The organism is Desulfosporosinus lacus DSM 15449 (genome assembly GCF_900129935.1).
GTDB lineage: Bacteria > Bacillota > Desulfitobacteriia > Desulfitobacteriales > Desulfitobacteriaceae > Desulfosporosinus > Desulfosporosinus lacus.
Genome location: NZ_FQXJ01000009.1, coordinates 173015 through 228585, shown reverse-complemented (window position 1 = coordinate 228585; position 55571 = coordinate 173015). Strand labels below are relative to the sequence as shown.

57 protein-coding genes and 1 pseudogene (1 of these 58 cut by a window edge) are annotated in these 55571 nt (G+C 43.7%); 52 read left to right on the top strand and 6 right to left on the bottom strand.

The window, feature by feature from the left end:
- The first annotated feature begins 921 nt into the window (after positions 1-921).
- Both BUB11_RS14305 and larA read left to right on the top strand, forming a co-directional pair.
- Positions 922-1785, top strand: a complete 864-nt coding sequence (locus BUB11_RS14305) for a methyl-accepting chemotaxis protein (RefSeq protein WP_073030437.1) — start codon at positions 922-924, stop codon at positions 1783-1785.
- A 74-nt stretch (positions 1786-1859) separates the two neighbouring features.
- Positions 1860-3119, top strand: a complete 1260-nt coding sequence (gene larA, locus BUB11_RS14300; RefSeq protein ID WP_073030436.1) for a nickel-dependent lactate racemase — start codon at positions 1860-1862, stop codon at positions 3117-3119.
- A 96-nt stretch (positions 3120-3215) separates the two neighbouring features.
- Here larA and BUB11_RS14295 read toward each other — a convergent pair whose 3' ends face one another.
- Positions 3216-3437, bottom strand: a complete 222-nt coding sequence (locus BUB11_RS14295) for an alpha/beta-type small acid-soluble spore protein (RefSeq protein ID WP_073030435.1) — start codon at positions 3435-3437, stop codon at positions 3216-3218.
- A gap of 571 nt (positions 3438-4008) precedes the next feature.
- On the opposite strand from BUB11_RS14295, the gene hypA reads away from it, so the two are divergent.
- On the top strand, positions 4009-4350 hold the full coding sequence (gene hypA, locus BUB11_RS14290) for a hydrogenase maturation nickel metallochaperone HypA (RefSeq protein WP_073030434.1): 342 nt from the start codon (positions 4009-4011) through the stop codon (positions 4348-4350).
- The gene (hypB, locus tag BUB11_RS14285; RefSeq protein WP_073030433.1) at positions 4350-5030 is read left to right on the top strand and encodes a hydrogenase nickel incorporation protein HypB; all 681 of its coding nucleotides are present in this window, start codon (positions 4350-4352) and stop codon (positions 5028-5030) included. The genes hypA and hypB overlap by 1 nt, the downstream gene beginning before the upstream one ends.
- A gap of 152 nt (positions 5031-5182) precedes the next feature.
- Here hypB and BUB11_RS14280 read toward each other — a convergent pair whose 3' ends face one another.
- The 4 genes from BUB11_RS14280 to BUB11_RS14265 are packed head-to-tail and all read right to left on the bottom strand — an operon-like array spanning position 5183 to position 8926.
- Positions 5183-5671, bottom strand: a complete 489-nt coding sequence (locus BUB11_RS14280) for a HyaD/HybD family hydrogenase maturation endopeptidase (RefSeq protein ID WP_073030432.1) — start codon at positions 5669-5671, stop codon at positions 5183-5185.
- 2 nt (positions 5672-5673) lie between these two features.
- Positions 5674-6264 (bottom strand): Ni/Fe-hydrogenase, b-type cytochrome subunit, encoded by a 591-nt coding sequence (gene cybH / locus BUB11_RS14275; RefSeq protein WP_073030431.1) that lies wholly within the window; start codon positions 6262-6264, stop codon positions 5674-5676.
- Between the two features lie 16 nt (positions 6265-6280).
- On the bottom strand, positions 6281-7843 hold the full coding sequence (locus tag BUB11_RS14270; RefSeq protein WP_073030430.1) for a nickel-dependent hydrogenase large subunit: 1563 nt from the start codon (positions 7841-7843) through the stop codon (positions 6281-6283).
- A complete protein-coding gene (locus BUB11_RS14265) occupies positions 7844-8926 on the bottom strand; it encodes a hydrogenase small subunit (RefSeq protein WP_073030429.1) in 1083 nt (360 codons plus the stop codon). It lies immediately after the preceding gene.
- A 402-nt stretch (positions 8927-9328) separates the two neighbouring features.
- On the opposite strand from BUB11_RS14265, the gene hypF reads away from it, so the two are divergent.
- From hypF to trxA, 35 genes and pseudogenes are all read left to right on the top strand, one after another.
- Positions 9329-11626: a carbamoyltransferase HypF gene (gene hypF, locus BUB11_RS14260; protein ID WP_073030453.1), complete on the top strand. Its 2298-nt coding sequence runs from the start codon at positions 9329-9331 to the stop codon at positions 11624-11626.
- Entirely contained in the window at positions 11626-11856 is a 231-nt protein-coding gene (locus BUB11_RS14255; protein ID WP_073030428.1) for a HypC/HybG/HupF family hydrogenase formation chaperone, read from the top strand. Before hypF ends, BUB11_RS14255 begins: the two co-directional genes overlap by 1 nt.
- Entirely contained in the window at positions 11840-12931 is a 1092-nt protein-coding gene (hypD, locus tag BUB11_RS14250) for a hydrogenase formation protein HypD (protein WP_073030427.1), read from the top strand. Before BUB11_RS14255 ends, hypD begins: the two co-directional genes overlap by 17 nt.
- Positions 12932-13924: a hydrogenase expression/formation protein HypE gene (gene hypE / locus BUB11_RS14245; protein ID WP_073030426.1), complete on the top strand. Its 993-nt coding sequence runs from the start codon at positions 12932-12934 to the stop codon at positions 13922-13924.
- Positions 13925-13943: 19 nt separating this feature from the next.
- Positions 13944-14357 (top strand): DUF3842 family protein, encoded by a 414-nt coding sequence (locus BUB11_RS14240; protein ID WP_073030425.1) that lies wholly within the window; start codon positions 13944-13946, stop codon positions 14355-14357.
- Positions 14358-14808: 451 nt separating this feature from the next.
- Positions 14809-15726, top strand: coding sequence for a cysteine synthase A (gene cysK / locus BUB11_RS14235; RefSeq protein WP_073030424.1), 918 nt, complete (start codon positions 14809-14811; stop codon positions 15724-15726).
- Positions 15727-15995: 269 nt separating this feature from the next.
- Positions 15996-16748: a YebC/PmpR family DNA-binding transcriptional regulator gene (locus BUB11_RS14230; RefSeq protein WP_073030423.1), complete on the top strand. Its 753-nt coding sequence runs from the start codon at positions 15996-15998 to the stop codon at positions 16746-16748.
- 111 nt (positions 16749-16859) lie between these two features.
- Positions 16860-17222, top strand: a complete 363-nt coding sequence (locus BUB11_RS14225; RefSeq protein ID WP_073030422.1) for a hypothetical protein — start codon at positions 16860-16862, stop codon at positions 17220-17222.
- A 74-nt stretch (positions 17223-17296) separates the two neighbouring features.
- The gene (gene ruvC / locus BUB11_RS14220; RefSeq protein ID WP_073030421.1) at positions 17297-17794 is read left to right on the top strand and encodes a crossover junction endodeoxyribonuclease RuvC; all 498 of its coding nucleotides are present in this window, start codon (positions 17297-17299) and stop codon (positions 17792-17794) included.
- Positions 17791-18390, top strand: coding sequence for a Holliday junction branch migration protein RuvA (gene ruvA, locus BUB11_RS14215; RefSeq protein WP_073030420.1), 600 nt, complete (start codon positions 17791-17793; stop codon positions 18388-18390). The genes ruvC and ruvA overlap by 4 nt, the downstream gene beginning before the upstream one ends.
- A 30-nt stretch (positions 18391-18420) precedes the next feature.
- A pseudogene (locus BUB11_RS14210) lies at positions 18421-18543 on the top strand (acetyl-CoA C-acyltransferase); the annotation flags it as partial.
- A 309-nt stretch (positions 18544-18852) separates the two neighbouring features.
- Positions 18853-19878: a Holliday junction branch migration DNA helicase RuvB gene (gene ruvB, locus BUB11_RS14205; protein WP_073030419.1), complete on the top strand. Its 1026-nt coding sequence runs from the start codon at positions 18853-18855 to the stop codon at positions 19876-19878.
- 177 nt (positions 19879-20055) lie between these two features.
- Positions 20056-21405, top strand: coding sequence for a SpoIID/LytB domain-containing protein (locus tag BUB11_RS14200; RefSeq protein WP_073030418.1), 1350 nt, complete (start codon positions 20056-20058; stop codon positions 21403-21405).
- 45 nt (positions 21406-21450) lie between these two features.
- Positions 21451-22473, top strand: coding sequence for a tRNA preQ1(34) S-adenosylmethionine ribosyltransferase-isomerase QueA (queA, locus tag BUB11_RS14195; protein WP_073030417.1), 1023 nt, complete (start codon positions 21451-21453; stop codon positions 22471-22473).
- Between the two features lie 103 nt (positions 22474-22576).
- Positions 22577-23695: a tRNA guanosine(34) transglycosylase Tgt gene (gene tgt / locus BUB11_RS14190; RefSeq protein ID WP_073030416.1), complete on the top strand. Its 1119-nt coding sequence runs from the start codon at positions 22577-22579 to the stop codon at positions 23693-23695.
- Positions 23696-23885: 190 nt separating this feature from the next.
- Positions 23886-24173 carry a preprotein translocase subunit YajC gene (yajC, locus tag BUB11_RS14185; protein ID WP_084110293.1) on the top strand — a complete coding sequence of 96 codons (288 nt, stop codon included), beginning with the start codon at positions 23886-23888 and terminating at the stop codon, positions 24171-24173.
- A gap of 149 nt (positions 24174-24322) precedes the next feature.
- Positions 24323-25096, top strand: coding sequence for an EcsC family protein (locus tag BUB11_RS14180; protein ID WP_073030415.1), 774 nt, complete (start codon positions 24323-24325; stop codon positions 25094-25096).
- Positions 25093-25755 carry an HD domain-containing protein gene (locus BUB11_RS14175; protein ID WP_073030414.1) on the top strand — a complete coding sequence of 221 codons (663 nt, stop codon included), beginning with the start codon at positions 25093-25095 and terminating at the stop codon, positions 25753-25755. The genes BUB11_RS14180 and BUB11_RS14175 overlap by 4 nt, the downstream gene beginning before the upstream one ends.
- Before the next feature lie 107 nt (positions 25756-25862).
- Positions 25863-27098 carry a protein translocase subunit SecD gene (secD, locus tag BUB11_RS14170; protein ID WP_073030413.1) on the top strand — a complete coding sequence of 412 codons (1236 nt, stop codon included), beginning with the start codon at positions 25863-25865 and terminating at the stop codon, positions 27096-27098.
- The gene (gene secF, locus BUB11_RS14165; protein WP_073030412.1) at positions 27098-28051 is read left to right on the top strand and encodes a protein translocase subunit SecF; all 954 of its coding nucleotides are present in this window, start codon (positions 27098-27100) and stop codon (positions 28049-28051) included. Before secD ends, secF begins: the two co-directional genes overlap by 1 nt.
- 184 nt (positions 28052-28235) lie before the next feature.
- Complete coding sequence (locus BUB11_RS14160; protein ID WP_073030411.1) at positions 28236-29090, top strand: polysaccharide deacetylase family protein; 855 nt, start codon at positions 28236-28238, stop codon at positions 29088-29090.
- A 161-nt stretch (positions 29091-29251) separates the two neighbouring features.
- Positions 29252-29377, top strand: a complete 126-nt coding sequence (locus BUB11_RS28800; RefSeq protein ID WP_034597215.1) for a hypothetical protein — start codon at positions 29252-29254, stop codon at positions 29375-29377.
- Positions 29378-29425: 48 nt separating this feature from the next.
- Positions 29426-29578, top strand: a complete 153-nt coding sequence (locus BUB11_RS27815; RefSeq protein ID WP_200797918.1) for a hypothetical protein — start codon at positions 29426-29428, stop codon at positions 29576-29578.
- Positions 29579-29753: 175 nt separating this feature from the next.
- Positions 29754-29891 (top strand): hypothetical protein, encoded by a 138-nt coding sequence (locus tag BUB11_RS27810; protein ID WP_200797917.1) that lies wholly within the window; start codon positions 29754-29756, stop codon positions 29889-29891.
- Between the two features lie 871 nt (positions 29892-30762).
- Positions 30763-31209, top strand: coding sequence for a hypothetical protein (locus tag BUB11_RS14155; protein WP_073030410.1), 447 nt, complete (start codon positions 30763-30765; stop codon positions 31207-31209).
- Positions 31210-31432: 223 nt separating this feature from the next.
- On the top strand, positions 31433-32428 hold the full coding sequence (locus BUB11_RS14150) for a cation diffusion facilitator family transporter (protein ID WP_073030409.1): 996 nt from the start codon (positions 31433-31435) through the stop codon (positions 32426-32428).
- Positions 32429-32655: 227 nt separating this feature from the next.
- On the top strand, positions 32656-35091 hold the full coding sequence (recJ, locus tag BUB11_RS14145) for a single-stranded-DNA-specific exonuclease RecJ (RefSeq protein WP_073030408.1): 2436 nt from the start codon (positions 32656-32658) through the stop codon (positions 35089-35091).
- A gap of 70 nt (positions 35092-35161) precedes the next feature.
- Positions 35162-35674 (top strand): adenine phosphoribosyltransferase, encoded by a 513-nt coding sequence (locus BUB11_RS14140; RefSeq protein WP_073030407.1) that lies wholly within the window; start codon positions 35162-35164, stop codon positions 35672-35674.
- Positions 35675-35730: 56 nt separating this feature from the next.
- On the top strand, positions 35731-37980 hold the full coding sequence (locus tag BUB11_RS14135; RefSeq protein WP_073030406.1) for a RelA/SpoT family protein: 2250 nt from the start codon (positions 35731-35733) through the stop codon (positions 37978-37980).
- Between the two features lies 1 nt (position 37981).
- Entirely contained in the window at positions 37982-38431 is a 450-nt protein-coding gene (gene dtd / locus BUB11_RS14130; RefSeq protein ID WP_073030405.1) for a D-aminoacyl-tRNA deacylase, read from the top strand.
- A 14-nt stretch (positions 38432-38445) separates the two neighbouring features.
- On the top strand, positions 38446-39066 hold the full coding sequence (locus tag BUB11_RS14125) for an MBL fold metallo-hydrolase (RefSeq protein WP_073030404.1): 621 nt from the start codon (positions 38446-38448) through the stop codon (positions 39064-39066).
- A gap of 460 nt (positions 39067-39526) precedes the next feature.
- Positions 39527-40798: a histidine--tRNA ligase gene (gene hisS, locus BUB11_RS14120; protein ID WP_073030403.1), complete on the top strand. Its 1272-nt coding sequence runs from the start codon at positions 39527-39529 to the stop codon at positions 40796-40798.
- Position 40799: 1 nt separating this feature from the next.
- Positions 40800-42584 (top strand): aspartate--tRNA ligase, encoded by a 1785-nt coding sequence (gene aspS / locus BUB11_RS14115; RefSeq protein ID WP_073030402.1) that lies wholly within the window; start codon positions 40800-40802, stop codon positions 42582-42584.
- Between the two features lie 230 nt (positions 42585-42814).
- The gene (locus BUB11_RS14110; RefSeq protein ID WP_073030451.1) at positions 42815-43096 is read left to right on the top strand and encodes a metal-sensitive transcriptional regulator; all 282 of its coding nucleotides are present in this window, start codon (positions 42815-42817) and stop codon (positions 43094-43096) included.
- Between the two features lie 26 nt (positions 43097-43122).
- A complete protein-coding gene (gene trxA, locus BUB11_RS14105) occupies positions 43123-43452 on the top strand; it encodes a thioredoxin (protein WP_073030401.1) in 330 nt (109 codons plus the stop codon).
- A 112-nt stretch (positions 43453-43564) separates the two neighbouring features.
- On the opposite strand, the gene BUB11_RS14100 is transcribed toward trxA, so the two are convergent.
- A complete protein-coding gene (locus BUB11_RS14100) occupies positions 43565-44872 on the bottom strand; it encodes a replication-associated recombination protein A (protein WP_073030400.1) in 1308 nt (435 codons plus the stop codon).
- Between BUB11_RS14100 and BUB11_RS28025 the strand changes: the two genes are divergently transcribed.
- The 13 genes from BUB11_RS28025 to ruvX form a co-directional block, all read left to right on the top strand.
- A complete protein-coding gene (locus BUB11_RS28025; RefSeq protein WP_207650040.1) occupies positions 44840-44983 on the top strand; it encodes a hypothetical protein in 144 nt (47 codons plus the stop codon). The genes BUB11_RS14100 and BUB11_RS28025 overlap by 33 nt on opposite strands.
- A gap of 167 nt (positions 44984-45150) precedes the next feature.
- A complete protein-coding gene (locus BUB11_RS14095) occupies positions 45151-45603 on the top strand; it encodes an RrF2 family transcriptional regulator (protein ID WP_073030399.1) in 453 nt (150 codons plus the stop codon).
- Between the two features lie 47 nt (positions 45604-45650).
- Entirely contained in the window at positions 45651-46835 is a 1185-nt protein-coding gene (gene nifS / locus BUB11_RS14090) for a cysteine desulfurase NifS (RefSeq protein WP_073030398.1), read from the top strand.
- A 17-nt stretch (positions 46836-46852) separates the two neighbouring features.
- Positions 46853-47230 carry a Fe-S cluster assembly scaffold protein NifU gene (nifU, locus tag BUB11_RS14085; protein ID WP_073030397.1) on the top strand — a complete coding sequence of 126 codons (378 nt, stop codon included), beginning with the start codon at positions 46853-46855 and terminating at the stop codon, positions 47228-47230.
- Between the two features lie 7 nt (positions 47231-47237).
- Positions 47238-48359, top strand: a complete 1122-nt coding sequence (gene mnmA / locus BUB11_RS14080; RefSeq protein ID WP_073030396.1) for a tRNA 2-thiouridine(34) synthase MnmA — start codon at positions 47238-47240, stop codon at positions 48357-48359.
- A gap of 185 nt (positions 48360-48544) precedes the next feature.
- On the top strand, positions 48545-49039 hold the full coding sequence (locus tag BUB11_RS14075) for a PRC-barrel domain-containing protein (protein WP_073030395.1): 495 nt from the start codon (positions 48545-48547) through the stop codon (positions 49037-49039).
- The gene (locus tag BUB11_RS14070; RefSeq protein WP_073030394.1) at positions 49036-49239 is read left to right on the top strand and encodes a hypothetical protein; all 204 of its coding nucleotides are present in this window, start codon (positions 49036-49038) and stop codon (positions 49237-49239) included. The genes BUB11_RS14075 and BUB11_RS14070 overlap by 4 nt, the downstream gene beginning before the upstream one ends.
- Positions 49240-49540: 301 nt before the next feature.
- The gene (locus BUB11_RS14065; protein WP_073030393.1) at positions 49541-50572 is read left to right on the top strand and encodes an AI-2E family transporter; all 1032 of its coding nucleotides are present in this window, start codon (positions 49541-49543) and stop codon (positions 50570-50572) included.
- A gap of 225 nt (positions 50573-50797) precedes the next feature.
- Entirely contained in the window at positions 50798-53425 is a 2628-nt protein-coding gene (gene alaS / locus BUB11_RS14060; RefSeq protein ID WP_073030392.1) for an alanine--tRNA ligase, read from the top strand.
- A gap of 80 nt (positions 53426-53505) precedes the next feature.
- On the top strand, positions 53506-53760 hold the full coding sequence (locus tag BUB11_RS14055) for an IreB family regulatory phosphoprotein (protein ID WP_073030391.1): 255 nt from the start codon (positions 53506-53508) through the stop codon (positions 53758-53760).
- A 93-nt stretch (positions 53761-53853) separates the two neighbouring features.
- Positions 53854-54798, top strand: coding sequence for an aldo/keto reductase (locus BUB11_RS14050; RefSeq protein ID WP_073030390.1), 945 nt, complete (start codon positions 53854-53856; stop codon positions 54796-54798).
- A 57-nt stretch (positions 54799-54855) separates the two neighbouring features.
- A complete protein-coding gene (locus BUB11_RS14045) occupies positions 54856-55179 on the top strand; it encodes a DMT family transporter (protein ID WP_073030389.1) in 324 nt (107 codons plus the stop codon).
- A gap of 61 nt (positions 55180-55240) precedes the next feature.
- A protein-coding gene (ruvX, locus tag BUB11_RS14040; protein WP_073030388.1) for a Holliday junction resolvase RuvX crosses the window boundary here: on the top strand, positions 55241-55571 show its 5' portion. 86 nt of this gene lie beyond the right edge of the window; only the first 331 of its 417 coding nucleotides appear in the window; its start codon is at positions 55241-55243; its stop codon lies off the right edge, out of view.

Sequence of the window (55571 nt, the reverse complement as noted above, 5' to 3'; positions counted from 1 at the left end):
TGTGGCGAAAGGCTCCCCTTCGCCACGAAGCGTTTCTTTGGGGCGGGTGGCTCGGCGATACTCATCCTACGCCGATTAGTATTCTTTGGGGATCGTGGCTTCGGCGAAACCCTCCACTGGAGGCTTTCGTCACAGGACACTATCGTGCCTTAAGTATCGCCAGGTAACAAGCGAGAGACCATCTCATTCAGAGATGGTCTTTCTTTATGTGTCATCCTTGCCACTTTATCTGGGGCGTCTTAAATTCGTCGGCGCCGACGAATTTGGAGAGTCGGGGTTCCACCCGTTCGGATCCACCTTGCTGGAGTTTGCGTCGCAAGTCGCAATGTGGCGAAAGGCTCATTCCTTCGCCACGAAGTGTTCCTTTGTGGTAGGTGGCTCGGCGATACTGTCCGCCGGACACTATCGTGCTTTTCGTATATCGAACACGGAAGTTAAGAATCCACACTGCAGGAGTGTGCGTTACAAGTCGCAGTGTGGCGAAAGGCTCCCCTTCGCCACGAAGCGTTTCTTTGGGGCGGGTGGCTCGGCGATACTCATCCTACGCCGATAAGTATTCTTTGGGTGTCGGCTTCGGTCAAAGCCTCCACAGGAGGCTTTCGTCACTGGGGACTATCGTGCCATTCGTATCGCCAGGTAACAAGCGAAAAGACTATCATGGTCTTTTCGCTTGTTTTGCGTTTGGCAAACACAGAAACGAAGTAGGCGAAACATAAGGGTGCTTTTAAGTATTTTATTCAAAAGGAGTTTAGTTTTGAAGAGAATACTTTGGTCAACTATTAGTGAACAACATAACAAACTTGTCAAGAAATATTGTGTTAAAATAGGAAAAGGGTTGGAGATTTATTTATATTCATGGTCCGACCATCAGACATTGTGGTATAATATGGAGGTAAATAGGTTTTAAGGGGAGATGGATTTGTGGTCTCTAAGCTTAGTAATTTTGTTGCCAATAAAATAGTAAGTTTTATACATGAACAAGGTGGGTTTGCTGTTATCGTATGTGATGAATCTGGGATAATCATGGCAGATTCTGCCCAAACTAGAGTAGGGGTACAGCATAAGGGAAGCCATCAAATAATGACTACTAATATAGATTATACAGTTGTAACTCAAGAAGAGGCTGACGTTTCAAATGGGAAGTTAAAAGAGGGTTACAACCAAGCAATTAAAGTCGACGGTGTTAAAATCGGCACCTTTGGAATTGCTGGTCCTTTAGATATCGTTAGTCCGGTTGCCAGGATTGCTGCGGGTATGGTTGTAACGATGCTGAGAGACGAAGAATTGAAAGACATCATGCGCAATCAAGTAAAAGCTTTAAGTAATGCTATAGAGCGAGCTGCTAGTGCTGTGCAACAAACAGCTGCTTCGGCACAAGAAGTAGCCGCGATTAGTCAAGCTATTGCGACAGAGGCGAAGGAGGGAGAAAATCAACTTAAATCCACTTCAGATATCTTAGGGCTTATTCGAAAAGTAGCCAAACAAACTAATCTTTTAGGTTTAAACGCAGCAATTGAAGCAGCCAGAGCAGGAGAACATGGGCGTGGCTTTTCCGTGGTTGCAGGTGAAGTTCGTAAATTGGCAGATGAAAGCAATCGTTCAGCCAATGAAATCAGTGAACTCTTACTGGAATTTCAGGCCATTATTCAAAAGATCACGGCAAGTTCGTTGCGTAACAGTGCAATCACGCAAGAACAAGCACAGGCTAATCAAGAAATTGCCAAATTAGTTGAAGGGTTACAGGAAGTAAGTGGACAGTTAGAATCGTTGGCTTTAAGTTTATAGGTCATGTCTAAAGTGCTTTATTACTAGACAGTATGATGCTTCATACATAACATATCAAAGAAAAGGAGATATATATGGAAGTTTTTTTAGCCTATGGAAAGAATGGTTTGAACATAAATGTACCAGAACATACGAGAGTCGTGGAACCGACTCATTTGAAGTTACCGGAGAATGACCATGAGCTTGTATTGGACGCTCTGCGCAATCCTAAAGGGACAAAACCGCTTAGAGAAATGGTTAAATCAACAGACAGGGTAGTCATTGTAATTAGCGATATCACTAGGCCGACCCCAAACTATAAATTAATTCCTTGGTTGCTTGAGGAACTTCCTCATGTGCCTGTAGAAAATATTACCATTATCAATGGACTTGGAACTCACCGTGACCAAACAAGGGAAGAATTCATCGAAATGTTAGGAGAAACAGTAGTAGATACTGTACGTCTTGTAAATCATCATTGTCACGAAAAATCAGAGCTTTCGCATTTGGGAACAAGCAGCTTTGGGTGTGAGGTATATTTAAATAAAGAATATGTTGAAGCAGATTTTAGAATAGTGACAGGGTTCATCGAGCCTCATTTCTTTGCGGGTTTCTCTGGCGGACCTAAGGGAATTATGCCTGGCATAGCGGGAATTGAAACTATATTAACCTTCCATAACGCTAAAATGATTGGGCACCCACTGGCTACCTGGGGAGAACTAGATAAGAATCCACTTCAAGAAATGACGAGGGAAGTTAATAATTTTTGTAAACCGGATTTCCTTCTTAATGTAGCTCTGAATGGAGAGAAAGAGATCACCAATGTATTTGCCGGTGAGTTGGTTGAAGCTCATGCTATTGGCTGTGCATATGTCAAAGAACAAGCCATGGTCAAATGTGAGAAGCGTTATGATGTTGTAATTACAACGAATGCAGGTTACCCTCTCGATCAAAATTTATACCAGGCTGTAAAAGGTATGGATGCTGCCCGGATGATTGTCAAACAAGGTGGGACAATTATTTGTGCTGCAGAATGTAGTGAGGGCATGCCGGAACATGGAAATTTTGTTAAAATACTTCAAATGCGCAACTCACCAAAGGAACTTTTAGAAATGATTAACGAACCGTCATTTCAAATGTTTGATCAGTGGGAAGCACAAAGATTGGCTATGATTCAGGAGTGGGCAGATGTATACTTGTATTCCTTGTTGCCTGAAGAATCGACAAGAATTGCAAATTTAACTCCTACGAGGGATATCGAACAGACTTTGAGGGAACTAACGGGTAAATATGGTGATAATATGAGTATTGCTGTTTTGCCACTTGGCCCTCTTACGATTCCGTATGTCGAATAAGGTGTAAAGTAATTTCGCTTGGGCGTAGTTTTAGTATAAATAACTCAATTAGAAAGGGACGTCGTTAACTGAACGACGTCCCTTTCTAAAATATTACTAATCTATAACATCAGAACCCTGCTCGGCCATTTCCTTCTCTGCAAAGGTAATCATTTTCTTGACCATATTGCCGCCGATTTGACCTACTTCTCTAGTTGTCATATTTGCAAACCCTTTTTCTTGAATATCATCGTCTAAATTTAGTTCTTCAGCTACTTCCCACTTAAGCTCATCCAACTGTCTTTCGGATTCTGGAACTTCAGGTGTATTACGACTCATACTTAACCATCCTCCTTTTTCAGTTGTTTGTTTAGACAGTGTTAGCATAACCATATAAAAGGTCTTTATACACTTAATAAAAACATAAATTTAGCCATGATTAACAATACTAATTTATGTACATAGAAGACAGAGTACTAGGCTTTTATTTAACTAGAGCAAATAATAAGTATTGATTCAGATGATTCTGTATTTTATAGACAGGCATAAAGGATATTTACACCTTTTGTCGAACTATTTATACTATGTAGACTAAGCCTTATAAAGAAAATTTGTCTAGCACCAAGCCACAGGCGCTGGCCAAGGATGGCCGAGTGTCCCTGTAGCCAAGGACGGCGAGAAGGGACCGCTGGCCAAGGATGGCCGAGTGTCCCTGTAGCCAAGGACGGCGAGAAGGGGCCTTCTAAAAATATATAACTATAAGTTGAACTTTGGCTAGTATTATAGTAAGTTCACTCATTATTATAATGAAGACATGCTTAGAAAATGGAGTTAATAAACTTGGATAAGGGATAAGAATATAACTGAAAGGAAGGTTAAGTTTTTCCGAGTTTTCTTAACTGGAGACGATGTGCATGAAATGTCTTTAATGGGAGGAGTATTTGAGGTCATTGAACAGACTATCTCCCAACATAAAGTAAAGAGAGTGCTCCAGGTTAAACTAAAAGTTGGAGCACTTACAAATGCGGAACCGGATGCTCTGCAAATGGCTTTTGAAGCTTATGGCAAGGATACAATATGTGAAGGAGCAGAACTGTTAGTAGAGCGTATAGACGTGCTTGGTCGCTGCCAGAACTGTCATTATGAGTTTAACGTGACGGGGATGTTTTTTCTCTGTCCAAAATGTCAAGATATCAACATTGAAGTTATTCAAGGTGAGGAACTATTACTTGAAAGCCTGGAGGTAGAATAATGGAAGCAACACGGCGTGAAATTGAAGTCATGGCAAATTTACTTAACTCAAATGATACGCAGGCAGAAATAAATCGTGCTCATTTTCGAAAGAGTCATTGTTTGGCTATTAATATGATTGGATCACCAGGAGCAGGAAAAACTTCGCTTTTGGAAAAGTCGTTGCCCCTCCTAACCGGAAGTCTTGGTGTGGGGGTTATAGAGGGAGATATTTTTACTAGTAAAGATGCGGATCGAATAGCTATACACCAGATACCTGTAATTCAGATTAATACTGGCGGAGGATGTCATCTTGACAGTAAAATGGTAAGTAAGGTTTTGCCGGACTTTGATTGGAATGCCATTGATCTGATGATTATCGAAAATGTTGGGAACTTGGTTTGCCCTGCGGATTTTGATCTGGGTGAAGCATTTAAAGTCATTGTGCTTAGCATTGTTGAAGGAGATGACAAACCTTCGAAATATCCTGTGATTTTCCGCAATGCGAAAGCGGTTGTTCTAAATAAGATGGATCTGGAAAAATTGACTGACGTAAATATGGAGACCATGAAACAAGATATTCTAGCAATTAATCCACACATACGAATTTTCGAAGTATCTTGTCGCAATGGAAATGGGCTAAAGGAATGGATTAGTTGGCTAAGTCAAGAGGTGATAGAGCACCGGGAACATGAAGGTTAACAATAAGGATTGGTTAGTTGAGGTGCTGGAAGTACTGCGAGGTATAACTAAACTGCCTTTCGAAGAATAACTTCAAGAATAATATGTATCAAAATAAATGTAAGAGCCTTTCACCACTGCAAAGATTCAGAGTGGTAAAAGGCTCTTGAGTTTTATGTCGAAGCAAATTTTCCTTCGTGCTGAACGGAGTTAATTTCCTTTATTACTAATTCACACAAACGAGGGAATAGAGCTTCGATTTCAGGGCTTATTTCTAAGCCCCATTCTAAACTTTTAGGTTGAATACCAAAAATTAAGGTTTGCGGAGCATGCCCTAGCACATTAGCCATGGTCAGTACTTCAACGATGCCGATTTGATGAAATGATACTTCATATTGTTCGGGGATTATTTGAAGATCCCCTGGTTGAAAGCGGAACAGTGCTCCAGGTTCAGCGTTAGCATTTAAGGCATCGACGATAATAAGAAAGTCTACATCTTGTATTAAATGAACGAGCTCTAGTCCAGCTGTCCCCCCTTCAAGCAGTTCTACATTGTCGGGGAACGTATTCTTAGCTAGTTCGTCCAAAAAACGAACTCCTAAACCTTCGTCAGATAAAAGGATGTTTCCTACTCCCATCACCATAATTTTTGGTGATTGCATGATTATACACTTTTCTCCTTTCTTATCTTGCCAAAAAACATGAAGAGAAACTGTTCATAAGCAGCTGTAAAGACAAGATAGAGATGAACTGCGATTACAGCGATAAATAACCACATTAAGAGATAATGGAATCCGCGAACTGCTGCTAACCCTCCAAAGGAATCAGCTAAACCTGCCAATTGAACTGGCTTATAGAGTATGAAACCTGTCACAGCCTGAACTACAGCCATAATAGGCAGGGCAATATAGGCCATTTTTTGAAGGGGGTTGTATTTCCCGGTTTTGGGATGTTTACCTAAAAACAAATAATATTTAATTTGAGGCCAAGTTGTTTTTAGATCCTGAGAGTTGAAAAAGAAGGTGTCATAATCTTTATGCTTCCCAAAAAAGGAGTAATAGAAACGGACGATGCCATTAATGATTAACAGATACATAAAAATAAAATGCAAATTCCGAACTAGGCTCATAGGCATTCCTTGATAAGGGGAATGAATGAACCAACCTGTGATGCCTAAAATCAAAAAGTTAATCAAATTGATCCAGTGGCTAATGCGCTGAAACAATGGGTGGTCTAAGTCTAATTGGCTAGACATGTCCTTCCCTCCTTTATTACCAGCCGATCTGGAATTTTTTTATCTGGTTAGTTTCAGGATGAATGAGGTGAATCGCACAGGCCAGACATGGATCATAGGAACGAACGACCCGTACAATGTTGACAGGATTTTCGAGATCAGGCACCGGAACCCCTATTAGGGCTTCTTCAACCGGACCACGGACGCCTTTGTCATCTCTTGGAGAGAAATTCCAAGTAGTCGGAACCACCATTTGATAGTTTTCGATTTTATGATCGGCAACTTTAATAAAGTGGCCAAGAGAGCCTCGGGGGACTTCAGTCATGCCTGCACCTTGACCAGTGGCAGGAGCTTCCCAATGATCAGTATCATGAATGCGGAAATCCTTAGATCCCATTTCTTTTTCCAAGGCATCTAACCAATTGAACATATCTTTCGCCATCATAACTGTTTCATAAGCGCGAGCAGCATGACGCGCTACAGCACCCGGCTTAATATTATACTTGGAGATGATGTCCATCAGACCTTTTGGTTGCATAACCAGCATTCGGGCGAGAGGTCCAACTTCGATCGGTTTACCATCGTAGCGGGGAGCTTTAACGAAGGTATAGGCATCTTTCTTATCCAGATCAGGAACAGTATCCTCAGTATAGGGTGTTTTACCATTTGCGCTGGCTTTATACCAGGAATATTGAACATCTTCAGTAATTTTCGCTTCATCGACTGGTTTGATATTGCTTAAATTACCATCCATGATGATACCTGCCTTGAAGAACATATCTTTGCCGGCATCATCACGGGCAAATCCACCGTATGAAAGATAATGAGGACTCCCCCCGCCCACACCGGCTTGGGCTAAGGGCAGAAGCGGGCCAGTACCGAAGGTTAATACATCTTGCAAATAAGTTTTCTCGATGAAATCAAGCTGTTCATAAAGCATGGAACGGAATTGCTCAACGACTCCAATGCTGGGAAGCATAGTTACGCCACCAACGACAATCGAAGATTGATGGGGCTGTTTCCCGGCAAACAGTGCGGACATTTTCTTGGCCTTCGCTTGCATCTCTAATGCTTTGAGGTAATGGGCAACAGCCATGGTCACTAATTCAGGATCGTTGACGCTGAAGGCATCTGGTTTATAACGAGGAGTCAGTGGAGCAGTATCCCCGGCAGTCACCAACTTGACGATTTTATCTTTTACAGCCAGAAGTCCTGGGTCTTTTCCTTGATATTGGGCGACAGCCATAACGTCTATATAGTCTAGGGCACTTAGATGATAAAAATGCAGAGGGTGGTCATGCAGATACATGGCCCCAAGGATTAGATTTCGAATAAGACGACCACCGGCAGGAACATTTGCGCCATAGGCTTTGTCCAGAGCTAGAGAGGACGCCCAACCATGTGAACCGGCACAAACTCCACACACTCGTTCTGTAACATACGTAGCATCTCGAGGGTCACGACCACGGAGCATAGCTTCTATCCCACGGTACATGGTTCCTATGACATGTGCGTCAACAACTTTTCCATTCTCGACTTCTACTTCAACCCTTAAGTGCCCTTCAATGCGTGTTAAAGGATCGATTACTACTTTCGCCATCTACACGTCCTCCTTATGGTCCTTTTTGCTCAGTCTGCCGCTAGCGGCAGTAGCTATTAAATGGGCTCCCAGACCCACTGCAGCAGCTCCTCCAATAACAGCCCCTACGGTATCTGCATTCACTTGACCAACACCTGGAAGCTTGAAGATCTCTTGCTTTGCATATAAGGGACTGAATCCATCATAGAAGTCTTTCTCTGAACATCCGGAACAGGGAGACCCTGCATTAATACAGAAGTTGGCGTTGTCATTCCACCATACTTGTGCACAGTCGGTATAGGTCTTTGGACCTTTGCACCCCTTTAGTATTAGGCAATACTCTTTTTGAAGAGGATCGTTCCAATCCGTAAGGAAGTTTCCACTTTCGAAGTGCCCACGACGAGGGCAGTTATCATGCAATAATGAACCGTAGAAGGCCACCGGGCGATTTTGAGCATCCAGCTCTGGAGCCTTTTGGTAGGTCAAGTAGTATAGAATTGTGCCAATTAATGTATTGGGTTTGACCGGACAACAGGGAAGATTAATTACGGGTTTGTTAATTCCCTCGTTTCTCAGGAGTTCTGCCACACCGACAGCACCAGATGCACAAGCTCCTGGAATCCCAGCCCCCTCTGATGCACAGCTTCCGATGGCGAGAATTACCTGAGCCTTCTGAGCTGATTCAAGGAGAATTTTGCGGAATGGTCTGCCTCCAATCATACAGAAACGGTCTTGCTCTTCTTTACCGGGACAGGATCCCTCTACAACGAGAACAAATTTTTCCTTGAGAGCCTCTTGGTATGCTTCTTCTGATGTATGACCGGATGCAGCCATAATGGTTTCATGATAACGAATTGAGAGCATGTCTAAAATGAGTTCAGCGGGTGAAGGATTTAGGGTGGAAATGGCTGATTCCGTGCATCCAGTGCAATCCATTCCTTCCAACCAGATAACAGGTGGTTTCTTTAGTGCTTGTTCTAATGCATTAGCCGCTTGAGGTACGATAAGTTCGGGAAGTCCAAGCGCTGCAGTTGTTGCTGCAATCAATTTCATGAAATCACGCCGAGAAACCCCTTTGACTTTGAGTAAATCAAAATTACCCATACTTTACAGAACACCTCCTGAATTTGAAATTGCTCCTTCAGCTACCTTAGGTCTTGGTGTGACAAAACGATATATGTAACTTATATTCGGGAAAAATTGTCAGTTTCCTCTTTAACTTATGAATATTTAGAAGATTAACAATATTAATTTATAATTTAGTAATCATAAATATTAATGACAAGAATTTTTATTTAAGAAAACTAGGCAATCAAAAGACTCTATGCACCGTTGTGACTTAATCATGGGCGATTGAGTCTTGGACAGCGCATAGATAATGATACTTTCTGACTATTACGAAAGGTTTAGAATTAATTTACTTGAAGAAAATAGAGTTTGGCGTGTACAATAAGAGTGTTAATATTAAGAATTATTACAGTAAGGCTGAAAGCTGGTCATTTAACAATGAAAATACAAGCAAAAGCAATCTATTTTAATGGTATTGTTCAAGGGGTAGGTTTTCGACCGTTTGTTTTTAAGCTTGCAGAAGAACTAGGTATTAACGGATGGGTAAATAACTCAAGCCATGGTGTAACAATCCATGCAGAGGGAAATAAATTAGACTTGTTCTATGATCGGTTGCTTAATGAAGCTCCTCCTTTGGCTCAAATCGTGACAGCACGATTTGTCGAGACTGAGCCTAAGAGTTATAAGACGTTCGAAATTGTTGAGAGTGAAGCTGAGCAAGATGCGGATGTTTTAATATCGCCGGATGTTGCAACATGCAGAGATTGTCTTAAGGACATGGCTGACCCTATGAGCAGGTACTGCGCATATCCGTTTACAAATTGCACGAATTGTGGTCCGCGCTATTCAATAATTCGTGACGTTCCTTATGACAGGGTGCAAACCACTATGTCAGAATTTCCGATGTGCAAATCTTGCGCAGCAGATTATAGCAATCCAAGGGATCGACGATTTCATGCACAACCGGTTGCCTGTGAAAATTGTGGGCCTAAGCTTCAACTTAGTGATGCTTTTGGTCACCCGCTCCCAGGGATAGGCATAGATCAGCTGGCCCAAGGCGGGATTATTGCGGTAAAAGGGCTTGGGGGCTTCCATCTTGTTTGTGATGCTCGAAACACCGAAGCCGTTCGTCGCTTGCGAGAACGAAAGGGAAGGGGATCAAAGCCTTTTGCGGTTATGGCGAGATCTGTGGCAAAGGCTTGTAACGAGGTTAATATTAGTGCTAAGGAAGAGGAATTATTACAGTGTCCAGCGGCCCCTATTGTGGTCTTGGAACGAAAGTTAGGACTTGCGGCGCCTTTACCAGAGAACATCGCACCGGGAATACAGACATTGGGAATTATAATGCCATATACCCCAGTACATCATCGCTTGTTTGAGGGACCCTGTGATTTTTTAGTCATGACGAGCGCCAACCTCAGTGGGCGTCCATTAATCTACACAAACGAAGAGGCCATTGAAGCTCTACAGGGAATTGCGGATTATTTTCTGATGCATAATCGAGATATTTATCATCCCTGTGATGATTCAGTCGTTAAGGTTATTGGACATGAAATCGTTTTTTTTCGCAGGGCCCGCGGTTATGTCCCTTTACCAATTTTAATGCCCCAGATTCAGATTAAGACCCCCCTTCTCGGTGTAGGGGGAGAACTTAAAAATACATTTTGTCTCGCAAGGGGGCAACGGGCTTTTGTAAGTCAATATATTGGAGATATGGAAGGGTATGAAAATCTTCAGCGCTTTCATCAGGAACTGGAATCCTTTCAACGAGTCGTCAATATTGCACCAAATGCGATTGCCTACGATAAACATCCAAACTATCAACTAACGAGATTTGCCTTGGAACAGCCTTGGCCAAAATATGCCGTGCAACATCATCATGCCCATTTAGTTAGTGTGTTGGGGGAATGGGACAGAACCGAACCAACCCTGGGAGTTATCTGTGATGGAACTGGTTACGGAGAAGATCATTGTAGCTGGGGGTTTGAATTTCTGTATGGAAACTCCTCAGGGTATGAACGCAGGGGGCATTTGGAGTACTTAGGGCTTCCAGGGGGAGATGCGGGTGCAAAACAACCTTTACGAATTGCTTATTCGTATCTTAAAACTCTTTTTGACAGTGCAGAATGGGAAAAGACTTCGTCCTTTTGGTCAGCCCTTTCAATCCGTGAACGTCAGATCTTAGATCGTCAACTCGAAACCGGAATTCAGGTTTTTAAAACATCGAGCGCAGGGAGATTGTTTGACGCGGTCAGTGCCTTACTAGGTGTATGTACCAAGGTAACCTATGAAGGACAAGCTGCAATTGAGCTGGAAAGCCTTGGGGCTGAGTTCTTACGGCAAGAAAGTCTTGAAGACTCAGAATATCGGAGGATAAATAAACTATTACTCTATTCATATGAAGTAAGAGCTGAGAACGGGGTGCTTATCCTTGGAGTTAGACAGCTTTTCGAAGAATTGGTTCGAGATGTTCTTCTTGGCGTGAGTCGGGAAGAAATTGCCTATCGGTTTCACCAAACGATTGCTCAAGCGATTGTGGATATAGCCCTGCAATTGGGGGCAGGTTGCGGTCCTTTGGTTTTAAGTGGAGGGGTATTTCAGAATAAACTCTTAACTGAAGCAGTCCTTGGAAATTGTCAAGCACAGGGAATAAAGGTCTTGCGTTCCCGAAGCCTCCCTCCAGGGGATGGAGGCCTAGCCTTTGGACAACTATTAATTGCGAATGAGGTGTTATAATGTGCTTAGCCATTCCTGCTAAAATCGTTACGATCGACGGCACTATTGCCAAGGTAGATATGATGGGAAATGAACGTATAGTCAGTATCGACTTGGTCCCGGAGGTTAGAATTGGCGAATACGTGTTAGTTCATGCCGGGTTTGCCATCAGTATTATTGATGACGAAAGTGCCAAAGAAACGGAAGAACTGCTGCTGGAGGTGGCTGAGGCCTATGAAAAAGACCAGTAAGGAGTTAATGGCTAGGGCGAGCATCCTTCTCACCGAAATTAAGTCCTTAGCTCAAAGTCCATTTACCATCATGGAGGTTTGTGGAACGCATACTGTAGCTATCGCCAAAAATGCGCTTCGAGAATTATTACCATCTACTGTGCGGTTAGTTTCTGGACCTGGTTGTCCGGTCTGTGTTACTGCCAGTGGAGATATAGACCGGTATCTTTATTTAGCCGCTCAAAAAAATGTCCTTACCGCTACCTTTGGGGATATGATTCGTGTGCCGGGTACGGAAAAGAATTTACAGGAGTTAAGAGCTGAAGGCGCAGATATTCGAGTGGTTTATTCAACTCAAGATGCGTTGGAGTTAGCTCGCCAAAATCCAGACAAAGAGGTTGTTTTTCTGGGGATCGGCTTTGAAACGACTGTTCCTACTGTAGCCGTGAGCTTAGAGATAGCTAAACGGGAAGGGATAAAAAATTACAGTGTGCTCTCTATGCACAAAGTGGTCCCTCCAGTATTAAAGCTGCTGGCGGAGGACAAAGAACTGGTTGTCGATGCTTTTCTTGATCCCGGACATGTTTGCTCAATTATAGGGATAGAGCCGATAAAGTTTATGGCTCAAGATTATGGTAAACCCGGCGTTGTTACAGGATTTGAAGCCTTGGATATTCTTGAGGGGATAGTGATGCTCCTTCGACAACGTGCAGAGGGACGCTCTGACATTGAAATTCAATATCATCGTGTAGCTAAGCCGGAGGGGAATCCTCAGGCCAAAATGTTCATTGAACGGGTCTTTGAGCCTGTTGATGCGTCTTGGCGAGGGATAGGACTAATCCGACAAAGCGGCTTGGGTATACGGGGAGAATATAGACTTTGGGATGCAGTGGAGAAATTTTCCTTGCCTGTTTTTGACTCCCGTGAAACACCCGGGTGCCGTTGCGGCGATGTCTTAAGAGGGATAATTTATCCGACTGAATGCCCTTTGTTTGGGAAACATTGTACACCGATGAAGCCTGTTGGACCTTGTATGGTCTCTACTGAAGGGTCTTGTGCGGCTTATCACCGATACGCTCAAAGGAGTGTGGATTAAATGGAACGCATCATGTTGGCTCATGGAAGCGGTGGTCGGCTAAGCCATGAATTAATACTCAACCTTTTTCAGAAACACTTAGGAAATCCTTACTTAAATCAGATGAACGATGCTGCTCAGGTGCCCGGCAGGGAGCAGATCGCTGTAACAACTGACTCGTTTGTAGTTTCCCCTTTGTTTTTCCGCGGGGGAGATATTGGCAAGCTTGCGATATGTGGTACGGTCAATGATTTAGCGGTGAGTGGTGCAATTCCTAAATTTATAACCCTGGCACTTATTTTAGAAGAGGGTTTACTTATGAAGGATTTAGAGAGGATTATTAAAAGTATTGCCGAGACTGCGGCTGAAGCCGGTATAGTCATTGTCAGCGGGGATACGAAAGTTGTGGAACGCGGAAGTGCTGATAAAGTTTTTATAAACACCACTGGAATAGGGTATATTACAAATCGTTTAGTTAGTCCGGGGCAGATTCGGCCCGGTGACGAGATTCTTATAACAGGGACGATTGGGGATCATGGAATAGCAATTTTATCGGAGCGAGAAGGGCTTGAATTTCAAACCCCTGTGCTTAGTGACTGTGCTCCTTTAAATAAACTGATCGATACTTTTTATCTGCCGGGAGTCAAATGCATGAGAGATCCTACCCGTGGCGGCGTGGCGACAACTTTAAACGAATTAGCGCAACAAGCGGGAGTGAGTATGCTTTTAAAGGAAGAGCTCTTACCACTGTCTGCAAGCGTAGGAAGTGCCTGCGAGATGTTAGGATTGGATCCCCTTTATTTAGCGAATGAAGGAAAGGCCTTGGTCATTGTGGGGCCGGAAGTTGCGGATGAAGTGCTCATGAAGATGCAGGCTCATCCATTGGGGCAAAATGCAACACGTATTGGACAGGTACAAGAAGGAAAGTCGGGGCTTGTGCTTTTGGAAACTTTCCTCGGGGGGAAACGTATAGTTGGCATGCTCGAAGGCGAACACCTTCCCCGGATATGTTGAGAAAGTATGAGGCGGTATTATGCGGATAGCAGTCATTGATGGACAGGGTGGCGGTATTGGCAAACACATTGTAGAACAGTTGCGCAAAAAGATCCCGGAGTTAAATATCCTCGCCCTCGGGACCAATGCGCTGGCGACTGGCGCCATGTTGCGCGCAGGGGCCACAGAGGGAGCTTCCGGCGAGTCTGCCATTTGCTACAATGTAGAGCGTGTAGACATTATTGTGGGCTCGGTCGCAATTATGATGGTCTACGGTCTTTTAGGTGAGATCACAGCGTCAATGGCAACAGCAATTTCGGCCAGTAAAGCGGAAAAATTGCTGTTGCCAATTCAACGTGGAAATATACAGCTCGTAGGGGTTCCGCGCATCCCTCTGCCCCATCAGATCGAAGCTTTAGTAGCAGTAGTAGAGGAACGATTAAAGGTTGAGTAGCAATTATAGAATTATACCGAAAGTCCTAGATTACTTTCGGTGGAAATAGAGTGTTAGTTTGATTTATAGGAGGGTTGAAAATATCTATTTTAAGAAGTTCGGCGCTTTTTGATTTTCTTTATAATTCTTGTACTATTATCAGTGTATTGGGTAGAAACTACATTTTATGAAGCTTCGATTGTTGCAGTTGGTTCTTGGAGCGCAATGAGAATTTTTGAATTAATTCAAAAGCGCCTTACTAACAAGAAATAATCAAAGAGAACCATGCATTTACAACGAAAAAACCTCAAAGCATATAGCCCATGGCACTTTATTGCAATGAAACTTCTTTGAATAGTAAGGCACTTGGGTTGGAATACTTAATTTGCCCGGAGAGTAGTTCACTTGACAAGTGGAATATACATTGCTATTATTAATTCATACTAAATTGATATGAAATGGGGTATTTGATATGAGGGTTGTTGATAACATTACAGATTTGATAGGGAAGACCCCTTTAATTCGTCTGCAACGTTTGGTTAAGCCTGGAATGGCTAATATCTATGTTAAAGTTGAGTCTTTTAATCCAGGTGGAAGTGTCAAAGATCGTATTGCCTGGGGAATGATTAAAGATGCTGAGGAACGAGGACTGCTCCATCCCGGGGGAACTATAATTGAGCCAACAAGTGGGAATACGGGGATTGGACTAGCTATGATTGCAGCTGCCCGAGGTTATCGATTAATTGTCGTTATGCCAGATTCCTTAAGTGTTGAACGACGGATGTTGATGTCTGCCTATGGTGCAGAATTTGTCTTAACTCCAGGAGCAGAAGGGATGAATGGGGCAATTAATGAGGCGAAGCGGTTACTCAAGGAGAACCCCGATTACTTCATGCCTCAACAATTTGAAAATCCTGCTAACCCTGAAGCTCATCGACGGAGTACAGCCTTAGAACTTCTTGACCAGTTGAAGGATATCGATGCGTTTGTCGCTGGAATCGGGACGGGGGGGACAATAACTGGGATCGGCGAGGTATTAAAAGCTCGTCTTCCGGAAATACAGATTATCGGAGCGGAACCAGCCTCGTCTCCAGTCATTTCCGGCGGGAAACCAGGACCGCATAAAATCCAAGGAATTGGCGCTGGGTTTATACCGGAAGTTTTAAATCAGACGATCTTGGATCAAGTTATACAGGTAAGCAATGAGGACGCCTTAGAGACAGCGCGCCGCATGGCACGAGAAGAGGGAATCTTGGTAGGCATTTCTTCTGGAGCAGCTGTCAGTGCAGCACTTCAAGCAGCTGTAACTTTGGGCGAGGGGAAAAACCTCGTTGTTCTAGCCCCAGATACAGGGGAACGTTACTTGAGCACTGAACTGTTCAGCAAGTGATAGGCAGAGTAATAGTCCCCTCGTTCAATTTTGGAACGAGGGGACTTCCGATAATGTTTATCTCATCCGACGCCTTTATAATAAACTCCCCATAAGACCATTTTGTCAAAAATATAAATTATAAAGATATAGATTCAAACGGTTATATTCTAATGTGGAAATCTGTGGAGAATCTATTCGCGGCAGATCCTGTTTATTCAATATACCTTTACAAGAGAAATTAGCTTGTGCTAAACTATTTAAGACTAGCATAAGGAGGATTTAACTACATGTCAGGACATTCAAAGTGGGCAAACATTAAACATAAAAAAGGTAAGGCAGATGCTCAAAAAGGTAAAATGTTCACTAAGCTGGGCCGGGAACTGGTGGTTGCCTCCCGTGCTTGCGGGGGAGACGTTAACGACTTTCGCCTGAAGATAGCCATCGAAAATGCTAAATCAGCAAATGTTCCTAATGAAAATATCCAACGGGCAATTCTTAAAGGGACTGGCGGAGCAGAAGGAACAGTATATGAAGAGTTGCGTTATGAAGGATATGGTCCGGGTGGGGTCGCCATTATGGTTGATATATTAACGGATAACAGAAACCGGACAGCGGGGGAAGTCCGTTATATTTTCTCTAAAAATGGGGGCAACATGGGTGAGACTGGATGCGTTGGTTGGATGTTTGAGGAAAAGGGTCAATTAAGAATCCAACGCGAGGGTATCAAATTAAGTGATGATGATTTCATGATGTTGGCTTTAGAAGCCGGAGCTGAGGATATTGAAATCGATGAGGATGGCTTTGTAGTATACACGACTCCAGAGACCATGGAGGAAGTTCATCAAGCTCTTTTAGATCAAAAGATTTCCGTTGAGGAATCTGTGCTTAGCCCAGTTCCCCAAAACACCCTTGAAATTTCGGATGTAGATCAGGCCCGCAAGATAGTGCGTTTAATGGATAAACTTGAAGATCATGACGATTCTCAAGGAGTTTATTCTAACTTTGAATTAGCCGAGGCTTTAGCAGGTGAAGATCTGTAAAGACATTGCCTGTCACAAGATCAAGTAAAAGGAATATGGTAAAAACGATTAAAGTAAGCCCTCCTGGCAAGACTATAGCTAAGAAGACAATAGTCAGGAGGGTTTTTCATTATGTCCAGGTGGAAAGTTGTTAGTTTAGTTCTTATTCTAGGATTGGGAATTGGTTGCATAGTTCCTGCTACAACCTTATGGTGGTCCAACAGAGATCGCGCTGAGTCCGCCACTTTGAATTCGGCAGATGTGTTAGCAGGAGAAGCTACTGAAAAGGAAAGCTATCATTTCGGTTTGGAACAAGGGGTGCTTTCTGTGATCGAAGGAAAACCCGGAGTGAATGGCAATGTTATAGTTACAGGGTTAAGTGTAGAGTCATGGCCAAAGGAAATCATAGATATGGCTCATAAGGTTGAGTTCTATTCTTTAGATGAAGTTCAGTCGTTCCTTGATTCTGCAAGTGAATCCCTTTGGCTTGAGTGAAACAGATTAGTAAAAAAAGAAAGGAAATCGTCCGTCTTCTGTCGAAATCTATTAGGATTGAAAGGAAGACGTGCATGATTATTTTAGGAATTGACCCAGGAACGGCAATTATGGGGTATGGTTTAATAGAACAAAAAGGGAACACCTTAAGTGCGCTCGATTATTCATGCTGGCGTACGCCGGCTCATACGCCATTGGCAGAGCGCTTGCTGATGTTATATGAAAATATAGAGCCTTATCTGCGTATACACACTCCAGATCATATTGCAGTTGAAGAGTTATTTTTTAATCGAAACACCACCACCGCCTTAGCTGTAGGGCACGCACGGGGGGTTGTTTTATTGGCTGGTGCCCAACATGGCCTTCCGATTTATGAATATACTCCATTGCAGGTTAAACAAGCCGTAGTAGGGTATGGAAGAGCCGAAAAAAATCAGGTCCAACAGATGGTCAGAGGATTGCTGGGGCTAAATGAAATTCCCAAGCCAGACGATACTGCTGATGCTCTGGCAATTGCGATCTGTCATGCGCATAGCTTTGCTTTGAACCAGAGAATGGGGGATTTAAGATGATTGGAATGTTGCGTGGCAAGGTGTGGGAAATCCAGTCCGATCGTCTAGTGCTCGATGTTCAGGGAACAGGGTACTTGCTCACTGTGCCTTATGGGTTGTTGGCAAAGGCTCAACCAGGGCAGGAACTTGTCGTATATACCCATGTCGTTATGCGCGAAGACGATTTATCTCTTTATGGGTTCTCCTCATTTGAAGAAAAGCAACTCTTTCTTCAAATGTTAAGTGTTTCAGGAATTGGGCCTAAGGCGGCTATATCTCTGCTTTCAACCTTTGGCGCGGTTCAGATTGAAAGTGCTATTGTCAGTGAAAATCTTAATTTATTGACTAAGGTCCCTGGCATCGGTAAAAAGACAGCACAACGGCTTATTCTCGAACTTAAAGAAAAGTTTAAAGGACACAGTACGTTTCCGATTGGAGAGAGCTCGTTCTCTGAATCCTCTTCCCATACTCACTCCGAGACAGTGCAAACCTTGCTGGCCTTAGGTTTTGGTTTGGACGAAGCACGGCAGGCTGTTGGTCAGATCCTAAAAGACAGTGGGGAATTAACCACAGAAGAGCAGGTTAAGAAGGCATTGCGGTTACTTGCTCCAAGCTAGAAAGTTAAGCTCCAAAGACACATCTTTGGGGGTGCAAGTGGGACTCGGGTTCTCGTAACACTCTTGTACGAAATGAAACGCAGGAAAATCAGCCGAGGTCTCGCCACATTATGTATTGGCGGAGGGCAAGGTACGGCTATGGTTGTCGAAAGATGGCCCTTGGTATTTAAGAGTAAGAGCCAAAAGTATTGTTTGGCTCTTACTCTTTGCGTATTAGAGTAGTGTGATGATTGTATGAATGCAGTTAACCTGAAGATGTTTGTATATATCCAGAGAGACCAGATGATTATATCTTCTTCTCATGCAGGAGTTTTATCTTATAAGGAGAATTAGTTTAGGTTGGAGATGAAGGGTTTTATACGTGAAGATTGCCAAGAGGAGCCTAGTAAAGATAAGGAAATTTGCAAACAAACCTGCTCTGTAATATATTTAATTTCGTTGGTGACGAGAGGGGGATAGAATATGACTGAGCGTCTGGTTGCGCCACAAGAACAACCTGCAGATCGTGAAGGAGAGGGGCTGCGTCCTCAACGCTTGAGTGACTACATAGGGCAGAGAAAAGTCAAAGAAAACCTGAGTGTTTTTATTCAAGCCGCCTCCACTCGCGGAGAAGCGCTGGATCATGTCTTATTATATGGACCGCCTGGCCTTGGAAAAACGACTCTCGCGAATATTATTGCTGCGGAAATGGGCGTGAGTGTTCGCACCACTTCCGGTCCAGCGATTGAACGTCCTGGGGACTTAGCGGCGATTCTGACCGCTTTAGAGCCTCGTGATGTTCTTTTTATAGATGAAATTCACCGCTTAAGCAGTGCAACAGAAGAGATCTTGTATTCCGCCATGGAGGATGGGTGTCTGGATATTGTGATTGGAAAAGGGCCCAGTGCTCGTTCAATCCGCTTGTCCCTTCCTCCGTTTACATTAGTAGGAGCAACGACCCGTGCAGGACAGTTAACGTCACCTTTGCGGGATCGCTTTGGGGTTATCAGTCGTTTGGAATTCTATGAGGTTGAGGATCTTAAAGAAATTGTCCTGAGAGCAGCAAGTATCTTGCGCTTGAATATTACCGACGACGGTGCGGAAGAGATTGCTCGCCGTTCCCGCGGCACGCCAAGAGTTGGCAATCGCTTGTTAAAGAGAGTCCGGGATTTTGCTCTGGTTTGGGAGGGCGGTGCTGTCACTCAAACCATAGCCAGAGAAGCGCTGAATCGCTTGGATGTTGACCCCGAGGGCTTAGACCAGATTGACCAGAAAGCACTAAAGACGATTATTTTGACCTTCGCCGGAGGCCCAGTTGGGCTGGATACTCTTGCTGCAACGATAGGAGAAGAATCGATCACCCTTGAAGATGTCGTTGAACCCTTTTTGCTTCAAATGGGATTTTTACAACGTACCCCGCGTGGACGAATGGCTACAGCAAGAGCTTATCAGCATTTAGGCTATTCGTTGCCCCAGAGTCGGATGGACAGCGTGCTTTTCACGGAGTAAAAGGGACAAGGGACGTTCCTACCCCAGCGACCAGAAATTAAGGGGACAATTGCAAGAAATTGAAGAGTATTATTTAAAGCATATATGCAAAGCAAAAAGGGCACTCTGAAAGCATAAGCAAACTTAACTTCCACCATGACGTGACTATCTTATTAATGTGGAAAAGGGTGTGAAGACATGCTTCAGATTATTTATCGGTTACCCTTTTTGTGGATAGCATCATTAATACTGGTGCTGGCTCAGCCAACACTGTGTCAAGCAAAAATGGTTTCAGTAGAGCTTGTATGGAATTTGGGCCAAGCAGGGTGGGTTCAAATAGATATTGAAAAAGGCGACTATCAACTTAGCATGGATACAGTAACTCGTAAGTTTCCGGCAGGCTCGACTCTTCAGGTCGGTTGGGGCGGGTGGACTCCCGTCTTGCGGATTAACCATGAAGAGTTTCAGATCTTTAGTGGATCAGTCTTGGAAATCAAGGGTATAAATTCGGGGAGTCTTCGTGTTAAGACTCCTGAAGGTAAAGAGGCTGCTTATCGTGGCGGATTACAACTTAATTGGCAAGACGGTCATTGGCGGTTAGTTAATCAAGTTGACAGTGAAGACTACCTAAAAGGAGTTGTGCCCATTGAGATGAGTAACGAATGGGCTAAAGGAGGCTCTGAGGCACTTAAGGCTCAGGCTGTAGCAGCTCGGACTTATCTTGTCAAACAAACAGACAATGGCAGTAAAATGATTACAGATTCTCCGGATATACATCAGGCCTATGCGGGGATGAGTGTGGAGGGAGAAGCCTCAAAAGCAATCGAGGCTACGCGAGGGGAAATAATTGTAGATGCCCAAACTGAGCAACCTATAGATGCACTCTATTCTTCTCATAGCGGTGGATATGCAGAGGACGCTAAAAATGTATGGGGAAATACAGATATCCATAATGTTTCGCATCCTGATCCTTATTCGCAAGGAGTTGGGGGTGCGGTAAATTATTGGCGCTTTATTGTCTCCGCTCCGCTCCTGGGCTCAAAGTTTGGATTAGGACCCGTACGTGATGTTAAACTAGACAAGTTCCCCTCCGGCAGGGTAAAAAGTGTAAAGCTGGAGGATGAATTTGGACAGACTGCGACGGTTAAAGGCAGAGCATTTGTTCAAGCGTTCTATCCTTTTGGGCAACCAATTCGAAAGGAAGCTTTTTTGGGAAGCTTTTTTGAGGCCCAGGCAGTTGTCAAAAGCGATTCGCACGGGATATCAGATTCAGCCGGGCTTTTCGGTTCTTTTGGATATTCCGGATTTTTAGAATTAGCAAGACCAAATCAGCAGGAACAAGGGCCTTTGTTGTCTAAAGTTCTAAGTTCATCGTTAGGGACAAGTGCTGCCCCCCAGCCCTTCGGAGTCTTTATTTTTGAGGGACGGGGCTGGGGTCACGGAGTAGGGATGTCTCAATGGGGTGCTTATCATATGGCCCAATTAGGATATAAATATCAAGAAATAATAGCGTATTACTATAACCATGTTTCAATTTCCAAGGGATAATAATTTTAAGATAATAAGCATGTCTTACTGAAGGAGAAGAATAGATTGAATGTCTCGGATTTTGATTTTGAATTGCCGGAGGACTTAATTGCACAACATCCTGTAGAGCCTCGGGATACCTCCCGTTTAATGGTTGTTAATCGTCAAAGCGGAAAGATAGCACACCACACGTTTAGAGACCTGAGTTCACTTTTAAAAAAAGGTGATGTCCTTGTGTTAAATAACACTCGCGTCATTCCCGCGCGTTTGATCGGAGAAAAAGAGGGAACTGAGGTTAAGATTGAAATTCTTTTGCTTAAGAGACTTAAACTTGATGTATGGGAAGCGTTAGTTAAACCAGGCAAACGACTTAAAGTTGGGCAAAAGGTTAGCTTCGGGCAAGGGATACTAGTTGGAGAACTGCAGGAAATATTAGCAAATGGGAACAGAAAGATCCATTTTAGTTATTCAGGGATGTTTGAAACCATCTTAGATCAGCTCGGGGAAATGCCTCTTCCGCCCTACATAACGGCTCAATTGGAAGACCAAGAACGTTATCAAACAGTGTACGCTAAAGAACGGGGATCTGTCGCTGCGCCTACGGCAGGTTTGCACTTTACGCCGGATCTTTTAGATGAACTCCAGAAGACGGGTATAGAAATCGTGGAGATTCTTCTTCATGTAGGTTTAGGAACCTTTCGCCCAGTTAAAGTAGAAGATATTCGTGATCATGCTATGCACTCGGAATATTATCGTGTCGACGCAGAAGCAGCAGAGCGAATTAATCGGGCAAAACTAGAAGGACGCCGCGTTATTGCTGTAGGGACAACTGCAGCGCGAACTTTAGAATCTGTGGGTCATGAAGGGAAGGTTGTACCAGGCGAAGGATGGACGGATATCTTTATCTATCCAGGCTATTTATTTCAGGTGGTAGATGTCCTCTTAACCAATTTTCACTTTCCCAAGTCTACCTTGGTTATGCTTGTCAGTGCGTTGGCAGGACGGGAACTTATTTTAAAAGCCTATGAGACCGCCGTTCAGGAGAGGTACAGATTCTATAGTTTTGGAGATTCCATGCTTATTCTATGAATTTGAAAGTTGCCTTTTAAATTCAGCGACATTCTGTTTTGGTTCGTGTATGGATTAGTGGGACAGCGATTTTGATCATTGTAAAAAGAAGGAAGTGAAGGGTTTGACCGCCGTATATTTGGAAATACTTAAGGAAGATTCCCGGACGAGAGCACGTTTAGGGAAGTTGCATACGCCGCATGGGATCATGGATACGCCAGTATTCATGCCAGTTGGAACACAAGGAACAGTAAAAACTATCACCCCGGAGGAGATCAAAGAAATTGGGGCAGGGATGATCTTAAGTAATACATATCATCTATTCTTGCGTCCGGGCCATGAACTGATTCGGGAAGCGGGCGGGCTTCATCGTTTTATGAACTGGGACGGGGCCATTCTTACTGACAGCGGCGGGTTTCAAGTCTTTAGCTTGGGAGATCTGCGTACTATCAGGGAAGAAGGTGTAGAATTCAGATCACATATCGACGGATCACGCCAATTCCTAAGTCCGGAAATCTCGATGCAGGTTCAGATGGCTCTTGGTTCTGATGTGGTAATGGCTTTCGATGAGTGTGCCCCCTATCCCTGTACTCACGAATATGCCAAGGATTCCTTAGAGAGGACCACGCGTTGGCTTAAACGGTGTAAGGAGACGTTGACAACGACGGAAACCCAATCATTATTTGGAATTGTTCAAGGAGGTATGTTTGAAGATCTGCGGCGTCAAAGTGCTGCTGAGATCACGGAATTAGATTTACCGGGGTATGCGGTTGGGGGCTTAAGTGTCGGAGAACCAAAAGAGATGATGTATGAAGTCTTAGATTATACGGTTCCCTTACTTCCCAGAGAAAAACCGCGTTATCTTATGGGGGTGGGTTCTCCTGATGCTCTAATAGAAGGGGTCATGCGGGGGATTGACATGTTTGATTGTGTGCTTCCTACCCGGATTGCCCGAAATGGAACAGCTTTGACCCGTTACGGTAAAGTGATTGTTCGCAATGCCGGATCGGCACGGGATCTTGGCCCGATTGATCCTTCCTGCGATTGCTATACTTGTCGCAATTATTCTCGAGCTTATATAAGGCATCTGCTCAAGGCTGAAGAAATTTTAGGTCTCAGACTAATGACTATTCATAATTTGCGATACCTTCAGATTTTAATGCGAGAAATTCGAGAAGCGATTAAGGAAGATCGGTTACCAGAGTACCGTGAGAAGTGTTTTTCTGATTATGGGTACGAATGACAGAGGTCGGAGGGACGGAAACCAAATGTCGGATTACTAAAAGAAGCAAGTCATTAGACACTGGACAAGTTCGGTTAAACTTCAGATAGAGTAATCCTAACGGAGGAAGTTAAAATTTTATGCAATCAGGAAGGATTTTCACTAGGATATGGTGAATAGTTCAGGAGACTAATAAAGGGGGAATTACAAAGTGACTCAATCAACAATGACATTAGTCCTATATTTTGTAGTCTTTTTTGGGATTATGTATTTTCTCATGATCAGGCCTCAACAGAAACAGGCTAAGAAACGGCAGGCTTTAATGAGTAGCCTTCGTACAAGGGACCAAGTAATCACAACAGGCGGGATTTATGGTAAAATCACAAAGGTTAAAGAGGATTCCGTCATTTTGGAAATTGCGGATAAAGTTGAAATTGAAATGGCCAAAAGTGGAATTGTCAGTGTGGAAAACCGTGAAATTGAGCTCGATAAGAAATAATAGACAATACTGTGATGAATTATTGCGCTCAGCTCTCTTGAAGATTATTTAAGACTAGTGCCCGAAATGATAAATACGGAATAAAAGCAAGTGGCACAGACCACTTGCTTTTAAACTTATTTTATACAAAATGACAAATGAGGTGAATACTGCCCTTGTATAGAGATCCTATAAATAATGACCAAACGTATGACGAGTATGTGCGAGCAGATTTGAACCGTTGGGTAAGGAAATTGTTGCAAAGGCCGGGATTAGTGGAACGAACCTCAAAAGTTATTCAAACGAAAATTAATGATAAGATTATCCCCGAAAAAGTACATACTGTAATTACTGCCACAGTTAAAGGTTTAGTTAAATCGGTGGTCTTTGGACTGGAGTATATCCCTAACAGCCCCATAATTTATGGAGTGAAGCTGCAAGAGCGTGATCAAGCGGCTCAGAAGCTTTTAACGAAATACAGAAAGATTGCCGCCGCCGAAGGGGCAGGGACCGGTGCAGGTGGTTTTACCCTTGCCGTTGCTGATTTTCCCGCCCTAATCGTCATCAAGATGAAATTTCTTTTTGAATTGGCGCATATTTATGGGTTTTCTACCGAAGATTATCGAGAGCGACTTTTTTTGTTATATGTTTTTCAATTAGCCTTTTCTAGTCAAGAGAAACGACCTGAACTGTACAAGGTCATTCTGAATTGGGACAAGACCAGAGAAAGCTGGCCAGTCGAGAAAGAAAGTTTACAGCAAGTCAATTGGGAACAGTTTCAGCGGGAGTATCGAGATGCCATTGATTTCCGTAAAACACTTCAACTCATACCGGGGTTGGGTGCAATAATCGGGGCATGGGCAAATTACGGGTTAGTGGATGATCTGGGAATAGTTGGCATGAATTGTTATCGATTGCGAATTTTAGGGGGAATTAAAAGTTGACAAAGGTCACTCTGCAAGAGGTTAAAGCAGATTCCTACGTACAAGCTCTGATTGATGCCGGAAACCGTCATCTTGCGGCGATTGGTTTTACAGAACATGGGCTTAGGCATGCAGGCTTGGTCTCTCATATTGCTTCAAATATTCTGGAAAAGATGGAGCATTCTGAAAGGGAGTGCGAACTGGCAGCCATCGCCGGTTACTTGCATGATATAGGGAATGCTGTAAACCGTGTGGCCCATGCACATTCAGGGGCAATTCTCGCGGCAGGGATATTAGAACGACATGATATGGAACCAGAGGAAATTGCGATCATCATTGGTGCAATCGGGAATCATGATGAACAGGACGGGAACCCTGTCAACGTTATTTCGGCAGCTTTGATTCTAGCCGATAAATCGGATGTACACCGTTCCCGAGTGCGAAACCCTGATCTGGCGAAGTTCGATATACACGACCGAGTTAATTATGCGGTTAAAAAATCTTTTCTTCGCGTCTATCCTAAGGAACGCATCGCTTTAGAACTGACGATTGATACTGAGATCTGCCCGGTAATGGAGTACTTTGAAATCTTTCTGGCACGGATGCTTTTGTCCCGCAAAGCAGCCGAATTTTTGCTTACCAAATTTGAATTAAAGATTAATGATGTGAAATTACTCTAATTATAAGCTATTTCCCATTTTCCCCAGATTGACATTGCAAACTTGATAGTTTTATAATGGAGTTTGGCATGGGCAAGTCCCATTCAAATTAAAAGGGAGGAAAGCAGATGAGACGGGGAAACATCATCAAGCTGGTGGTATTAGTGCTACTTGTGGCGGCAGCCGTTGGACTATCGATTAAGCCCCTTGTGGATCCCGTAGGAGGAATCCCGTTGGGACTTGATCTACGCGGTGGGGTGCATTTAGTGCTCCAAGCAGAGCAGGATAAAGACGGTACTGCGATAACGAAAGATGATATAGACAAAGCAAAGGCAATCATTGAGAACAGGGTCAATGATCTGGGGGTATCCGAGCCTATAGTTCAAGCAGACTATAATAAGGAAAGAATTATAGTTGACTTAGCTGGAGTCACTGATCCGGATAAGGCCGTGGATATTCTTAAAACAACGGCTAAATTAACGTTTAAGGATCCCCAAGGAAATGTTGTTTTACAAGGGGAAGATCTGAAAGATGCTAAGGCAGGGCAAAGTCAGTCGCAACAGGGGTATGTTGTGAATCTAACTTTCTCATCTGAAGGGGCCAAAAAGTTTGGAGATATAACAACCCAGTTAATCGGACAGAGAATAGGAGTTTATCTTGATGAAGACCTATTAACAAATCCAACAGTTAATACGCCAATTCTCAACGGTCAAGCAGAGATTACTGGTTATAGCACCTTGGAAGAGGCAGCGGGTGATGCTGTCCTTATGCGTTCGGGTTCATTGCCTGTAAGTTTGAGTATTGCAGAGAAACGCCAAGTGGGAGCATCTTTAGGCGTTGACTCCTTAAACAAAAGTATTCATGCTGGAATATACAGTTTGATTTTTATTTTCCTCTTTATGTTGATTTACTATCGGTTACCTGGAGTTGTTGCCGATTTCTCCTTAATAGTATACGCTCTCATTGTTCTTTGGGCTTTTTGGGGGTTCAGAGTTGTACTGACGCTTCCGGGCATCGCCGGTTTCGTTCTTTCAATTGGAATGGCAGTAGACTTTAATATCATCATCTACGAACGGGTAAAAGAGGAAATTCGTGCTGGAAAATCGATTCGTGCTGGCGTGGAGTCAGGATTTAGCAGAGCCTTTATTACGGTAATTGACGCCCATGTGACGACACTTATCGCTGCGATAACTCTTTACCTTCTAGGAAGCGGTTCCGTTAAAGGGTTTGCATTGACCCTTGGCATCGGGATTATTGTCAGTTTGTTTACCGCGATTACCTTTACGAGACAAGTGTTACGCTGGACAGTGGGAATTAATCCAAAAATGAAGACATTCTGGTTTGGCGTCAGGGGGGATGTATAATGACTAAAACTGGACATTCAGCGACCTACGAAGAGGTTCAGAAACTGCATCCGCTTTATTTCAATATTGTCAAGAAACGGTTATGGTGGTTTGCAATATCTCTTCTTATTATTATCCCAGGGATTATTTCCTTGTTCATGCAGGGGCTTAATTTAGGCATTGATTATACAGGCGGAACAATGCTTGACTTGACCTTTAATAAGGCAGTTACACAAAGTGCGGTATCGGATACGTTGAAATCAGTTGGACTCGAAGGGTCAACAGTACAATTGTCTAACAATGACACAACCGCTTTGATTCGGACAGAAGCGCTTGAAGAAAGCAAGCGAAGCGAATTACTGAACGCGTTAGGAACCCAGGTTGGAGAATATGACAAAGCGTCGCTCAAAGAGGATAAAGTAGGCCCGGCCATGGGACAAGAACTTACCAGAAATGCTATTTATGCATTGATCATCGCTATGGGAATGATGATCATATACATTACGTTCAGGTTTCAGTTTGTCTTTGCTGTCTCTGCGATTCTGGCTTTATTGCACGATGTTTTTGTGGTTGTAGGAATTTTCTCGTTGTTCCAATGGGAAATCGATGCAACCTTTGTGGCGGCAGTCTTGACCATCGTCGGGTACTCTATTAACGATACCGTGATTATCTTTGACCGGATTCGTGAGAACGAACCTAAGATGAAGCGGAGTGACAGTTACGAGGATATGGTGGATAAATCGATTTGGCAAACCATGCGTCGTTCGATTAATACTGTTGTAACTGTATTAATCGCGCTGTTAGCGCTATTCATCTTAGGTGGGGAATCTACGAGAATGTTCACTTTGGCTATGTTAATTGGGGTATTCAGTGGAGCTTATTCCTCGATTTTTATTGCCAGTCAAATACTTGTTGAGATCAAGAAACGTATTAAGAAACCACGCAGAGGCGGAAAGGAAGCAGTTCGCGCTTAATTTTGAATGAATATGAAAGAGATCTCGAGTATTATATCTTGAGATCTCTTTTCTGCGTTATAAGATCAATCATCCCTTAACTAAAACAGGCTACTGACAGACAAATTATATGATAAAATAGGATCAGTATAACATTATTCTTCCTTGAAAAATGCCCAATGTTTAAAGCATAAAGGAGTCAGGGATGCTGAAAAAAATCATTCGAACACTATTTTGGATTGCCCTTATACAAGTAGTACTTGGAATAAGTGGTTGCAGCGAGGAGAAAGCTTCAAGTGTTGCTCCTCAAACTGCAATTGCTTTAACCGACTCCAGCGTAACATCGAGTAAATCACTAAACACGCCAAAATCACCGAGCTATCAGAAAGCACAAGCACAAGCAGTACCTGTCTTATATTATCATTCGGTCATGCTCGAGGAGGGAAATGAAGTGAGAATGCCTCCTGACCAGTTTGAGGCCCAAATGGCCTACTTGCAGGAGAAGGGGTACGAGAGTGTTACATTAGATCAGTTATACCAGGCATTTTATAAGGGCGGGGTTCTCCCCCAAAAACCAATTGTGATTACATTTGATGACGGTTACGAAGATAATCATGCGACTGCCTTTCCTATAGTAGAAAAGTATGGATTTACTGCTGCAGTCTTCATGGTGTCCAGCTATATTGGCGGAGAGGGATTTATGTCATGGCCCCAGCTTAGAGAATTATCAGCCAATGGATGGGAAATTGAAGGGCATACAGTTAATCACCCATATTTGTCTCAAGTGGATAAGACGATAGTGTTAAATGAGCTAATGAATTCTAAGGAAACACTCGAAAAGGGTCTCGGAAAGTCTGTGGGGTTTTTTGCCTATCCTTTCGGAGATTTGAACGCTGATGTGGCACAAGCGGTAAAACAAACAGGGTACTTAATGGCTTTTACTACTGATCGAGGTTGGGCTGACCTTAATCTCGATGAATGGCACTTACAACGTGTTTATTGTTTCGCTAATATGGGGCTGAACGAATTTGCCCGACGACTGAAAGAACCAAACTATTAAGTGAAAATTAAGGGCTCTCATATAAAGGCTCTCCAGAGATTGGAGAGTCTTTATATATTCACAACTATTTTTATGGAAAATATTAACACATTAGGCTCTTTTTTCATATCTTACTGTGAGCCCAAGAAAAACGAAAATATTGGAATAAGGAGGTCGCTGTTATGGCATATGGTATTGGTGCAGTTGAAGGTGTCGAAGGTGTTGGATGTGGACCTAATTTCCTACCTGGGATTGCTGTAGTTGTAGTAATCATTCTTTTGTTAATCGCTATGGGTATTGTCTTTTAAAAAAGTGTTCCTAAACTTCTAGAAATTAAGATATAAGGGGGAAATATTATGTACGGATATGGATACGGAGCAGGAGCAGGAGCAGGAGCAGGGTATGCAGGAGCTTGTTGCCCACCAGTTGCACCAGTAGGCAGTGCAATTGGAGCAGGCATCATCGCTATCGCAATTCTGATCTTAATTGCCTTAGGCGTTATATTCTAAAAGTTTAAGCTATGAAGATTTTAAGGGGAGGTCATTAGTATGTTCGGAGCAGGTGGAGCAGGAGTTGGCGCAGGAATTGCCATTGTCGTAGTAATTATCCTTTTGCTTATCGCAATGGGAATCGTATTTTAAACAAATTCGCAAATTTAATTTTTAGATATAAGGAGGAGATACTATGTATGGTTACGGAGCAGGGCGTGTCGGGTATGCAGGAGCTTGTTGCCCACCAGTCGCCCCAGTAGGCAGTGCAGTCGGAGCAGGCATTATCGCAATCGCAATTTTGATTTTAATTGCCTTAGGCGTAATATTCTAGACGATCAACTCTAACTAATTTAAAAGGGAGGTCATAAGTATGTTTGGAGCAGGTGGAGCTGGAGTAGGCGCAGGAATTGCCATCGTGGTTGTTATCATTCTTTTGCTCATCGCAATGGGTATCGTATTCTAATAAAAGAAATTTTGAAAATGGATGGTATTCAATAGTTCACATTTGGAGGTGAGTTCATGTACGGATATGGTGCAGCTGGTGTTGGTGTTGGTACTGGTGCCGGAATTATAGCTATTGCCGTTTTGATTCTGATCGCTTTGGGAGTTATTTTCTAAGCTTTCTCAAAAGGGTGATGTTGGGGGATCCCTATTATTAGGGGTCCTCTAGTTTTTGTTTTTATTGCCTAAACCACTGGCCGACTCCTTAAATACTCTATATTTTAAGCAGTTGGCTATGTTGGCTGAAATAGCTAAATGGCCCTGCGTATTGGAAGCAGCGCCATCTAGTGAATAAGAATGGTTAAGAATGGTCAATAAGAATGGACGAAAAGTAATATGATAAGAATACGATTACATAAATGAAAAAGGTTTACTCATTATGGCCTACCACCACCAACGGCGAAAACCCCACCAAGGACCGAAACCAAACCAAGGGCCGAAGCCAAACCAAGGAAAACCCCAACGTCCCCTCCACATAGTTAAAACCTCCTTCAAATTATCGTTCTCATTTACTGCAGGATAGCAGCTACATTTAGATCTACCATAATACAGAATATGAAAATGATGGAACTATTGTTCCAAATGATGGAAATGGATGTCGTGACTGCAGTTTGCTATACATAGCTTGATTGCCCTTAAGATTAGATTGGTTATTACTGGGATATACTACTACGAAGATAGTGTTGGGGGAGAGAGGTTTCTTGGAATTCATTCAACTGGTATTACTCGAGGGAATACTTCTTCTTTGCGCAGGAATGATTTTCTTTGGAGGGATTTGGGGAACTGTTGCGGCAACAGTCGCTTTAAGTGGGATAAACTATCTTTTCCATGACGCAACAATGTTTTGGCAATGGGAAACTCCCATGTTAGTAGGTGGAACCGTTGGAATCCTGCTCCTTCTTACTATTGGAAAAATAGCTAATAAAAGTCAGCTTGTAGGCGGACTTGTAGGCGGATTGAGCAGCTTGGTTTTATTCGGGGCCTTTGCGACGCCAGTAATTGCCATAATCCTATGGGCCTTAGTATTTGGCACAGGTATTATTCCTAAAGGGAGCAAAAATCAGATGTTATGGAGTTTTGCCCCGACATTTTTGCGAATAATCTTGGGATTGGGATGGATTATTTACGGAAACTTTTTAACAATTTAATCCTGAAATCATTCCCATTATCCGGAAAATACTAAAACAAAACCTTGCTATTACGTTTAATATTTGTTATCTTATACATAAACTTATTATTGTCAGGCATATAGCTGGGCTTCAGCTTTTGGAGCAGCGGAGGAATCTGCGGGACTACCTTTTTGTAAGGGGTCCTATTTTTATGTACTTTAGTTTGATTTGCCATATACTAGTTAGTTAGGAGAGTGCAGTCGTGGATGAGAAGACACAGGTGGCCTCGTTATCAGTAGCTTCGAATATTTTATTAACCTTAACTAAGGTGATAGTTGGGTTAGTCAGCGGGTCGGTTAGTATCTTGTCGGAAGGGATTCATTCCGGTATCGATCTAGTGGCGGCCTTTATTGCACTTTTTGCGGTGAAAGAGTCTGGGAAGCCTGCTGATTCATGCCATGCCTACGGACATGGGAAGATAGAAAATGTTTCCGGTACGATCGAAGCTGCTTTGATCTTTGTGGCAGCGCTAATGATAATCATTGAAGCGATTAAGAAAATCCAAGAAATTATTTACAGCAACGGTGGACATGTCACAGATTTTGGCTTGGGCTTAGGTGTGTTAATCATGGGAGCTTCAGCGATCATGAATTGGATTGTCTCCACACGGCTTATGAAAGTTGCCAAGCGAACTGATTCTGTAGCGCTTGAGGCGGATGCCTTGCATTTAAGGACAGATGTCTATACTTCATTAGGAGTATTGGTGGGGTTGCTCTTAATCAAGCTTACGGGTTGGACCATAATAGATCCTATCATTGCGCTTGGGGTTGCGTTTATGATTATAAAGGCATCTGTTGACTTAACAAAGAAGGCTTTTGCACCGCTGGTTGATGTTAGTTTGCCGGATGAGGAACGTGAGATAATTGCTGAAGTACTGCAACGCTATGAGGATGAATTTGTAGAATTTCATAAACTCCGGACTCGTAAGGCCGGAGCAGAAAGACATGTTGATTTACATTTGGTCGTTGCTAAATATACTCCAGTCGTTGACGTTCATGATTTGTGTGACAGGATCGAAAAAGAGATTAATGAGAGATTGTATATAACTTATGTCTTGATTCATGCAGAACCTTGCAGCAACAGGGATGTGGAATGTCCGGTTGAGGAAGGATTGGCTTCCTCTTGTCAGAGTTGCCAAGTGCGGAAGCCGGAGCAGGGGTCGGAGGTCAGAGGCCGGAAGTCAGAGAGTGAGATCTAAAAGCTACAAAATTTAATGATTTGTATGCTGGCTGGTCCTTAGATACTATAGTTGGATAATTTGAGAACTTTTCAGATTCCATTTGAGTATGTTTTCCCATTATTGGAAGGATAACTGTCTAAGGTGAGTTTCAAGTCCGAATTTCGAATAGCAAAGGTCGAGAATATCGATAATGGTTGCTGCAATTTTAGCTCTGTTTTATAATGAAAGTCTGGGGGAGTATATTTGTGAAACGATTATGGTCTGTAAAACATTCTTCCGGACGAATGACAGAAAAACTCCGCGATTTTTTAGGGATTTCTCCGGTTGTCTCAGAAATATTAATTCAAAGAGGCTATCAACAGCCTGAAGAGGCTATTGAATTTATGCGTCCAACCCTCTTAAATCTAATCTCACCCTTTTGTTTTTGCGACATGTTGCAAACGGTTGAGCGATTGTCTTTAGCCTTAGAGCGCAAGGAAAAGGTCCTTATCTATGGTGATTATGACGTGGATGGAGTTACGAGTACCACTTTACTATACAAGGTTCTAATTGATTTGGGGTTACAGGCTGTGGCCTATATTCCACACCGCCAAGACGAAGGCTATGGTCTCCATTCTGAGGCTGTTGAACGGGCAGCTAAGGCGGGTGTGAGTGTTATTATTACAGTTGACTGTGGGGTTACAGCAGTCGAGGAAGTGGAACTGGCTAAAACTCTTAATATTGACGTCATTATTACAGATCACCATGAACCGCTAAAAGTTTTACCAAAGGCTTTTGCTATTATAAATCCTAAGCTTGAGAATTCAGGCTATCCCTTTAGGGATTTGGCCGGGGTTGGTGTAGCGTTTAAATTGGCCCAAGCCTTATTGCAATCTTTAGGGAACGATGAAACAGGCATACATTCTGAAATCAAACTTTTAGATCTGGTGGCTTTAGGGACGATTGCAGATCTAGTCCCTTTAATTGGGGAAAACCGGGTCTTAGTTCATTATGGACTTCGCCAAATGGAGGAGACCAATCATCCCGGACTGGCAGCTCTTCTCGAGGAGTGTGGGTTAAGGGATAAAACCCTTAAAGCAGGACAAATTGGCTTTATGGTTGCGCCTAGAATTAATGCGGCTGGACGTATGGACAGTGCCCGAGCAGGTCTGGAACTTCTTCTGACAGAGGATGCTGAGCGAGCGGGTGAACTTGCACGTCAATTAACTCGGGAAAACCAATCGCGCCAGGAAACCGAGAAGGAGATTTTAGCAGAAGCGATTTCCTTATTGGAACGTGAACCGCTGCCGCGAGTGATCGTACTTTCGACAGACCATTGGCACCATGGGGTTGTAGGGATTGTAGCTTCCCGTTTGGTAGAACGTTATTATCGTCCAGTCTTTATAATTTCGGAAGATGGAGAAGAAGCTAAGGGTTCGGCACGTGGCATTGCGGGTTATCCAGTATTAGAACAGTTGAGCACACAAGCACATCTGCTGACAAAGTTTGGAGGACATAAACAAGCCGCCGGTTTTTCTCTCCCTGCAAAAAACATCAAAAAACTTAGAGAAGGACTGAATGAACAAGCTTTAGCTTTTGATGAAACTCTCTTTCAGGAAGTCTTAAGAATTGATTCTCAAGTTGCTCTCGAGGCTGTTTCAGGGGATTTACTCCGTCAACTCGACCTAATGGCACCCTTTGGGTTTGGAAATCCAGGCCCGATTTTGGCCAGTAAAGAAATTCCTGTGCATTCCCTAAGTACTGTAGGAAAAGACCAAAGTCATCTGAAATTTCGCTTTGGATCAAAGGGAGAGCTAGAAGGAATTGCCTTCAGGTTAGGAGAACGTTTGAATGAGCTGAAGGATAAACTGACATTAGATGCAGCATTTGTTCTGGATTGGAATACTTTTCGAGGTCAAGAAAATGTTCAATTAATGATCAAAGATATTCAGACTGAGGCGAATTGGCTAAATCCGCAAAGTGTACATGAGGCCGATCCAACCGCATATCAGGAAATTGCGGTCACAAATGAGGAAATTGAAATTGAATGGCTGGATTGGAGAGATTTGCCTCAAAAAGAGTGGCCTATACAGTATAATCAACGATTATGGATTTGGGACAACACAGGGTGTATGCCGACTCTTCGACTTGGGAATGATTTGGCTAGTAGCCAACATACTCAAGGAGAAGGTTCTGAGGAAGATCCTTTGAATCAGGATGAGGATGGAAAGGTCAATCAAAGTCTCGGGTTGGTGTTCGGTCTTCCCCTTACGGAGGAGGATTTTAGAGAAGGCGTCGATAAACTGCGGAGATTAGGTATATTTCGTATTGCACTTGCAGGATTTCAAGCCCCTCTTGAGGAAAGAGTTCGTCAGCGTTGTTGTTACATAGCTCGCGAAGAGCTGGTACAATTATATCGAGAGCTGCTTGCTAAATCGAGCAGGGCTAATCCTTTTCGGTGGGGCACTGTTCTGAAAATTTCGGCTAAAGAGAAAGCCGGATTAAAAGTATTTGAAGAGTTGGGGCTCATCCGATGCCTTGGCGGGACGGATGAGATTGTCTTGGAATGGATTCCAGCTCAAAGCAAATTGGATTTGGAATCATCTTTACGCTATCGTTTAGCAAAAGAACGGTTGGATAGAGCATTAAAATTTCATAATCAACTGCTCGTCTCGTCTATTCAATTAAAGAAACTTTACTGACGGATAAACTTTTAAGTTAAGGTACAATTATCTAAGTTGTTTGCATCAAAAGAAAGGTGGCGTAAAGATCATGGATTTCAGGGACCATATTCGCGTAATTTCCGATTTCCCCAAGGAGGGAATTTCGTATAAGGACATTACAACTCTTATGAAAAACGGCGAAGTTTATCATGCCGCTATTAACGCCCTGGTAGAAAAAATTAAGCCGTGGCAGCCTGACGTGATTGTCGGTCCTGAAGCACGTGGCTTCTTATTTGGTGCACCTGTGGCCTATGCCTTAGGAATCGGATTTGTTCCAGTTCGCAAACCGGGTAAATTGCCTGCCCAAACGATTGGGGAGACCTATGCTTTAGAATATGGGTTTGATACGTTAGAAGTCCATGCAGATGCTATCAAACCTGGCCAACGAGTAGTTGTTGTAGATGATTTGTTAGCAACTGGGGGAACAATGCTTGCGACCGCAAACTTACTGAAAAAGATTGGGGCAGATGTGGTTGGATTGGGCTTCCTAATTGAACTAACGTTCTTAAACGGTCGGGAGAAGTTGGAGGATTACCCTGTTTTCTCTTTGGCAGAGTATTAGATTTGGCGAAGTTGTTACTTAACCGAGCGTTATTGGCAGATGAGAGGAGTTCACCGATGTCCTTCGCAGAATTAATGGTAAAAATGAAAAAGAAATCTCCAGAGGCACGTCTGGCTATTGTGGATAAGGCATATCAGTTTGCTGAAGTGGCTCATAGGAACCAACTGCGCAACTCTGGGGAAGATTATATTCTGCATCCCTTGGAAGTTGCGCAAATTTTGGTTGAACTTGAAATGGATGAAGCAACCATTGCGGCCGCTCTGCTTCATGATGTCGTGGAGGATACAGAATTTACCATTCAGGATATTGAGAAGGCATTTGGCGCAGAAATCGCGTTGCTTGTTGACGGTGTGACTAAACTTGGCCGGATTGAGTACAAAAGCAAGGTGGAGCAACAAGTAGAAAATCTACGCAAGATGTTTTTGGCGATGGCCAAGGATATCCGTGTAATACTCATTAAACTTGCTGACCGCCTTCATAATATGCGAACCCTGAAATATCATTCGGAGAAAAAGCAAAAAGAAATTGCCCAAGAAACCCTGGAAATTTTTGCTCCTTTGGCTAACCGCTTGGGGATTTTTCGGATTAAATGGGAGCTGGAAGATCTTTCGTTTCGATATCTAAAACCACAGGAATATTATGATTTAGTCGAAGGAATTGCCCTTAAACGCCGGGAACGCGAAGCCTATATTAACGAAGTTATAGTTCAAATGCGAGACAGATTAGATGAAGTAGAAATATATGCGGACATTGCGGGTCGTCCTAAGCATTTTTACAGTATCTATCGTAAAATGACTACTCAGCACAAAGAACTAAGCGAAATCTACGACTTAATGGCGATTCGAGTCATTGTGGACTCCGTCAACGATTGTTACGGTGCATTAGGGATCATTCACACAATGTGGAAGCCGATCCCTGGTCGCTTTAAGGATTATATTGCCATGCCTAAGCCAAATATGTATCAGTCATTGCATACTACCTTGATTGGACTTCATGGAGAGCCCTTTGAAATTCAGATCAGGACCTGTGAGATGCACCGGACGTCAGAATACGGGATTGCTGCCCATTGGAAATACAAAGAAGGAAGCAATAATGAATGTACTAATAAGTCAACGAGTAATAAGTCAACAAGTAATAAAGACTGTGGTAATAAAACAGCGAGCGTAAATTTTGATCAAAAGCTCTCTTGGTTGCGTCAACTTCTGGAGTGGCAACATGATTCTCGGGATGCCGGAGAATTTATGGAGTCGCTGAAAATAGACTTGTTTGCAGATACAGTTTTTGTATTTACTCCTAAGGGGGATGTGGTGGAACTTCCCGCAGATTCCTGTCCGGTTGATTTTGCTTATCGCGTTCATACAGATGTAGGGCACCGTTGCATAGGTGCCAAGATTAACGGGCGGATTGTTCCGCTGGAGACCAAGCTGAATAACGGAGATATTTTAGAAATACTTACCTCAAAGCAAGGGGGGGCACCCAGTCGAGATTGGTTGTCTTTTGTTAAAACCTCCCAGGCCAAGAATCGGATTCGCCAATGGTTTAAGAAAGAGCAACGAGAGGATAATATCATTCGCGGACGTGAGAGCTTGGAACGTGAGGTCCGCAAGTTGGGGCTGGATCCGGTAGCTGTTCTTAAACCCGAAAGCCTCATGGCGATTGGCAAGACCCAAAACTTTGTAGGTCTGGATGATTTATACGCCTCAATTGGGGACGGTGTACTTACCCCAAATAAAGTCTTGATGCGCTTGCGCGAGGATCTCTCTAAAGAAGAACGAGAAAAGGTACAGCTGGCAGCACTCCAGCAAGGGGAAGGCAAAGTACCAACTCAGGTTTCGTATGGCAAAGCAACCCATGGGGTGAGGGTCAAAGGCGTGGATAACGTATTGATTCGTTTCGCACAGTGTTGTAACCCTCTGCCGGGGGATGCGATAATGGGTTACATTACCCGAGGGCGCGGGGTTTCTATTCATCGTGGGGATTGCAGCAATGTACTAAGCCACTCTGAAGAAGAGAGTGATCGGATCGTAGAAGTTATGTGGGCAGAACAAGTGGATTCCACTTATCCCGTAGATATTCAAATCTATGGGAGAGACAAGCCGCGTTTGGTCACAGAGGTCATGAATACAGTTTTAGATACTCGGACACATATTCTAGGGATTAATGCCCGTGTGGGAAAAGGTGACGTTGCCCATATCCAGTTGAGAATCGAGATTAGAAACGTGGAACAGCTTAAAATGGTGATGCATAAAATTCGTAAGGTTAAAGACATCACGGAAGTCAAGCGAATCCATACGGGAGAAAGTTGAGATGCGCAGTGTTGTTCAGCGCGTTAAACGCGCCTCGGTAACCGTGAACGGTGAAAAAGTAGGAATCATAGCTGCCGGACTTTTGGTCCTGCTGGCAGTTGGACAAGAAGATGGAGCAGACGACATAAGCTGGATGATTGAAAAAATTGTAGGGTTGCGAATTTTTGAAGATCAAGGAGGCAAAATGAATTGCTCCGTACAGGATACAGGCGGAGAAATTCTTGTGGTTTCTCAATTCACACTTTATGGTGATTGCCGTAAAGGGAAACGCCCTAGCTTTACGGCAGCTGCCCCCCCTGAACAAGCCAAGGATCTATTCGAACGCAGTGTTGCCGGAATGCGCAGTTATGGAATAAAAGTGGAGACCGGAATTTTCCAAGCAGAGATGGACGTTGAATTGGTCAACGATGGACCTGTGACGATACTTTTAGACAGTAAGAAAAAGTTTTAAGGAGGTAATGTTTGATGATTGAAGCGCATGCTATGGGTGCTATGGGAGCAAATTGTTATTTGTTCTATTGTGCGGAAACTAAGAAAGCTGTAGTCATCGACCCCGGCGCAGATGGAAAAAGGATTTATCGTTGGGTTATGGAGAAGGGTCTAAAGGTGGATTATATTCTGATTACCCATGGGCATGTGGATCACATTGGTGCCGTAGATGAACTTAGAGAACTCTTGGGGGATGTCTTGGTAGGGATTCATGCGGATGATGCAGGGATGCTCACAGATGACAGGAAGAACCTCTCTAGTTATGTGGGAAGCAGACTTGTACTTAAGAAAGCGGATATCCTGCTTCAGGACGGACAAGAACTTATGATTGGCAAAGAACGAATCAAAGTCATAGCAACTCCGGGACATTCTCCTGGAGGGGTATGTTTCTTATGTTCTGAAGGGCTGTTTAGCGGAGATACCCTTTTTGCCGGGTCGATCGGCCGAACTGATTTCCCGGGAGGATCAATGAATCAGCTTTTAGATGGAGTCAAGAAAAAGCTCTTGATTCTCCCAGAAGGTACCCGAGTTTTTCCTGGTCATGGTGAAGAGACCAGTATCGGAGAAGAAAAACGGGACAATCCCTTTTTGGTATAATTTTTTGATTCAGTGTTGCCATCCATGGCACCGCAGTACTAAGCTATCCTTAGCGATGGGATATACAATATTTTAATACATTTACAAAAATAACCAAATAATTATTGACAAATAACGATCGTATTTGGTAGAATATAAAGATATAGGCGTTATTCATTGAAACAACGTAATAAATGTAGAATACTCACGAAACCTTTTGGAAAATTCCGGGTTAATCTTTCTCCAGGGAGGGCTTGCAAGACTGGAACTAGCCTGAGAGACACACGGTAGGACACCCTAAAGAAGAGTATCTTTGCATCGGATAGTCTCGTTAACGACTGAAAAGTGGGCGGAAGAATACCGTCAATTAGGGTGGCACCGCGAGAAGTTCTCGTCCCTTGCGCAAAGCAAGGAACGAGGGCTTTTTTTCTATAAGTGCCAGCCAAGAATTTTTTGAACTATAATTTAAGGAGGAATTTGCATGGCGATTCAGCGTCCAAAAGGGACTCAAGATCTATTGCCAGGTACAATCGAACAATGGCAATATCTCGAAGAAACTATTCGCTCAGTTTGCCGCGAATATGGGTATGAAGAGATTCGGACGCCGATGTTTGAAGCAACAGAGCTTTTTCAAAGGGGCGTTGGGCAAACTACGGATATTGTTAAGAAAGAAATGTACACCTTCCAAGACAAAGGGGATCGATCGATGACCCTGCGTCCGGAGATGACTGCTTCGGTCTGCCGTGCGTATGTGGAGGACAAGCTTTATGGCCAACCACAGCCGATGAAATTGTACTATATTGGCCCTATGTTTCGGTATGAGCGGCCACAAAGCGGTCGTTTTCGCCAGTTCCATCAGTTTGGAATTGAAGTTTTGGGTGCAGACCAACCGATCGTGGACGCAGAAGTCATTAGCTTAGTCTGGAATTTATATAAACGACTTGGACTAATTGGGCTTGAGGTCCATGTCAATTCTGTTGGATGCCCAATTTGCCGGGCAAGGCACCGTGAACAATTGCAGGAATTTCTGGCTGCTCGAAAAAGTAAATTATGTAACGATTGCCAAGAACGTTTTGAACGAAATCCATTGCGCATACTAGATTGCAAGAACCCCTCTTGTCAAGAGGAGACCGTTGGGGCGCCGACAACAAAGGACACCCTTTGTGAGGACTGCAGTACTCACTTCGAGAAAGTTCTGGCTATCTTAGGCAGGGCCGGAGTGGTCTATCGAGTTAATCCACGCTTGGTAAGAGGACTTGATTATTACACGAAAACAGCTTTCGAAGTCATGGTCGAAGAAATCGGAGCCCAGAGTGCCATATGTGGGGGCGGCAGGTATGATAAGCTGGTTGAAGAAATCGGCGGACCGCCAACTCCGGGAATTGGATTCGCCATGGGGATTGAACGTGTTTTAGCAGCCCTGCAAGTACAACATAAGCTGCCGGAAGAAAAGCCTAAACTATTTGCTATGTTGATTGCCTTGGGTGAACAAGCCCAAATCGAGGGCTTTGCTCTTCTGAGTGACTTGCGCAGCCAAGGGATGCCTGTGGGTATGGATTTGCTCGGTCGAAGTTTAAAAAACCAACTTAAATCAGCCAATCGCCAAGGCGTACGCTATGCCTTAATTCTTGGTGAAGAAGAGCTTGCTCGAAAGGTGCTTGTCATTCGTGATTTAACACTCGGCGAGCAAATGGAAGTTTCACTGGTGGACGCAGTTGAAGAAATAAACAAGAAGTATCAGAGAGGTGTTTAACATGACAGTATTTTCAGAACGTGTTGAAAATGGACAGCTAGGATTAGCAAAAGTGGGAGAGACCGTTCGTTTGTTAGGATGGGTTCAGCGCCGTCGTGACCACGGAGGTTTAATTTTCGTTGATCTGCGAGATCGTACAGGTATTGTTCAAGTTGTTTTTGACCCAGAGAAGATGGGAGAAGGATTTTCCACGGCAGAAAGCTTGCGTTCAGAGTTCGTTGTCTCGATCCTTGGGCAAGTGATTGCTCGCCCAGAAGGAATGATTAATCCAAACCTGGCAACAGGCAAAATTGAGATCGTGGCCCAGACATTGGATGTCTTAAATGGAGCTAAAACTCCTCCTTACTATCTTGTAGATCAAGTGGATGTAGACGAGACAGTGCGTCTCAAATATCGCTATTTGGATTTGCGTCGACCCGAAATGCAAACCGTATTCAAGATTCGGCATCGAGTTACTCAGATCATGCGTAATTTCTTTGACCGTCAAGGTTTTTATGAAATCGAAACTCCCATGCTTAATAAATCTACGCCTGAGGGGGCACGAGATTATCTTGTTCCCAGCCGTGTTCACCCAGGTGAGTTTTATGCCTTACCGCAGTCCCCCCAAATATATAAGCAACTTCTCATGGTAGGCGGTATGGAGAAGTATTTTCAAATTGCCCGTTGTTTCAGGGATGAAGATTTAAGAGCAGATCGTCAACCGGAATTTACTCAACTTGATGTCGAGATGTCTTTTGTCGAAGTGGAAGACATACTTCCCATGATGGAAAAATTAATGACGGAGATTTTCTCTGAAACAGTTGGGAAACCTGTAACCGTTCCTTTCCCGCGTTTAACATATAAAGAAGCAATGGATCGATATGGATCAGACAAACCGGATACGCGCTTTGGCATGGAACTGATCGATGTGGGAGAGCTCGTGGGTAAAACCGGATTTAAGGTATTCGCTAATGCAGTGGCAAATGGCGGGAGCGTAAAATGTATCTGCGCTAAAGGGTGTGCCGGCTTGCCACGCCGCGAAATCGATGACCTGGCTAAGTTTGTCAGTACTTATCGAGCGAAAGGCTTAGCCTGGATCGTCTTAGCTGAGGAGGGCCTGAAATCCCCTATTGCTAAATTCTTTACTGAAGAGGAAATGGCTGCCCTAATTGAACGTACACGTGCCGAGACTGGAGATATCTTGTTCTTTGTGGCAGATACCTATGCTGTCGTCTCTGATGCACTGGGGCATCTGCGCTTGGAATTGGCAAAACGTTTAGGTCTGATTGAAGAGGGACTGCTCGAATTCCTATGGGTTACCGAATTCCCACTCTTGGAATATGATGAGGAACAACAACGTCATATCGCTATTCACCATCCATTTACTGCACCCATGGACGAAGATTTATATCTTCTCGAGACTGATCCCCTTAAAGTTAGGGCAAAGGCCTATGACATGGTCCTCAACGGAACGGAGCTCGGGGGCGGAAGTATTCGGATTCATCGTCGTGAGGTACAGGAGAGGTTATTTAAGTTACTTGGATTTTCTGAGGAAGAGGCTGTCGCCCAATTTGGATTTCTTATGGAGGCCTTTGAATATGGTACTCCTCCCCACGGCGGAATTGCCTTCGGCCTGGATCGAATGATTATGCTTCTAACTGGAAAAGATAACATTCGAGACGTGATTGCCTTCCCGAAAACTCAAAGTGCATCCGATTTAATGGCTCATGCTCCTTCGCCGGTGGCGGACAAACAATTAAAGGAATTGCATATCCAGACTAACATTGAATTACCCAGTGTGAAATAGAAGTGGGAGTCTTCTTGAAATTAATAAAAAAGCAGGGAAGCAATGAGGAGAGCTAATTAATAATTTTTAATTAAAGGAATTCTCCTTAATTGTAAGGAATAATGACTTTTCCGATGTTATTTGACCTGAGTAAGCCGAGAAAGTTGACCGAGGAAGAGTTGACAGGGAAGAGTGCATTAGCTATAATATTTATTGTAGCTACCCCCTTAGGGTATCGGAGGATGCATAGCATGACGAATTCAACCCCTTATTCAGAATCTAAAGAGGATCTTATACGCAGGCTTAAAAAAATCGAAGGCCAAGTAAAAGGGATTCAACGTATGGTTGACAGTGACAAGTATTGTGTTGATGTCTTGATTCAAGTGGCAGCAGTTCGTGCTGCTCTTAACAGAGTTGGCACTATTGTCTTTGAACACCATTCACGGGGATGTATGCGCAATGCCGTTGAGAACAATAACCAGGAAGCTGCGATTGAGGAGCTTATTGGGGTGCTCGCTAAATTTATTAAATAAATCATATTTGATTAGGAGGAATTATTATGGCAGGTGCAAATGTTAAAACCTTTACTACTGCAAATTTTGAGTCGGATGTTCTGAAGTCGGAGCAAGCGGTTTTGGTCGATTTTTGGGCTCCTTGGTGTAGCCCATGTCGTATGGTTGCTCCTGTTATTGATGAACTTGCTGATGAGTATGTTGGCCGAATCTCCATCGGGAAGGTTAATGTCGATGAGAATGGCCCTATCTCTAGTGAATATGGAGTTATGAGCATACCTACACTGGCTATTTTCAAGGGGGGCAAAATGGTTGACAAAATTACTGGCTTCCGTGGAAAACCTGACCTTGTCAAAATGCTCGAAGCCCATATCTAAATGTCAATAATATATGCCGATAACAAAAGGCGATGCCCAATTTCGGGCATCGCTTTTTTGGACTTACAAAGGAAGGGATTTTATTACTTTAATTTAGGGAGCCGGGGTTAGGCTAACGTTTATTATCCGTGGTCTTAGGGGGGGTGAAAAGCTCCTTCCCCATTTTCGAGGGGACGTAAAAGGTTTGTCCCTGAACAGTTGGGGGCAGGTAGGTTTGGTCAACCCAGTGGTCCGGGTAAGAGTGGGGATAGAGGTATCCTTTTCCGTTCCCTAATTTTTCTGCGCCGGGATAGTGTCCGTCTTTAAGTTCGGGGGGAACTTCTCCGGTAGGATGTTTTCTTACATAATTCAGAGCCTTATCGATGCTCGTGACAATACTGTTGCTTTTAGGTGCAGTTGTAATGGCTAGAACTGCTTGAGCTATGGGGATCCTTGCTTCAGGCAGGCCCAGCCATTCAAGTGCATTTGCCGCCGCATGAGCCTGAAGCATGACCATTGGATCCGCCAAGCCCACATCTTCTGACGCATGGACGATAATCCGTCGGACAATAAAACGTGGATCTTCACCCGCTTCAAGTAAGACCCCTAACCAATAGAGCGCCGCATCGGGATCTGAACCGCGCATACTTTTAATAAATGCGGAGATGATGTCATAATGATTATCCCCTGATTTATCGAACCGGATGGCCCGTTGTTGTATGGATTCTTCCGCTATATCAAGTGAGATATGACGAATTCCGTTTTCTGGCGCGGTAGTAAGAACTGCCAGCTCTAAAGCATTAAGGGCGCGGCGTAAATCTCCGTTAGCATAATTAATCCAATGCTCCCATGCCTCAGAGGTAATTTCTGCTTGATATTGCCCTAAACCGCGTTCTGAATCTTTCAGGGCTTGTTCAAGTCCGAGACGAATTTCTGGAGGTTCAAGAAGTTCTAATCTAAAAAGGGTTGAACGACTAAGGAGCGCAGAATTTAATTCAAAGAAGGGGTTTTCTGTTGTTGCACCGATGAAGGTGATAGTTCCATTTTCGACAGCAGGCAGAAGTGCATCTTGTTGTCCTTTATTAAAACGATGAACTTCATCACAAAAAACCAAAGTGCGTTTGCTGTAAAGATGAAGGTTATCTGTAGCCTGGGTAATAATTTCCCGGATCTCCTTAACACCAGAGGTGACAGCATTTATGCGGACAAAACGCGACGTGGTTTTGGCAGCAATGACTTGTGCTAAAGAGGTCTTCCCTGTTCCTGGCGGTCCATAGAGAATCAATGATGAAACACGGTCAGCCTCAATAGCCCGACGCAGGAGCTTTCCAGGGCCGAGAATTTGAGCTTGACCGATATACTCTTCAAGTGTTCTTGGGCGCATACGCTCCGCTAGGGGAGCAACTTGATGTTGATTGAATGTCGCGGAAAAAAGATCCATTGGGCAATGTTCCTTTCTTACAACCTGAGGCTATGGCTTGGCACTGGTCAAGTTTTCTTGAATTATTATATCATGCAGGACGGACATCTGCTTGCAGAGCTTTACCTTTAAAATTGTTAGTTTGATCACAGTAAAAAAGATAGGGTTAGGTTTAAACTATAAAAGAAGTTGAGTTTGGCACCAGTAGACTTGACAAATCCCGAGTGTTTTTATAAGATATAAACAGATAAGAAATATATGAAAAAAAGCGTTTATCTAGTGGAAAAGAGGTGAGGGTGTTGAAACTCTCGACCAAAGGTCGATATGGGGTAAAAGCCATGTTTGATTTAGCTCAACATATGGGTGAAGGACCGACTTCTTTGAAAAGCATTGCAGAGAGGCAGGGTATATCTGAACATTATCTGGAGCAACTAGTTTCCGGTTTGCGTAAAGCGGGTTTAGTGAAAAGTGTTCGTGGTGCGCAAGGTGGTTACTTGTTAGGGAGAGAACCGGATAAAATAAAAATTGGAGATATTATCCGTGTGTTAGAAGGGCCAATTGCTCCGACTGATTGCGTATCAGAGGAGGACCCGGAAATTTGCTCTAAAGCTGAGTTTTGTGTCACTAGGGCAATTTGGGAGAAAGTTAGGGATTCCATCGCGGATGTTCTTGATTCTATCACACTTGAAACAATGCTTGAAGATGCCAAAAAGATTGAATCGGAGCGGAACTTATATATGTATTACATTTAACCTTTATTTTTTTGCTTCAAAGTTTATGATATAAGGGAGTGAGCCCCATGAGGCGAGTTTATTTAGACCATAGTGCAACAACCCCGGTTGATCCAGAAGTAGCTGCTATCATGATGACATATTACACTGAAAAGTATGGTAACCCGTCAAGTGTTCACGGCTTTGGCAGAGAGACTAAACAAGCCCTTGAGCAAGCTCGAAATCAGGTGGCCGAGTTGATCGGTGCTGCTTCTAGGGAGATCACATTTACCAGCGGAGGAACAGAAGCGGACAACCTGGCGATTCTTGGGACAGCTGAAGCGCTTCGTAAAAAAGGTAAGCATATTATTACCTCTTGTATTGAACACCATGCTGTTCTTGAAACTTGTGAGTACCTGGAAAAGAATGGATTTGACCTGACAGTTATACCGGTAGACGAAGAGGGAATTATTTCAGTTGATGAAGTACGGAAGGCTATTCGACCGGATACAATTTTGATTACGGTAATGCATGCCAATAATGAAGTGGGATCGATTCAACCAATTGCAGAAATCGGTAAACTGGCTAAGGAACATGGTATTGTCTTTCATGTTGATGCAGTTCAGTCTCTGGGAAAAATCCCTATTAATGTTGAAGAAATGAATGTCGACTTGCTGACTGTTTCAGGTCATAAGATTTATGGCCCTAAAGGGGTAGGAGCACTCTATGTTCGCAAAGGGGTACGAATTGTGCCTTTAATTCATGGCGGAGGGCAAGAAAGAAAGCGCCGCTCTGGAACAGAGAATATGCCTGGAATCATTGGGTTTGGTAAGGCCTGCGAGTTGGCTGGGCAACGGATGGCGGACGATGCGGAGAAACAAATTAAACTGCGGGACAAACTGATGAATGGTATCGTAGAACGTATAGAATATGTGAAAGTAAATGGACCGGTAGGAGAAAAGCGTTTACCTAATAACGTTAACGTCAGTATCCGTTATGTTGAAGGGGAGTCTTTATTACTCTCTCTAGATATGTTGGGAATTGCTGCCTCAAGCGGATCGGCATGTACCTCGGGGTCTCTGGATCCTTCCCATGTTTTACTGGGTATGGGATTGATTCATGAAATTGCCCATGGTTCGTTGCGCTTCTCTCTGGGTCGTCAGAATACAGAAGAAGACATAGATTATGTCCTTGAACAATTACCGAAAATCGTGGAGCGTTTGCGAATGATGTCTCCACTGTACGATCAGGTTATTCATTCGAAAAAAGCATAATAAGGAGTGAGGAAGAAATGTATACAGAAAAAGTAATGGATCATTTTACAAATCCACGCAACGTTGGTGAAATGGAAAATCCAGATGGTGTCGGTGAAGTAGGAAACGCTAAGTGCGGCGACATTATGCGTATATATTTAGATATCGAAGGAGACATTATCAAAGACGTAAAATTTAAAACCTTTGGCTGCGGAGCTGCAGTCGCAACCAGCAGTATGGTTACGGAAATGGTCAAGGGAAAAACGATTGACGAAGCTATGGTAATCTCCAATGCGGCAGTAGCTGAGGCCTTAGGAGGCCTTCCTGAAACTAAAATGCATTGTTCTAATCTGGCCGCAGATGCACTTCATAAGGCCATTGGGGACTATCGCGATAAACAGCAAAAAAAGGAATAGATGAAGAATGACTCAAACTACAAAACCTAAAGTAGTTGTGGGTATGAGCGGCGGCGTGGATAGCTCCATGGCCGCCGCTTTGCTCAAAGAAGAAGGATATGACGTGATTGGGGTCACTATGCAGATATGGGAAGCAACGGGTCCGGAAGTCGAGGGAGGTTGTTGCTCGAACTCGGCTATTGATGATGCCAGGAGAGTTGCCTTTATCTTGGGAATTCCCCATTACGTCATGAACTTTCGTTCGTATTTTAAGGAGACTGTGGTAGATTATTTCACCCAGTCTTATCTGTATGGTGAAACTCCCAACCCATGTTTGGCATGTAACAAACATGTAAAATTCGGGGAGATGCTCCGCAAGGCCCGTGGATTAGGAGCGGAGTTTATAGCAACCGGCCATTATGCACAAGTGTTACGAGATCCGAACAGTGAACGATTTCTTTTAAGTAATAGTGCAGATGCGCGCAAAGATCAGACATATGCACTGTACATGCTAACTCAGGAACAGCTGGAACATACGCTTTTTCCTTTGGCAGAATATCAAAAAGAGCATGTGCGGGAAATGGCTAGAGAGCGGGGCCTAGGGGTTGGAGATAAGCCCGAAAGCCAAGAGATTTGTTTTGTGCCAGATGATGATTACGCGACCTTTGTAAGGCAGCGATTAGAGGTCCCGATTAAGCAGGGTGATTTTGTAGATCTTGCCGGAAAGAAATTGGGCCGGCATGAGGGGATTATTAACTTCACGATTGGGCAGCGGAAAGGCCTGGGAGTCACCTTCGGTAAACCAATGTTTGTGGTAGGGCTGAATCCTGAGCGCAATGAAGTTGTTTTGGGCGAAGATCGGGATGTGTATACGGATACGCTTTGGGCAATCGATCTCAACTGGATATCGATACCCGATTTAACTGAACCATTAAAAGTTAAGGCCAAAATTCGTTACAATTCCACTGGAGCTCCAGCGACAATTTTCCCTGGCGAAATAGGGTCTGGTTATGGTGTGATGGTACGCTTTGATGAACCACAGCGGGCAGTGACTCCAGGACAGGCAGTCGTCTTTTACCAAGGAAATTTAGTGGTTGGCGGGGGGAAGATTATTTCTGATCCTCGCGGCCGAGATCGCGGGTCGAAGTAAGTTTTCGGCGGTCCCTTCTCGCCGTCCATGGCTACAGGGACACTTGGCCATCCATGGCCGGCGGTCCCTTTCCGCCTTCCATGGCTACAGGGACACTCGACCATCCCTGGTCTTCGCATGCATAAAGTTTGGTTTGGGCGGGCAGAGTATAGATAGAAATTTTTTTAGCGGAGGTGGAAGAACAAATGAGACGCTCACGTGAGATTGTAGGATTGCCGGTCTTGGATTTAAAAAGTGGAAATTCAATTGGTTGGGTACATGATCTGGTGCTTGACAATGAAAAAGATGAGGTTGTCGGAGTTCTTCTTGAAGGCGGACATTTCTTCCACTCAGCTAAAGGTATTCCTCGGAAGGCCATTGCAACGGTTGGTAAAGATGCCCTGACTGTTAATGAAAAGACAGTAGAAGAACTTAAGGGGACAAGATGGTCTGACAAAGTAGGTAATGTAGTCTATACTCAAGGTGGAGACGCTAGAGGCACGATTGAAGATGTTTTCCTCGATGACACCATAGAAAAAATGGTAGGGTTTGAGGTATCTGACGGGCTCTTCGCTGACCTTCTTCACGGTCGGGGGACGATTCTAAAGCCGCATGTCATGATTGATGGGAAAGATATCTTAATCGTTGATAACCAAGTATCCCCCTTGGATCAAGGAAATGAAGGGGGAATGCGATCATGAATTGTCCGGTTTGCGGTGGAAGAGCCATTGGTAAAGTTGGAGTCGAGCAGTTTTACTGTTGGGATTGTTGTGTAGAATTTGCGACTCAAACTGATAAAGTAGTAATTTACGATTTGGCCGAAGACGGCTCTTTGGTGGCTTGGGATGATCCAAGCCTCAATCCCAGTGTTTCTTGTGCAGATGAAGTAATTCCGATTTAGTGAAAAAGGAACGATGAATATTAGGTTCAAAATAAATGTGGTATTCATTATAAATCTGTATTCATTATTCCACGAAGAATAGAAAAGTGTTGATGCGACGCAGTATGAATCCTTCAAAAAGGGTAGGCACCTGTTTATCAAGAATATGAAAGTATTTCACTAATGCTGGATTAAAAAAGCGCGCATCGCGCGCTTTTTAGTTTGTCTTTAGACCCTTTTTAAGAGCGTGCTTCGTTGTTCAGGGAAATACATAAGTTCATTCTGTCCGAGATCCTCGAAAGGAAGTGTACTCTCACGGTTTATGAAATTTAAAAATTGGAAATGGATTTTTACGGGAACGTGTTTGCTGTTGGGTATACTAATTCTTTTCAGGGTGAGGGCAATATTAGGTCCGTTTTTCCTTGCTTTTGTGCTGGCGTACTTGTTAAACCCTCTGGTTGTTGTGCTGGAACGGTATAAAATTAGCAGAAATAGAGCTATTGCGATTGTTTTCTTCTTAATTATTGCCTTTTGTGCTACTGCAATTTTTCTTATTATCCCAATAATCTATAATGAACTAAGTAAATTGTTGGTTATTTTGCCTCAGACGATTCAGTCGATTACGGATATGATCGAAGAGTTTCGGAATCAGTTTAAGGCAACAGGGTTACCTAATCGAGTTGCGATTGTCTTAGATGAACATTTAATTCAAGGGGAAACAATGATTGCTGATCGGCTTAACCAATTTCTAGATAACTTGCCAAAGGCACTGTCTTCAGTGACTCTTTACATGTTGTCGCCGGTTATTGCCATTTACATTCTGGCAGACTGGAAAGGCTTAGGGGAAGGATTTTTTCGGATTATCCCTCAACGCTGGAGGATGGAATGGCGACGGTTGTGGCAAGACATTAATCATGTCGTAAGGCAATTTGTGCGAGGAGATTTATTCGTAGCAGTGATCGTAGGGATAATGATCGGTATAGGGGTAAAACTTGTTGGCATGGATTATGCTCTGTTGATTGGCCTTATTTGCGGAATTTTTGACCTTATTCCCTATTTCGGGCCTGCAATTGGGGCAGTTCCAGCGATACTATTAGCTTTAACGCATTCTCCGGTGATGGCCTTAAAGGTTACCTTGGTTATTTTCTTTGTGCAACAGCTTGAAGGGAATATAATATCTCCTAAGCTTATGGGCGAGAGTGTCGGACTTCATCCTCTTTGGGTTGTTTTTGCCCTCTTAGCTTGTGGAGAAATTGCAGGGTTTTGGGGTATGTTCTTGGCCGTCCCTTTAGCTGCGGTCATTCGAGTACTGTTTAAACATATTTATTTCAGGCTGGTGTCTACGAAAGTCTAATCTAGTTGACAAATAAGACATTCCCTGTATATACTTTATAAACAATGGAAATTTTATATTACTATCATAATTAAGTCAGAAAGTACCGCTCAAGCCCGGTAAGATACAGGGTGATCCCGAAAAAATCTCGTCCCTGATTGACAAAGGGAGAGATTATTTTTTTATACCAGTCGGAAGGGATAATTTGACTGTTATTTCTTGATTGAATTTAAAGGGGTGTTCATATTGTATTCAGGCAATGAATTAAGGGACATGTTTCTTAAGTATTTTGAGGCTAAAGGGCACAAAATTCTGCCTAGTGCTTCGCTTATTCCCAAAGATGATCCGACATTGTTGTTAACAGTGGCGGGCATGGTTCCTTTTAAACCATATTTCCAACGTCAGGTTGAACCTCCCTTTCCACGGGCTACCACTGCTCAAAAGTGTGTTCGAACTCCGGATCTCGAGGAAGTAGGAAAAACTGCCCGTCATCATACATATTTTGAAATGTTGGGAAACTTTTCCTTTGGAGATTACTTTAAAACGGAAGCAATTCCCTGGGCTTGGGAGTATATCACCAATGTCTTGAAAATCCCGGTTGAAAAACTGTGGGTAACCATATATCCCGAAGATCAGGATGCCAAACAGATATGGGAAAAAGCAGGGGTTAAGTCCGAGCGAATCGTAGGTGATCCGGAGAACTTTTGGGCGGCTGGTCCGACAGGTCCTTGCGGGCCTTGTTCTGAGATTTATGTCGACCTGGGTGCAGCCAGAGGGTGTGGTAAACCAGGTTGTGCCATAGGGTGTGATTGTGATCGGTTCTTGGAAATATGGAATTTGGTCTTTATGCAATATAACCGTGATGAAGCAGGGGTATTGACCCCGCTTCCAAAGCAAAATATTGATACGGGGATGGGCCTGGAGCGGATCGCCTCTGTGATGCAGGGTGTGGAAACCAATTTTGACACGGATCTATTCCGTCCTATTATTGATCATGTTGCAACCTTAGCCGGAATCAAATATAAGGATAATGCTAAAAATGACTTAGCTTTAAAAGTGGTTTCAGACCACGTTCGAGCGGTTTCATTTATGTTGTCCGATGGAATTCGGCCCAATAATGAAGGCAGAGGATACGTTCTTCGTCGTATCTTGCGCCGTGCTGTTCGGTTTGCTAAACTCTTAGGGATTGACAAACCCTTCTTGGAATCCGCCTTTCAAATTATACAAAGGGACTATGCCCACGCCTATCCGGAGCTCAAAGAAAACGAGAATTTCATTCTCAGTCACTTAAATTTAGAAGAGAAGAACTTTCAAGCAACGTTAGAACAGGGCACTCAGTTATTGCAAGAAAAGGTCAAGGAGCTTATCAAACAAGGGGAGACCGTGTTAACCGGAGCGGATGCCTTTTATTTGTATGAAACCTACGGTTTCCCTGTAGAGTTAACCGAAGAAATGCTGGAAGAACAAGGGCTGTCCGTAGATATGCTGACCTTCCAGACCGCTTCTGAGGAACATCGTCTCCGAGCGAAAGAACAATCTCAGCAAATGCGTGCTGTGGTCGAAAGCCCGGAACTTATGGCAAGGGCTAAATCCTTAGGAACTACACCCTTTGTCGGCTATGACAAAGTTTCTATAACCACTCGAATTGAAGGCCTGTTTGTCAATGGCAAAGAGATGCAGGACGCCGGTGAGGGGGAAGAGGTTATGATCTTCCTGTCAGAGACTCCTTTCTATGCAGAAAGCGGAGGGCAGGTGTCTGATGTAGGGGTGATCCGAACATCCCGTGCCGAGGCCCGGGTGCTTGAAGTGAAAAAAGGTGTGACAGGAACCCTTTATCATCGGGCTGAGGTTAAAACAGGGGTATTACATGTCGGGGAATCCGTAGAAGTGGAAATTGATAATTTTGACCGTCTGGCTACGACTCGTCATCACAGCGCGACCCACCTTCTTCAGACTGCTTTGCGCTCGGTTTTGGGGGACCATGTTCAACAAGCAGGGTCATTAGTGACTCCAGAACGCCTGCGCTTTGATTTCACGCATTTTTCTCCAATGACACCGGATGGGTTAAGGGCAGTCGAGGGGCTGATTAATGAAGCTGTGTTAAAGAATATGCCGGTAAAGGCGACAGAAATGTCTTTAAAGGAAGCTAAACAAAGCGGAGCTACGGCACTTTTTGGAGAGAAATATGGAGAAACTGTCAGGGTTGTAAGGATGGGGATGTTCAGTCAGGAATTGTGCGGTGGGACCCATGTTAAGAGCACTGGAGAAATCGGACTTGTGAAAATCCTTAGCGAAGGCGGAATAGGGGCCGGCTTGCGTCGGATTGAGGCAGTTGCCGGTCTGGAAGCCCTGGCATACTTCCGTTCCCTTGATGAGCAGGTAATGGAAGTAGCCCAGAACCTTAAAGCACAACCTTTAGAAGTCGGGAAGCGTGTAAATGGTCTGGTGACCCAGGTAAAAGACCTTGAACGTGAAATCGGACAACTCCAAGCAAAGCTTGCCAAGAATGAAGTTGGAGGGTTATTGAGTAGGGTTGAGGAGGTCGATGGAATTCAGGTCATAGCTGCCCAAGTGCAGGCCCCGGATATGGAAAGTCTTCGTCAAATGGCAGATTTAATTCGAGACAAGATGAAATCCGGAGTTATCGTCTTAGGTGCTGTAAGCGAAGGAAAGGTTAACTTTGTTACAACTGTTAACCCAAAAGGTTTAAGTGGGCTTCATGCAGGACAGATTATTAAGGAAGTAGCCAAAATTACCGGCGGCAGCGGTGGCGGTAAGCCAGACATGGCACAGGCCGGCGGTAAAGATCCCAGTAAATTGGGTGAAGCTATAGATCGAGTTCCCAATCTTCTCAGAGGATTTCTTAAAAAATAGAGGAGAATCATACTGAGAGTAAGAATATCTAATTTAAGTTGAAAAAGCCGTATACGAAAAGGCGAAAGGTGGACAGGGAAATGGATCGAATGGAAGAAACCATGATGTTTAAGGCTGTGGGAGATGAAGCGATTTCAGCCCACGATATATTGCAGAAGGTGTATGCCGCGTTACAGGAGAAAGGGTATGACCCGATCAACCAAATGGTGGGTTATCTCATGTCTGGCGACCCTGTATATATTACCAGCCACAATCAGGCGAGATCAATGATTCGTAAACTTGAACGCTTTGAGCTGATCGAAGAACTGGTTAGAACCTATTTGCAAGAAAAATAGTGAAATGTACTTTGAACCCTCACTAAATGCGGTGAGGGTTTCAACTTTAGAGCGTACAGTGCGAATGAGTGCAGGCACTAAAGGAGTTTTAAAATGCGTCAAGTTAAGCTTGGCTTGTGGGGAGCAGACGTTTCAGAGGTTTGCTTTGGAAGTCTGGCAATATCTCCGTTGCAAGGCCGTGTAACAGAAGCGGAAGGAATCTCTGTTCTGCGCTATGCGCTTGAGCAAGGGGTTAATTGGATTGATACTGCAGAAATATATGACAACTATGGACAAATTGCTGAAGCCATAAAAGGACATCAGGACGCTCGAATCGTCAGTAAATCCTACTCTGTCACTGCTGAAGAAATGCGTCTAAGCATAGAGAAGGCGCGTACTGCTCTTAAGCGGGATACCCTTGATTTTTTCTTGCTTCATGAGCAAGAAAGTGCTTTAACCTTGAAAGGACATCTGGGTGCGTGGGAAGAACTCCTGCGGGCAAAGGAAAAGGGTATAGTTCGCTGGATCGGCATTTCAACCCATGCTGTTGCCGGAGTCAGGGCAGGTGCCCTGTTGCCCGGGCTTGATGTGATTCATCCCATCTTAAACTACCAAGGTCTGGGGATTATTGATGGCACTTTAGGCGAGATGCTGGATGCTATTTCTTTTGCAGCTGACCTGGGTATAGGGATTTATGCTATGAAGGTTTTTGGGGGTGGGCATTTAGCAAGCGATCCTGAAAAGGCCGTAGCCTTTGTCCGTGGTGTTTCAGGTGTGCAGAGCATGGCTCTGGGAATGTCCAGCCAAGAAGAAGTGGATTATAATCTTCTCTTGTTGGCAGATAAAGAAGTCCCGGAGGAGTTGCAGAAAAAGGTAAAGCATAGGCAACGGAAACTATATATTGCAGATTGGTGCCAGGGGTGTGGGCTTTGTTTGGAAGCTTGCCCTCAGGGCGCTTTAAGTATTGAAGAAAATATATCGGTAGTTGATGCCAAGGCTTGTGTACTTTGTGGGTATTGCGGAAGGGTTTGTCCCCATTTTTGTTTAAAAATCGTCTAAGTATTTCTTGATTAAAAGTATATTCAGGGCCAGATGTTGTTAGATTAAGGAGAAATTATGAGTTGGCTGTATTTGATTTTAGCAATTATTTTTGAACTTTGTGGCACTACTTTAATGAAACTTTCCAATGGGTTGACAAAAATTGTTCCTGCCATTGGCATGTTTGGCTCGTATTTTTTATGTTTTTGGTTATTGTCATTGGCCTTAAAAGAAATTGAAGTAAGCGTGGCATATGCAATATGGTCAGCGGTAGGGATAGTGGTTATTTCTGTAATAGGAATAGTGTTTTTTAACGAAACAGTTAATGCCCTCAAAATAGTTTCTATACTTCTGATTGTGGCTGGAGTCATAGGATTGAATTTAAGTGGTTTAAAGCATTAATCGATATTTATGAACAAAATAGTTTTGATTAAAACTAGGAGTCAGCTTGGAGGGAATACTGTTGAGAATTATGGGATTGGATTTTGGGTCGAAGACGATTGGTGTGGCGATGAGTGATGCATTATTTTGGACGGCCCAGGGAGTTAAGACGATTAGGCGCTCCAAGAAGGAGCTTGATGAGTTGCGTGAACTTATACGGGAGTATGAGGTTATGGAGATAGTCATTGGGTATCCTAAGAATATGAATGGAACCCTAGGGCCTCGATGTACTTTGACCGAGGAGTTCGCTGAGGTTTTACGTGCGGAATTTGGGCTCGAAGTTAAGTTGTGGGATGAACGTTTAAGTACTGTTGCAGCCCAGAGGACTCTGATAGAAGCGGATGTGTCGCGCT

Bases quoted from the DNA above. Each gene is read 5' to 3' on its own strand.
- nifS (WP_073030398.1), top strand. From the start codon at position 45,651: ATGAGGCGAGTTTATTTAGACCATAGTGCAACAACCCCGGTTGATCCA.
- BUB11_RS14160 (WP_073030411.1), top strand. From the start codon at position 28,236: ATGCTGAAAAAAATCATTCGAACACTATTTTGGATTGCCCTTATACAA.
- BUB11_RS14050 (WP_073030390.1), top strand. From the start codon at position 53,854: ATGCGTCAAGTTAAGCTTGGCTTGTGGGGAGCAGACGTTTCAGAGGTT.
- BUB11_RS14200 (WP_073030418.1), top strand. From the start codon at position 20,056: ATGCTTCAGATTATTTATCGGTTACCCTTTTTGTGGATAGCATCATTA.
- BUB11_RS27810 (WP_200797917.1), top strand. From the start codon at position 29,754: ATGTATGGTTACGGAGCAGGGCGTGTCGGGTATGCAGGAGCTTGTTGC.
- hypB (WP_073030433.1), top strand. From the start codon at position 4,350: ATGGAAGCAACACGGCGTGAAATTGAAGTCATGGCAAATTTACTTAAC.
- BUB11_RS14070 (WP_073030394.1), top strand. From the start codon at position 49,036: ATGAATTGTCCGGTTTGCGGTGGAAGAGCCATTGGTAAAGTTGGAGTC.
- hypD (WP_073030427.1), top strand. From the start codon at position 11,840: ATGAAAAAGACCAGTAAGGAGTTAATGGCTAGGGCGAGCATCCTTCTC.
- ruvA (WP_073030420.1), top strand. From the start codon at position 17,791: ATGATTGGAATGTTGCGTGGCAAGGTGTGGGAAATCCAGTCCGATCGT.
- mnmA (WP_073030396.1), top strand. From the start codon at position 47,238: ATGACTCAAACTACAAAACCTAAAGTAGTTGTGGGTATGAGCGGCGGC.
- hisS (WP_073030403.1), top strand. From the start codon at position 39,527: ATGGCGATTCAGCGTCCAAAAGGGACTCAAGATCTATTGCCAGGTACA.
- ruvC (WP_073030421.1), top strand. From the start codon at position 17,297: ATGATTATTTTAGGAATTGACCCAGGAACGGCAATTATGGGGTATGGT.
- BUB11_RS14265 (WP_073030429.1), bottom strand. From the start codon at position 8,926: ATGGGTAATTTTGATTTACTCAAAGTCAAAGGGGTTTCTCGGCGTGAT.
- cysK (WP_073030424.1), top strand. From the start codon at position 14,809: ATGAGGGTTGTTGATAACATTACAGATTTGATAGGGAAGACCCCTTTA.
- larA (WP_073030436.1), top strand. From the start codon at position 1,860: ATGGAAGTTTTTTTAGCCTATGGAAAGAATGGTTTGAACATAAATGTA.
- BUB11_RS14140 (WP_073030407.1), top strand. From the start codon at position 35,162: ATGGATTTCAGGGACCATATTCGCGTAATTTCCGATTTCCCCAAGGAG.
- BUB11_RS14240 (WP_073030425.1), top strand. From the start codon at position 13,944: ATGCGGATAGCAGTCATTGATGGACAGGGTGGCGGTATTGGCAAACAC.
- BUB11_RS14045 (WP_073030389.1), top strand. From the start codon at position 54,856: ATGAGTTGGCTGTATTTGATTTTAGCAATTATTTTTGAACTTTGTGGC.
- BUB11_RS14225 (WP_073030422.1), top strand. From the start codon at position 16,860: ATGTCCAGGTGGAAAGTTGTTAGTTTAGTTCTTATTCTAGGATTGGGA.
- BUB11_RS14295 (WP_073030435.1), bottom strand. From the start codon at position 3,437: ATGAGTCGTAATACACCTGAAGTTCCAGAATCCGAAAGACAGTTGGAT.
- BUB11_RS14280 (WP_073030432.1), bottom strand. From the start codon at position 5,671: ATGCAATCACCAAAAATTATGGTGATGGGAGTAGGAAACATCCTTTTA.
- aspS (WP_073030402.1), top strand. From the start codon at position 40,800: ATGACAGTATTTTCAGAACGTGTTGAAAATGGACAGCTAGGATTAGCA.
- BUB11_RS14100 (WP_073030400.1), bottom strand. From the start codon at position 44,872: ATGGATCTTTTTTCCGCGACATTCAATCAACATCAAGTTGCTCCCCTA.
- BUB11_RS14075 (WP_073030395.1), top strand. From the start codon at position 48,545: ATGAGACGCTCACGTGAGATTGTAGGATTGCCGGTCTTGGATTTAAAA.
- BUB11_RS28025 (WP_207650040.1), top strand. From the start codon at position 44,840: ATGTTGATTGAATGTCGCGGAAAAAAGATCCATTGGGCAATGTTCCTT.
- secD (WP_073030413.1), top strand. From the start codon at position 25,863: ATGAGACGGGGAAACATCATCAAGCTGGTGGTATTAGTGCTACTTGTG.
- ruvB (WP_073030419.1), top strand. From the start codon at position 18,853: ATGACTGAGCGTCTGGTTGCGCCACAAGAACAACCTGCAGATCGTGAA.
- BUB11_RS14255 (WP_073030428.1), top strand. From the start codon at position 11,626: ATGTGCTTAGCCATTCCTGCTAAAATCGTTACGATCGACGGCACTATT.
- BUB11_RS14110 (WP_073030451.1), top strand. From the start codon at position 42,815: ATGACGAATTCAACCCCTTATTCAGAATCTAAAGAGGATCTTATACGC.
- BUB11_RS14135 (WP_073030406.1), top strand. From the start codon at position 35,731: ATGTCCTTCGCAGAATTAATGGTAAAAATGAAAAAGAAATCTCCAGAG.
- BUB11_RS14270 (WP_073030430.1), bottom strand. From the start codon at position 7,843: ATGGCGAAAGTAGTAATCGATCCTTTAACACGCATTGAAGGGCACTTA.
- BUB11_RS14125 (WP_073030404.1), top strand. From the start codon at position 38,446: ATGATTGAAGCGCATGCTATGGGTGCTATGGGAGCAAATTGTTATTTG.
- BUB11_RS14055 (WP_073030391.1), top strand. From the start codon at position 53,506: ATGGATCGAATGGAAGAAACCATGATGTTTAAGGCTGTGGGAGATGAA.
- trxA (WP_073030401.1), top strand. From the start codon at position 43,123: ATGGCAGGTGCAAATGTTAAAACCTTTACTACTGCAAATTTTGAGTCG.
- secF (WP_073030412.1), top strand. From the start codon at position 27,098: ATGACTAAAACTGGACATTCAGCGACCTACGAAGAGGTTCAGAAACTG.
- nifU (WP_073030397.1), top strand. From the start codon at position 46,853: ATGTATACAGAAAAAGTAATGGATCATTTTACAAATCCACGCAACGTT.
- BUB11_RS27815 (WP_200797918.1), top strand. From the start codon at position 29,426: ATGTACGGATATGGATACGGAGCAGGAGCAGGAGCAGGAGCAGGGTAT.
- BUB11_RS14230 (WP_073030423.1), top strand. From the start codon at position 15,996: ATGTCAGGACATTCAAAGTGGGCAAACATTAAACATAAAAAAGGTAAG.
- BUB11_RS14065 (WP_073030393.1), top strand. From the start codon at position 49,541: ATGAAATTTAAAAATTGGAAATGGATTTTTACGGGAACGTGTTTGCTG.
- BUB11_RS28800 (WP_034597215.1), top strand. From the start codon at position 29,252: ATGGCATATGGTATTGGTGCAGTTGAAGGTGTCGAAGGTGTTGGATGT.
- dtd (WP_073030405.1), top strand. From the start codon at position 37,982: ATGCGCAGTGTTGTTCAGCGCGTTAAACGCGCCTCGGTAACCGTGAAC.
- cybH (WP_073030431.1), bottom strand. From the start codon at position 6,264: ATGTCTAGCCAATTAGACTTAGACCACCCATTGTTTCAGCGCATTAGC.
- hypE (WP_073030426.1), top strand. From the start codon at position 12,932: ATGGAACGCATCATGTTGGCTCATGGAAGCGGTGGTCGGCTAAGCCAT.
- hypF (WP_073030453.1), top strand. From the start codon at position 9,329: ATGAAAATACAAGCAAAAGCAATCTATTTTAATGGTATTGTTCAAGGG.